The organism is Peiella sedimenti (genome assembly GCF_030504955.1).
Taxonomy (GTDB): Bacteria; Pseudomonadota; Alphaproteobacteria; order Caulobacterales; family Caulobacteraceae; genus Brevundimonas; species Brevundimonas sedimenti.
In genome coordinates this window covers 55,137-107,709 of the sequence record NZ_JAUKTR010000004.1, presented here as the reverse complement: position 1 = coordinate 107,709, position 52,573 = coordinate 55,137, and the positions used below count along the sequence as shown (strand labels likewise).

General features: G+C 67.6%; 63 protein-coding genes and 1 pseudogene (2 of these 64 only partly in view). 27 read left to right on the top strand and 37 right to left on the bottom strand.

The window, feature by feature from the left end; all coding sequences use genetic code 11:
* Positions 1-159, top strand: partial view of a hypothetical protein gene (locus tag Q0812_RS10260; protein ID WP_302110240.1) — the final stretch only. It extends 549 nt beyond the left edge of the window; 159 of the gene's 708 nt are visible here — the last part of the coding sequence; its start codon lies off the left edge, out of view; its stop codon occupies positions 157-159.
* A 155-nt stretch (positions 160-314) separates the two neighbouring features.
* Complete coding sequence (locus Q0812_RS10255; protein ID WP_302110239.1) at positions 315-548, top strand: hypothetical protein; 234 nt, start codon at positions 315-317, stop codon at positions 546-548.
* A 19-nt stretch (positions 549-567) separates the two neighbouring features.
* Here Q0812_RS10255 and Q0812_RS10250 read toward each other — a convergent pair whose 3' ends face one another.
* From Q0812_RS10250 to Q0812_RS10235, 4 genes are all read right to left on the bottom strand, one after another.
* Positions 568-852 (bottom strand): hypothetical protein, encoded by a 285-nt coding sequence (locus Q0812_RS10250; RefSeq protein WP_302110238.1) that lies wholly within the window; start codon positions 850-852, stop codon positions 568-570.
* 230 nt (positions 853-1,082) lie between these two features.
* Positions 1,083-1,418: a hypothetical protein gene (locus Q0812_RS10245; RefSeq protein WP_302110237.1), complete on the bottom strand. Its 336-nt coding sequence runs from the start codon at positions 1,416-1,418 to the stop codon at positions 1,083-1,085.
* On the bottom strand, positions 1,399-1,656 hold the full coding sequence (locus Q0812_RS10240) for a hypothetical protein (RefSeq protein ID WP_302110236.1): 258 nt from the start codon (positions 1,654-1,656) through the stop codon (positions 1,399-1,401). The genes Q0812_RS10245 and Q0812_RS10240 overlap by 20 nt, the downstream gene beginning before the upstream one ends.
* The gene (locus tag Q0812_RS10235) at positions 1,653-1,868 is read right to left on the bottom strand and encodes a hypothetical protein (protein WP_302110235.1); all 216 of its coding nucleotides are present in this window, start codon (positions 1,866-1,868) and stop codon (positions 1,653-1,655) included. Before Q0812_RS10235 ends, Q0812_RS10240 begins: the two co-directional genes overlap by 4 nt.
* 369 nt (positions 1,869-2,237) lie before the next feature.
* On the opposite strand from Q0812_RS10235, the gene Q0812_RS10230 reads away from it, so the two are divergent.
* The 3 genes from Q0812_RS10230 (at position 2,238) to Q0812_RS10220 (ending at position 3,932) form a co-directional block, all read left to right on the top strand.
* The gene (locus Q0812_RS10230; protein ID WP_302110234.1) at positions 2,238-2,894 is read left to right on the top strand and encodes a hypothetical protein; all 657 of its coding nucleotides are present in this window, start codon (positions 2,238-2,240) and stop codon (positions 2,892-2,894) included.
* A gap of 461 nt (positions 2,895-3,355) precedes the next feature.
* A complete protein-coding gene (locus tag Q0812_RS10225) occupies positions 3,356-3,658 on the top strand; it encodes a hypothetical protein (protein WP_302110233.1) in 303 nt (100 codons plus the stop codon).
* A gap of 55 nt (positions 3,659-3,713) precedes the next feature.
* On the top strand, positions 3,714-3,932 hold the full coding sequence (locus Q0812_RS10220) for a hypothetical protein (RefSeq protein ID WP_302110232.1): 219 nt from the start codon (positions 3,714-3,716) through the stop codon (positions 3,930-3,932).
* On the opposite strand, the gene Q0812_RS10215 is transcribed toward Q0812_RS10220, so the two are convergent.
* The 5 genes from Q0812_RS10215 to Q0812_RS10195 form a co-directional block, all read right to left on the bottom strand.
* The gene (locus Q0812_RS10215; protein ID WP_302110231.1) at positions 3,929-4,204 is read right to left on the bottom strand and encodes a hypothetical protein; all 276 of its coding nucleotides are present in this window, start codon (positions 4,202-4,204) and stop codon (positions 3,929-3,931) included. The genes Q0812_RS10220 and Q0812_RS10215 overlap by 4 nt on opposite strands.
* Positions 4,205-4,235: 31 nt before the next feature.
* The gene (locus Q0812_RS10210; RefSeq protein WP_302110230.1) at positions 4,236-4,823 is read right to left on the bottom strand and encodes a hypothetical protein; all 588 of its coding nucleotides are present in this window, start codon (positions 4,821-4,823) and stop codon (positions 4,236-4,238) included.
* Positions 4,824-5,290: 467 nt separating this feature from the next.
* The gene (locus tag Q0812_RS10205) at positions 5,291-5,557 is read right to left on the bottom strand and encodes a hypothetical protein (RefSeq protein WP_302110229.1); all 267 of its coding nucleotides are present in this window, start codon (positions 5,555-5,557) and stop codon (positions 5,291-5,293) included.
* A 121-nt stretch (positions 5,558-5,678) separates the two neighbouring features.
* Entirely contained in the window at positions 5,679-6,017 is a 339-nt protein-coding gene (locus Q0812_RS10200; RefSeq protein ID WP_302110228.1) for a hypothetical protein, read from the bottom strand.
* A gap of 491 nt (positions 6,018-6,508) precedes the next feature.
* Positions 6,509-6,913, bottom strand: a complete 405-nt coding sequence (locus Q0812_RS10195; protein WP_302110227.1) for a hypothetical protein — start codon at positions 6,911-6,913, stop codon at positions 6,509-6,511.
* Positions 6,914-6,997: 84 nt separating this feature from the next.
* On the opposite strand from Q0812_RS10195, the gene Q0812_RS10190 reads away from it, so the two are divergent.
* On the top strand, positions 6,998-7,915 hold the full coding sequence (locus tag Q0812_RS10190) for a hypothetical protein (RefSeq protein ID WP_302110226.1): 918 nt from the start codon (positions 6,998-7,000) through the stop codon (positions 7,913-7,915).
* A gap of 7 nt (positions 7,916-7,922) precedes the next feature.
* Here the strand turns inward: Q0812_RS10190 and Q0812_RS10185 are convergent, their stop codons facing one another.
* Complete coding sequence (locus Q0812_RS10185) at positions 7,923-9,596, bottom strand: recombinase family protein (protein ID WP_302110225.1); 1,674 nt, start codon at positions 9,594-9,596, stop codon at positions 7,923-7,925.
* A gap of 50 nt (positions 9,597-9,646) precedes the next feature.
* Here Q0812_RS10185 and Q0812_RS10180 point away from each other — a divergent pair.
* A pseudogene (locus Q0812_RS10180) lies at positions 9,647-9,931 on the top strand (JAB domain-containing protein); the annotation flags it as partial.
* A 5-nt stretch (positions 9,932-9,936) separates the two neighbouring features.
* Here the strand turns inward: Q0812_RS10180 and corA are convergent.
* Together corA and Q0812_RS10170 are read right to left on the bottom strand one after the other, a co-directional pair.
* Positions 9,937-10,902 (bottom strand): magnesium/cobalt transporter CorA, encoded by a 966-nt coding sequence (gene corA / locus Q0812_RS10175; RefSeq protein WP_302110224.1) that lies wholly within the window; start codon positions 10,900-10,902, stop codon positions 9,937-9,939.
* Positions 10,903-10,911: 9 nt separating this feature from the next.
* Complete coding sequence (locus Q0812_RS10170) at positions 10,912-11,577, bottom strand: glutathione S-transferase family protein (RefSeq protein WP_341923591.1); 666 nt, start codon at positions 11,575-11,577, stop codon at positions 10,912-10,914.
* A gap of 103 nt (positions 11,578-11,680) precedes the next feature.
* Here Q0812_RS10170 and purB point away from each other — a divergent pair, with 103 nt between their 5' ends.
* On the top strand, positions 11,681-12,982 hold the full coding sequence (purB, locus tag Q0812_RS10165; protein ID WP_302110223.1) for an adenylosuccinate lyase: 1,302 nt from the start codon (positions 11,681-11,683) through the stop codon (positions 12,980-12,982).
* Positions 12,983-13,068: 86 nt separating this feature from the next.
* On the opposite strand, the gene Q0812_RS10160 is transcribed toward purB, so the two are convergent.
* Entirely contained in the window at positions 13,069-13,392 is a 324-nt protein-coding gene (locus Q0812_RS10160) for an ATPase inhibitor subunit zeta (protein ID WP_302110222.1), read from the bottom strand.
* A gap of 109 nt (positions 13,393-13,501) precedes the next feature.
* Here Q0812_RS10160 and Q0812_RS10155 point away from each other — a divergent pair, with 109 nt between their 5' ends.
* From Q0812_RS10155 to purS, 4 genes are all read left to right on the top strand, one after another.
* On the top strand, positions 13,502-13,939 hold the full coding sequence (locus tag Q0812_RS10155; RefSeq protein WP_302110221.1) for a Cif family virulence factor: 438 nt from the start codon (positions 13,502-13,504) through the stop codon (positions 13,937-13,939).
* A 427-nt stretch (positions 13,940-14,366) separates the two neighbouring features.
* Positions 14,367-15,386, top strand: a complete 1,020-nt coding sequence (locus tag Q0812_RS10150; RefSeq protein ID WP_302110220.1) for a PAS domain S-box protein — start codon at positions 14,367-14,369, stop codon at positions 15,384-15,386.
* Positions 15,387-15,569: 183 nt separating this feature from the next.
* Positions 15,570-16,325, top strand: coding sequence for a phosphoribosylaminoimidazolesuccinocarboxamide synthase (gene purC, locus Q0812_RS10145; RefSeq protein ID WP_302110219.1), 756 nt, complete (start codon positions 15,570-15,572; stop codon positions 16,323-16,325).
* Entirely contained in the window at positions 16,325-16,558 is a 234-nt protein-coding gene (gene purS, locus Q0812_RS10140; RefSeq protein ID WP_302110218.1) for a phosphoribosylformylglycinamidine synthase subunit PurS, read from the top strand. Before purC ends, purS begins: the two co-directional genes overlap by 1 nt.
* Here purS and Q0812_RS10135 read toward each other — a convergent pair.
* The gene (locus tag Q0812_RS10135; protein ID WP_302110217.1) at positions 16,555-16,971 is read right to left on the bottom strand and encodes a hypothetical protein; all 417 of its coding nucleotides are present in this window, start codon (positions 16,969-16,971) and stop codon (positions 16,555-16,557) included. The genes purS and Q0812_RS10135 overlap by 4 nt on opposite strands.
* 89 nt (positions 16,972-17,060) lie before the next feature.
* Here Q0812_RS10135 and Q0812_RS10130 point away from each other — a divergent pair, with 89 nt between their 5' ends.
* The 5 genes from Q0812_RS10130 (at position 17,061) to Q0812_RS10110 (ending at position 19,926) form a co-directional block, all read left to right on the top strand.
* On the top strand, positions 17,061-17,519 hold the full coding sequence (locus Q0812_RS10130; protein WP_302110216.1) for a YbhB/YbcL family Raf kinase inhibitor-like protein: 459 nt from the start codon (positions 17,061-17,063) through the stop codon (positions 17,517-17,519).
* A 79-nt stretch (positions 17,520-17,598) separates the two neighbouring features.
* A complete protein-coding gene (locus tag Q0812_RS10125; RefSeq protein ID WP_302110215.1) occupies positions 17,599-18,276 on the top strand; it encodes an NlpC/P60 family protein in 678 nt (225 codons plus the stop codon).
* Between the two features lie 35 nt (positions 18,277-18,311).
* A complete protein-coding gene (locus Q0812_RS10120; protein WP_302110214.1) occupies positions 18,312-18,794 on the top strand; it encodes a DUF421 domain-containing protein in 483 nt (160 codons plus the stop codon).
* A gap of 44 nt (positions 18,795-18,838) precedes the next feature.
* Positions 18,839-19,507, top strand: coding sequence for a phosphoribosylformylglycinamidine synthase subunit PurQ (purQ, locus tag Q0812_RS10115; protein WP_302110213.1), 669 nt, complete (start codon positions 18,839-18,841; stop codon positions 19,505-19,507).
* Positions 19,504-19,926, top strand: coding sequence for a class I SAM-dependent methyltransferase (locus tag Q0812_RS10110; RefSeq protein ID WP_302110212.1), 423 nt, complete (start codon positions 19,504-19,506; stop codon positions 19,924-19,926). The genes purQ and Q0812_RS10110 overlap by 4 nt, the downstream gene beginning before the upstream one ends.
* A 13-nt stretch (positions 19,927-19,939) precedes the next feature.
* Here Q0812_RS10110 and Q0812_RS10105 read toward each other — a convergent pair whose 3' ends face one another.
* On the bottom strand, positions 19,940-20,173 hold the full coding sequence (locus Q0812_RS10105) for a hypothetical protein (protein ID WP_302110211.1): 234 nt from the start codon (positions 20,171-20,173) through the stop codon (positions 19,940-19,942).
* A 127-nt stretch (positions 20,174-20,300) separates the two neighbouring features.
* Between Q0812_RS10105 and Q0812_RS10100 the strand changes: the two genes are divergently transcribed.
* Entirely contained in the window at positions 20,301-21,047 is a 747-nt protein-coding gene (locus tag Q0812_RS10100) for a hypothetical protein (RefSeq protein ID WP_302110210.1), read from the top strand.
* Here the strand turns inward: Q0812_RS10100 and Q0812_RS10095 are convergent.
* Positions 21,044-21,193, bottom strand: a complete 150-nt coding sequence (locus tag Q0812_RS10095; protein ID WP_302110209.1) for a hypothetical protein — start codon at positions 21,191-21,193, stop codon at positions 21,044-21,046. The genes Q0812_RS10100 and Q0812_RS10095 overlap by 4 nt on opposite strands.
* A gap of 89 nt (positions 21,194-21,282) precedes the next feature.
* Here Q0812_RS10095 and purL point away from each other — a divergent pair, with 89 nt between their 5' ends.
* Positions 21,283-23,502, top strand: a complete 2,220-nt coding sequence (gene purL / locus Q0812_RS10090; RefSeq protein ID WP_302110208.1) for a phosphoribosylformylglycinamidine synthase subunit PurL — start codon at positions 21,283-21,285, stop codon at positions 23,500-23,502.
* Between the two features lie 102 nt (positions 23,503-23,604).
* The gene (locus Q0812_RS10085; protein ID WP_302110207.1) at positions 23,605-23,946 is read left to right on the top strand and encodes a hypothetical protein; all 342 of its coding nucleotides are present in this window, start codon (positions 23,605-23,607) and stop codon (positions 23,944-23,946) included.
* On the opposite strand, the gene Q0812_RS10080 is transcribed toward Q0812_RS10085, so the two are convergent.
* Positions 23,943-24,257 (bottom strand): GNAT family N-acetyltransferase, encoded by a 315-nt coding sequence (locus tag Q0812_RS10080; RefSeq protein ID WP_302110206.1) that lies wholly within the window; start codon positions 24,255-24,257, stop codon positions 23,943-23,945. The two genes, Q0812_RS10085 and Q0812_RS10080, sit on opposite strands and share 4 nt — an antisense overlap.
* 98 nt (positions 24,258-24,355) lie before the next feature.
* Here Q0812_RS10080 and Q0812_RS10075 point away from each other — a divergent pair, with 98 nt between their 5' ends.
* Positions 24,356-24,919, top strand: coding sequence for a DUF3617 family protein (locus tag Q0812_RS10075; RefSeq protein ID WP_302110205.1), 564 nt, complete (start codon positions 24,356-24,358; stop codon positions 24,917-24,919).
* A gap of 16 nt (positions 24,920-24,935) precedes the next feature.
* Here the strand turns inward: Q0812_RS10075 and Q0812_RS10070 are convergent, their stop codons facing one another.
* Genes Q0812_RS10070 through Q0812_RS10060 form a run of 3 tightly spaced genes read right to left on the bottom strand, consistent with a single transcriptional unit; the run spans position 24,936 to position 27,806 of the window.
* Positions 24,936-25,565, bottom strand: coding sequence for a glutathione S-transferase family protein (locus Q0812_RS10070; RefSeq protein ID WP_302110204.1), 630 nt, complete (start codon positions 25,563-25,565; stop codon positions 24,936-24,938).
* Between the two features lie 27 nt (positions 25,566-25,592).
* Positions 25,593-26,867: a NupC/NupG family nucleoside CNT transporter gene (locus tag Q0812_RS10065; protein WP_302110203.1), complete on the bottom strand. Its 1,275-nt coding sequence runs from the start codon at positions 26,865-26,867 to the stop codon at positions 25,593-25,595.
* A gap of 60 nt (positions 26,868-26,927) precedes the next feature.
* Positions 26,928-27,806 (bottom strand): branched-chain amino acid aminotransferase, encoded by an 879-nt coding sequence (locus Q0812_RS10060; RefSeq protein ID WP_302110202.1) that lies wholly within the window; start codon positions 27,804-27,806, stop codon positions 26,928-26,930.
* 80 nt (positions 27,807-27,886) lie between these two features.
* Between Q0812_RS10060 and Q0812_RS10055 the strand changes: the two genes are divergently transcribed.
* On the top strand, positions 27,887-28,594 hold the full coding sequence (locus Q0812_RS10055) for a response regulator (protein ID WP_302110201.1): 708 nt from the start codon (positions 27,887-27,889) through the stop codon (positions 28,592-28,594).
* 10 nt (positions 28,595-28,604) lie between these two features.
* Positions 28,605-29,945, top strand: coding sequence for an ATP-binding protein (locus tag Q0812_RS10050; protein ID WP_302110200.1), 1,341 nt, complete (start codon positions 28,605-28,607; stop codon positions 29,943-29,945).
* Here Q0812_RS10050 and Q0812_RS10045 read toward each other — a convergent pair.
* The 3 genes from Q0812_RS10045 to Q0812_RS10035 all read right to left on the bottom strand — a co-directional run bounded on the left by Q0812_RS10045 (position 29,942) and on the right by Q0812_RS10035 (position 31,575).
* A complete protein-coding gene (locus Q0812_RS10045) occupies positions 29,942-30,736 on the bottom strand; it encodes a pyrroline-5-carboxylate reductase family protein (protein ID WP_302110199.1) in 795 nt (264 codons plus the stop codon). The two genes, Q0812_RS10050 and Q0812_RS10045, sit on opposite strands and share 4 nt — an antisense overlap.
* Complete coding sequence (locus Q0812_RS10040; RefSeq protein WP_302110198.1) at positions 30,733-31,233, bottom strand: type III secretion system chaperone family protein; 501 nt, start codon at positions 31,231-31,233, stop codon at positions 30,733-30,735. Before Q0812_RS10040 ends, Q0812_RS10045 begins: the two co-directional genes overlap by 4 nt.
* Positions 31,234-31,296: 63 nt before the next feature.
* A complete protein-coding gene (locus Q0812_RS10035) occupies positions 31,297-31,575 on the bottom strand; it encodes an accessory factor UbiK family protein (RefSeq protein WP_302110197.1) in 279 nt (92 codons plus the stop codon).
* Positions 31,576-31,694: 119 nt separating this feature from the next.
* Between Q0812_RS10035 and lgt the strand changes: the two genes are divergently transcribed.
* From lgt to pgeF, 3 genes are read left to right on the top strand one after another with little or no spacing between them, the layout of a single operon-like run.
* Positions 31,695-32,567 carry a prolipoprotein diacylglyceryl transferase gene (gene lgt / locus Q0812_RS10030; RefSeq protein WP_302110196.1) on the top strand — a complete coding sequence of 291 codons (873 nt, stop codon included), beginning with the start codon at positions 31,695-31,697 and terminating at the stop codon, positions 32,565-32,567.
* Positions 32,568-32,570: 3 nt separating this feature from the next.
* On the top strand, positions 32,571-33,641 hold the full coding sequence (locus tag Q0812_RS10025; protein ID WP_302110195.1) for a class I SAM-dependent methyltransferase: 1,071 nt from the start codon (positions 32,571-32,573) through the stop codon (positions 33,639-33,641).
* Positions 33,638-34,408 carry a peptidoglycan editing factor PgeF gene (gene pgeF / locus Q0812_RS10020; RefSeq protein WP_302110194.1) on the top strand — a complete coding sequence of 257 codons (771 nt, stop codon included), beginning with the start codon at positions 33,638-33,640 and terminating at the stop codon, positions 34,406-34,408. Before Q0812_RS10025 ends, pgeF begins: the two co-directional genes overlap by 4 nt.
* Here the strand turns inward: pgeF and lpxC are convergent.
* Both lpxC and ftsZ read right to left on the bottom strand, forming a co-directional pair.
* Positions 34,405-35,304 carry a UDP-3-O-acyl-N-acetylglucosamine deacetylase gene (gene lpxC, locus Q0812_RS10015; protein WP_302110193.1) on the bottom strand — a complete coding sequence of 300 codons (900 nt, stop codon included), beginning with the start codon at positions 35,302-35,304 and terminating at the stop codon, positions 34,405-34,407. The two genes, pgeF and lpxC, sit on opposite strands and share 4 nt — an antisense overlap.
* A gap of 158 nt (positions 35,305-35,462) precedes the next feature.
* Entirely contained in the window at positions 35,463-37,052 is a 1,590-nt protein-coding gene (gene ftsZ, locus Q0812_RS10010) for a cell division protein FtsZ (RefSeq protein WP_302110192.1), read from the bottom strand.
* A gap of 320 nt (positions 37,053-37,372) precedes the next feature.
* Here ftsZ and Q0812_RS10005 point away from each other — a divergent pair, with 320 nt between their 5' ends.
* Positions 37,373-39,373, top strand: coding sequence for an alpha/beta hydrolase family protein (locus Q0812_RS10005; RefSeq protein ID WP_302110191.1), 2,001 nt, complete (start codon positions 37,373-37,375; stop codon positions 39,371-39,373).
* A 61-nt stretch (positions 39,374-39,434) separates the two neighbouring features.
* Here Q0812_RS10005 and ftsA read toward each other — a convergent pair whose 3' ends face one another.
* The 12 genes from ftsA to Q0812_RS09945 form a co-directional block, all read right to left on the bottom strand.
* Entirely contained in the window at positions 39,435-40,751 is a 1,317-nt protein-coding gene (gene ftsA, locus Q0812_RS10000) for a cell division protein FtsA (protein ID WP_302110435.1), read from the bottom strand.
* 33 nt (positions 40,752-40,784) lie between these two features.
* Positions 40,785-41,633 (bottom strand): cell division protein FtsQ/DivIB, encoded by an 849-nt coding sequence (locus tag Q0812_RS09995; protein ID WP_302110190.1) that lies wholly within the window; start codon positions 41,631-41,633, stop codon positions 40,785-40,787.
* Positions 41,621-42,559 (bottom strand): D-alanine--D-alanine ligase, encoded by a 939-nt coding sequence (locus tag Q0812_RS09990; protein ID WP_302110189.1) that lies wholly within the window; start codon positions 42,557-42,559, stop codon positions 41,621-41,623. Before Q0812_RS09990 ends, Q0812_RS09995 begins: the two co-directional genes overlap by 13 nt.
* An 85-nt stretch (positions 42,560-42,644) precedes the next feature.
* On the bottom strand, positions 42,645-43,571 hold the full coding sequence (gene murB, locus Q0812_RS09985; RefSeq protein ID WP_302110188.1) for a UDP-N-acetylmuramate dehydrogenase: 927 nt from the start codon (positions 43,569-43,571) through the stop codon (positions 42,645-42,647).
* The gene (gene murC / locus Q0812_RS09980; protein WP_302110187.1) at positions 43,568-44,986 is read right to left on the bottom strand and encodes a UDP-N-acetylmuramate--L-alanine ligase; all 1,419 of its coding nucleotides are present in this window, start codon (positions 44,984-44,986) and stop codon (positions 43,568-43,570) included. The genes murB and murC overlap by 4 nt, the downstream gene beginning before the upstream one ends.
* Positions 44,983-46,125, bottom strand: a complete 1,143-nt coding sequence (locus tag Q0812_RS09975) for a mechanosensitive ion channel family protein (protein ID WP_302110186.1) — start codon at positions 46,123-46,125, stop codon at positions 44,983-44,985. Before Q0812_RS09975 ends, murC begins: the two co-directional genes overlap by 4 nt.
* Positions 46,126-46,166: 41 nt before the next feature.
* Positions 46,167-47,270 carry an undecaprenyldiphospho-muramoylpentapeptide beta-N-acetylglucosaminyltransferase gene (gene murG / locus Q0812_RS09970; RefSeq protein WP_302110185.1) on the bottom strand — a complete coding sequence of 368 codons (1,104 nt, stop codon included), beginning with the start codon at positions 47,268-47,270 and terminating at the stop codon, positions 46,167-46,169.
* 9 nt (positions 47,271-47,279) lie between these two features.
* The gene (ftsW, locus tag Q0812_RS09965; RefSeq protein WP_302110184.1) at positions 47,280-48,467 is read right to left on the bottom strand and encodes a putative lipid II flippase FtsW; all 1,188 of its coding nucleotides are present in this window, start codon (positions 48,465-48,467) and stop codon (positions 47,280-47,282) included.
* Positions 48,464-49,891: a UDP-N-acetylmuramoyl-L-alanine--D-glutamate ligase gene (murD, locus tag Q0812_RS09960; RefSeq protein ID WP_302110183.1), complete on the bottom strand. Its 1,428-nt coding sequence runs from the start codon at positions 49,889-49,891 to the stop codon at positions 48,464-48,466. The genes ftsW and murD overlap by 4 nt, the downstream gene beginning before the upstream one ends.
* Positions 49,888-51,000, bottom strand: coding sequence for a phospho-N-acetylmuramoyl-pentapeptide-transferase (gene mraY, locus Q0812_RS09955; RefSeq protein WP_302110182.1), 1,113 nt, complete (start codon positions 50,998-51,000; stop codon positions 49,888-49,890). The genes murD and mraY overlap by 4 nt, the downstream gene beginning before the upstream one ends.
* Complete coding sequence (locus tag Q0812_RS09950; RefSeq protein ID WP_302110181.1) at positions 51,000-52,388, bottom strand: UDP-N-acetylmuramoyl-tripeptide--D-alanyl-D-alanine ligase; 1,389 nt, start codon at positions 52,386-52,388, stop codon at positions 51,000-51,002. The genes mraY and Q0812_RS09950 overlap by 1 nt, the downstream gene beginning before the upstream one ends.
* Positions 52,385-52,573, bottom strand: the 3' portion of a protein-coding gene (locus Q0812_RS09945) for a UDP-N-acetylmuramoyl-L-alanyl-D-glutamate--2,6-diaminopimelate ligase (RefSeq protein ID WP_302110180.1). 1,257 nt of this gene lie beyond the right edge of the window; the window shows 189 of its 1,446 coding nt (coding positions 1,258-1,446); the start codon falls outside the window, past its right edge; its stop codon occupies positions 52,385-52,387. The genes Q0812_RS09950 and Q0812_RS09945 overlap by 4 nt, the downstream gene beginning before the upstream one ends.

Here is a 52,573-nt window from a genome sequence, read left to right as displayed (position 1 = left end):
TTTTTGCCTCGGCCTTCCTACATCGACGCTCAGCCCAACTGCCCTCGCGCCAGGGTGATGTGGATTGGCTCTGAGAACCTCGTGGCGCGGTGCGACCCTGATCGCTTCATCATCATGCGGCGCGAGAACTTCGACATCGTGGTGGATCGTATACGATAACACTTGCGGCGGAGCCGCGCGGGCGTATTTTTCGCTTCGCAGGGGAATTATTCGCCTGACGCGCGAATAATTCGTTTTTTTGGTGCGCGGGAAAGGCGAACTAACTTTACAATACGGTTAATATGCACTTCATGGTCTGTCACCTGAGGTGACACATGGGCTTCTACCAACCCCACGACCCCCAACGCTTCTTCGACCGGCTTGGCACGGCTTATGTGCAGCGAGCCATCGTTCGAGGTGAGTTCAAAGGCGATCTGCTGGCACGAGCCAACACGTGGCTAGCGTTCCGCACCCGGCAGCTTGATGCCCTCCGCACCCGCTACCTCGCCTGGGGAGCCGCTGCCATCGGAGCGGGCGCAACGATCATTGGGGCCGTCATGGGCGGATGACGGCCCGGCAATGAGACCGCTAAGCTTCTTCGAGATCGAAATAGAGTTCGCACACCTCCGCCGGGGCCGTAGCTGATAGGATGGCGAGCGCCTCATCCGGCGTGAGCTTGTAAATAGTATTCCATCGATCAGCCGCTAGGAACCAGTTGCCGTTAGGAGTTCTGTATAATGTAGGGTGGCCATTTATATGCAAAAACTCGGGGGGTGTTCTGCCTAGAATGTCCTTGAGGCGATCCATTGTTTCCCATCTGAATTTGATAGCTGTCTCGGTGTCATAAATCTTGCCGTCGATGACTTTTCGCATTTGCGTTCCTCCGGGCGTGAGTGTGCGTGGGTTAGCACTATTGGACGACCCACAGATCAACGAAATGTCATACTTCTTCGTTTCGTCAACAACAATCATTTTTACTTGACCACTTTCATTTTTTACTTGACGACGACCCTCTCAGAAGCCCGCTGAGGGGCCTCTCGCTCGAAGCGGGTGTCGGAGAGCGGGTTTTCAGCCGATGGCCCTCAGCGGCCCGGAAAATGGCCTTAGCGGCGATTTGCGGGGTGGTGGGGGTCCAGCGGGTAGCCCTGGAGATCGGCGGCACAGTCATAGCCGCCGCGCTCGATGCGTTGCTTGGCCGCGTTGTGATGGGTCGCACAAAGGCTCTGCAAGTCACCGAACCAAAACAGGTCCGGGTCGCCTCGATGCTCGATCACATGGTCGGCGACCGTGGCCTGAACGATCTCACCGACTTCGAGGCAAAAGCGGCAAAGAGGTTCGCGCGTCAGTTGCTCCCTCCGCCGCTCCCGCCATCGAGCGGTCCCATACAGCTTCCGATAGGCACGGGCCTCAGCCGACCGATTATCGCGTCGGCGGCTCATCAGAGAGTTGGTTGGAGAAACGGAGCTTAAAGCGGGCCGCATCGGTGTCGCGGCGGAAGGTCACCCGATGGTGGCCGGGGCGAACGTCGATGTTGCAACCGCCAAGACGGTTCGCCTCGAAGCCGACGTGCACGGTGACCAACTCGTAGGTCGCATCGCCCAGCGCATTGTCGTTGAGCCAATCTATGACGCCGCCGACGTTAGAGCGGACATAATAGGTCCAAGGCCCCTCGCTCATCGCTTCAGCCCCGCCCGGATGGCCAGCGCGCCTAGGCCCCACGCCAAGGCCGCCACGGCGCTGCCGAAGATCGCCATCACCCAAAGGCTAGCCTCGACGAACCCCGAGGCCGGTATCTCGATGAGAAGGGCCGCCGCGATCAGCAGCAGGTTGCCCACAAAGATCGCCAGAAGGCCGCCACCGATGTCTTTGGCGCGCTCATTGAGGGTCATGACGACCCTCCAGGCGAGCGGCCCTACGCCGGGCAAAGCTTGCTCGCACCCTAGCGGCCTGCGCCTCGCGGTTGGCTTGCTGCCATAGTCGCACACGTGGCCCCATGATGGCCCGGTGGCAGCCCTTACAAATATAATTGCAACCTTTGGCCTGCGACTCGTAGTGGTTTAAACCCACAACGAGTTCCGCGCCGCACTTCCTGCACATCTTCATGTGCGTATTTATGCTTTGGACAAATATATCGACGCGGCAAAGCGCCATCTTGCATAAATATTATTGCGAGAGGCGGTCGGGGGGTCATGTCCCCGACTTCGGTGATTACAGCCCCACCCAGCCTCTCGCGCTCCATTTGGGCTGAGGGCTATTCAATGATCCATCCACTCAACGACCCCGCATTCCGGGAGCTACTCGAAGACCGCATCATCCGAATGCAGCTACGGGAGGTGCTCGACCAATATGACGCTGCATCCCCCGCATGGGAGCCGCGCTTCGCCGGTATCCCTCCGACCGGCGACCTTCGCCTGCTCCAGGTGACGCTTTGGGATAATAGCCTGACGAAGAAGCTGAAGCCGACCCAGAACCGGTATGGCCTGACCATCGAGTTCTTCGCTGAGCCCATCCCCGATCAGGGCTTCACCCTGAAGAAGCTCGCTAAGAACAAGGTCAACGTCGCCCTATGGACGAATGACCAATTCAAGCGCCGCCTGAAGCGTATGCGGGTCAAGGCTGAGGCCGAAACCTGGAAGGCGGATATGGAGGCGATGCGGGAAGATGCTGAGGGAACGGACTTCCTATTCGGGCCGGTCCAATCCGCCAGGGGCTATCGGCCACATCAGATGGTAATCCTCGACATCGAGGCGGGAAGCCCACGTCAGTTCATCCTGGCCACGCACACCGCCCATGCGCCGCTCGCGCTGAAAGGGTGGACCGACCGGCTCGTGAATGGCGACCCGTTGGTGGCCGGGGCCGTGGCTCAACTCCGCTACGCCGCCGTTCCGTTCGCCGCTGGCAAGTGGGCCTCTTAGTTCGACGGCGGCATCATCGATGCTGCACGCTTAGTAACTATGTATGTAAGAAGTATTCCAGTTATAAACTTTAGTTACTAAGCGTGCAACGTCTCCGGCCTTCGGCCTTCGACGCGCAATCCCTTATAACTAAAGCGACTCATGTCGCGAAGAAGAAAGTGATCGCCTCTGTCGAGGCGCAAGAATGACTGGATATGCGCGCTTAGCTAAGCGTGCAACGCGGACTTAGCGCGATATCGGAAAATGACCCATTGGTCACATCTCGCTTCGCTCGACTAACACGCCTTCGGCCTGCGGCCTCGACGTGAACTAAAAGGGGCTGTCGCCTCTCGATACAAAAGAGAAAAGAGAAATGGGGGAAAAGAAAAAGCGCGCCGCCGGGTAAACGCCGGACAGAACCCGATTTGGACCGCGCATAAATAAGGAAGAGCGGGAACGAAACCCGCCAATGGGAGCACCACATGCATATCGCAGTCACACCTGAACCCCGACTTGAGGGGCCGCTGACGATCCTGGAGTTCGAGGCTCCAAAGGCGGTCATGGAGGAAATCGTGGAATGGCTCGATGAGGCGGCGGGGCGCTACGAGCTAGAGCGGGTCAGCGCCCCAGCCGGAACCTGCAAGTCGCCGCACGAAATCCTCACCCGGCTCTTCGAGGGCGTTCATCGCTACCGGCTCAGCCTGCCCAGCCTGCCCATCGCGGTGATGTTCAAGCTCAGGTGGTCGGAGTGGGTGACGGCGGTCGAGGCCGCACCGCTCGACTGAGACGCTGCAAGGGGGCTGGGTTGAAGGAACGGCGAAGCTTCTTACATAACTGGGCATGACATACGCCGTGCGTTTCAAGGCTACTCCAGAACAGCTAGCCGAGGTCCGCGCCCTTCGCGAAACCCTCAAGCTCAAGAAGCCGCGAGAGTTCGCCGAGCGGCTGAATCCAGGGCAGCCGAACCCTGAGTGGGCCTACACCTTCGAGTTCACCGACGTGAATCAGGCGACTTTTTTCGGCTTGGCGGTCGCGCCTCGCGTTACGCGGCTCGACTAGGCCCCGTCCGCCGAAGGTCCATACGTCCCCTTGCGGGTCTTCATTTGCACCCAGCGGCGGAATCCATAGTTGGCCGTGGCCGCGACCTGAGCCCCCAGGGCCGCCGCAAGCTCTGCCGACGAAGGGTTCTTGATCGCCATGAAGATGGTCAGGCACAGGGTCGCCCACATCGAGAGCTTCGAGATCGACAGGACGGGGTAGCCGACATCCGGCTCCAAGATGTTGAGCAACCGGCATAGGAAGCGGAGGGCGGCGAGTAAGCGGCGGGGCATGCCGTATTTAGCCGGTGCCTCTGTGACCGCTTCAGTCGATCATTTCGCTCAGGTTCAGTTCCGGGCCAAAGATGGCGGCGGAGTTTGCGAGGAACTCGTCGATGGCCTTGAGCGCGTCGTCCTTCTTCGCCTGCGCCGTGGCCAGTTCGGGCTCACGGCCCTTTCGTTCGGCTTGCTTGATCTCGCGCCACATTTCCCTATCGGCCTTCTCAAGCTCGCGGCCCGCGCGCTGAAGGGCTGAAAGTCGGTCATATATCTTCGAGCTAAAGAGGTGACGTGATCTCGCTACTCCGTCGCGGAACCGTCGCGCCGTGGCCGCTTCTTCAGGCCCTAAGGGATCATCGATATGGACCCGTTTAAAGCGGCGCGGTGGTCGGCCCTCCATGACGGTGGCGATCAGCCAGTCGTTGGTGGCATCCTCGATCTCAACCCGCCTTTCATAGAGCGACGCTCTGATCTTCAGGGCTTCGAGGTTGGCGAGCCTTGCCTGAAGTTCAATCTGCCGCGTAGCGATTTCGACTTGGCGGCGGCCAACATACAGAGCCGCGCCAACCGCCAGAACACCGCTCAAAAGAATGGCGGCGGCTTCCCATGTTGGCGGAGCCAGTTCCCATTCCATCCGTAACCCCTGGACCCTCATCCCGAGCTTACCCCGGCAAGGGCGCTTCAGAAACATTTTGTGATAGTCCTGGGGATAAGAAATTTCGAAGAAAAATATTCACAGTGACAGTGGGTTACAGGAGACCCATCATACCGGCAGCGGCTGTCATCAAGTTGTCACATAAGTGTCTCTCTAGAGTGGCGAAGGTCGCCATTGAATAATTCCTCTTCCCCCTACGGAACCAGCAAAAGTCTTTATGCTGAGGAATCCGTAGTGTTTGGTCGTGGCCCCAAAAAGGATCGGTCGCACCTCTCTATCGAGTGGGATGGGGCGCAAGCCGATGCCCAATCGCTTGTGGCGGTGCGAGAAATTGTTATCGCGCTGCGGTTTCTGGTCAGAAACCTCACGTGGTTTGCTGGGGTCGTTTTTATCGGCTTGATCGCGCTCAACCTCGTTTCATGATGCGAGGTATGCGGTTCGCCCTATCAGCCCTCGCACTTGGGTTCATCGCCATAGCCGGTGCGGCGCATGCCGACCCCTGTGAGGCTCCCCTTCCAAGTCCAGGTCAGACCTTCAGCGGCCCGGTCAGATACGTAGGTGACGGCGATATGGTCTGTGTCGAGGTCAGCGGTCGCTCGAACGGCGCAACTTGGGTCGAAGTCCGCCTTGCCGATTTCAACGCCCCTGAACTGAGCGAGCCTACCGGCCCCCAGGCCCGCGATACTCTCCGCCGCCTCGTGATGGGCCGCCAAGTCGCCTGTCTCGCAGGCCGCCGCTCCTATGACCGCGTTGTCGCCACCTGCCGCCTGAACGGAGCAACTCTGGGCTCGATGATGCGCCGCGCCGGGGTCCGCGAGGGCGGTCGCTAGCCGGTCAAGCCGCAGACGGCTTCTTCAGTAGCAGCGGAAGACCGGCAAGAAGGTGGCTGTAAAACACCAAGCTCCCGCATCCAAACATCACCTTCCCGAGGGTTGATCTGACTGAACCTCCCCAGGGGGCAATCATCCGGTATGCGTCCCCATCGAGGCGCGATGCTAACTCACCCAACGACATATAGATGCCGACGGAGATGCCTCCGGCACCGAAGAACGCGAGGCCAAATAGGATCATGAGCGGCCCGTGCACTTTGGCATATGCCTCTGGATGGGCGTAAGCCAACCATGCCATGCCCGTCAGTAGGGGAACGCCGAAGCCGACGATGTAGGTTTCCATACAGGGCCGCCAAAGTTGAGCTTCCAAGGCTAAGCTGAATCCCCTAGCGCGCAAGGGCGCTAGGCACGTGTGTAAGGCCGCCGATCCTTCGGCACCTCATCCCGAACGCTGACCGCCATCGCGCCACCGCACCGGCAGCGGGCCTGAGACCTCACGTCATCGACTGTCGCGGATGCGCCGAAGATCGCGGCGGACTCTTTTCCCGTGGCCCAGGTCTCGACCCAACACCCCAAGCATCGCAGCATCAGCCCGCCGGGCAGAAAAGCGACGAATGGCGAGGCTCCGTCTTCGCTGTCAGCTAGGGCCACCCAAGGCTTTCGGCGATTGCAGGCGCGGCAACGGAGTTTCGAGCGAAGGACAGAGAAATCGGTCTCACCGCCGAACCGCTTTACGGCTTGGGCTGGCGTGAAATGGACGGTGTGGCCGCACTGACAGGCCACGGCGAGCGCGCGCTTAAGCTGAACCGTGTCCCCAATCCGCATGGTTCGGAGTCATCGCATGTGTTCTATCTTTGTTCCACCCGAGAACCGGTCCACCGTGACGCGATACCAGCGCGCGCCGATCTGCCTGTTGTAGAATGCAGCAGACCCGTCCGGCAGCACCGCCGCGAGAACGTCGCGCCGCCAAAGCTCTCGCTCTTCCGCGAAGTCCGTTTCGGCCCGCGTTGCGTGAAGTGAGAGAATTCGCCGCTCGAAGGCAGCCTTCCCGAAACGCTTGAGGTCCAAAGCGAGGGCCTCGCTCGATCCCCAATAAATGCGCCAATTCGACTCGACCGTCCGCCCGTTGCGTCGGGCCTGGAGATACTTCCGACCGATATATGCGCGCCCCGTGGCGCGGTGCCGGATTTCATAGATGAAACCAGCAAACTCGCTGATGCGGGTCTCGTCGAACTCCAACGGGAATACCCAGTCTGTCACCGGGTATTTAGCGGGACACGTCTCCTGTAAGCTTGGCTTCAGGGTCTGGCACGGAGCACATGGATGACCGGCGCGCTGCGGTTTCGCGTCTTGACCGGCCTGGCGTTCGCAGTCGCCGCCTTTGGAGCATCCTCTGCCCACGCGTCATCCCAGCCGCTTGTGAGCGTCCTTCCAGAAGCAGACGGGGGTGGCGAATGGGTCAGCGCAATCGTCAGTGGTCTGATCGGTATCATCGGCGCGATCTTGGGTGCCGCCGTCGCTGTGTGGGGCACCGAACGCGTAGCTCACAAGAACCGTCAGCGGGAAAGGGCGGAGCGTGTCAAAGCTCTGGCCTTCGCGATTTTCCAGAAGGCCACCTACATCTACTCGGACGCTTCCTCCCTGCGAGACACGCTTCGACAGGCCAAGGAGGGATTGGCGCGGGAAGTTGCGGAGGCCGAGGCCGGACCTGAGCTAGAGCCGCACGTTCGGGTTATTCACGCGTTGTGCATGCGCGTGATGCCTTGGGGGAACCTGCCAGAACGCCTCAGCTTCACAACGGATGAGGTTTGGGCCGCGAAGGAGATCGTGGGCGATAGCCTCCTGAACGCGGTGATGAACCTTGATCGGCAGCACAGCGCCTTGTTGAAATCGGCAGACCGGTATTCCCTAGAGCGCGAGCGGTTCCAGGAAACGCTTGAGGTAAGAGAGGTCGAGGGCCTAGTAGTCCAAGCGGGCTTTGATGCCGACAATGCCGCGCGCAGTCTCGCGACCATCAATCGCCTAGATGACCTTCTCCGCCACATCGATGAGGCGGCCAACGAACTCGCTCGTGATGCCTTCGAAGCTTTGCGCTCGCTCGCGGAAGCGGAAAGCCGCCCGCTGGGGGACGCGACCGTATTCGCGGTGCGTGGACCCGATGGCGATGAGGTGATTTTGCGCGCGAAAGAGCGGCCAAAGAAATCCCTGAAGGCCCCCTATCGCATCATGGGTCTCCGCTAGTCGGGCTCTAGGCCGCGCTCAGCTTCTCAATGCGGTCGATGAGCGGTCTTAGGTCGTTTTGGGCCTCCGGAGGCAGGAACGCCCACAGAGGCTGCCCTGCCGCATCACTAAGGGCCTTCACCAAGTTACCACGGTCGTCAATTCGGAAGGCCATCACGCCGCCCTTCAGGATGACCGTGAAGACCTTTCGACCTTCGACGGGCTCGATATCCACGGCCATGACGATGGTTGAGAGGGCGACCCTGAGCCGTCCCCGTGCTTGCTCCCGCTCGTTTGCATCCTCAGACATAGCGGCGGCCCTGATATCGTTGACGCGCTTAAGGTGCTCGATCCCACTGACCTGACCCGATGCCCGCGCGACCTCTAGCTTGGCCGTTTCGAGTTCCGCATTGAGCGCATCCAGGTCGGCCTTCGCCTGAGCGATCATATCGGCCAACTGGTCGTCGCCCGCTGCAAACAGGCTCAGTAGCCGCGCCCGTGCGGCAGCCTTCGTCTCGATGGCTTTTTCGACTTCCGCCACCCGAACGCGCGCCGCCTTCAGTTCACCTGTAGCGGCGAAGACTCGATCATCGAGCGCGAGGTCGATAATGAGGTCCAGAGTGGACCGTTCGAACGCCGGATAGGCATAACCTGCGCGGTTGGAGCAACGCCCCTCCTGGGCTGCCTCGCATTTAACGTAGCTGTAGCGGCGACCCTTCTTCACCCCGGAGGTGAGGAAGGCCCGCCGACCGCACTCGCCGCATTTCATAAGACCCGCGAAGAGATTGGTCGTGCCTTGTCTCGCGCCCTGACCCTTCACGGTGGCGCGAGAGGCGAGGTTTGCCCGCGCCCTCGCAACCACGTCTGCATCGACAACGCGGGGATAGAACTCGGTGATAATGCGCCCAGCGTAGGGGCCGCTGTGAGGTCGAAAATCGCCTTCAACGGTTGTCGAGGTCAGGAGTTGTCGAACCCCTGAGCGGCTCCATTGATAAGGCCGCCCCTCATACACTGTGGGTGCGGCGAAGGGTTTGAGCCCCCGCTGGTTCAAGAGATTGGCGATGGTGATCACACCCAGACCGTCAGCCGATAACTCGTAAACCTCGCGGACGATGGCGGCTCGTTCTTCGATCACGTCGAAGCCGCTCGCATCGGGCCGCCGCACCAGCCACCCTGGAATCTTCCCCGCGAGATTGGCCCAAGGCCCGGTCTTGGTCTCAGCGAGCCGCCATAGACGCTCCCGCGCCTTCAGGGTTTGCTCCGACTTTTTCCGGGATTCCTCGTGGCCGGTGGCTGCCCTGATAGCCGTGGTGAGGAAGGTGCCCAGGTCAACGCTAGCGCCATAGACCTCATCGACATCGGCCACGGCCACCGTGATGCCGAACGTGGTCATGGCGTGAATCCACGCCATGACCTCAGGCACCGGGCGGCGCGAGAGACGGTCGAGACGTTCGACCAACAGCACCGTCCCTGGCGCGACCTCTCCCGCCCGAACCTTGGCTTCAAACGCGCCCAGTTCACCATCGCGGAGGTGTTCGCCCTTGAAGGCCGACTTGCCCCGGTCGGTTAGCGTCTCGACGACCGTCCAGCCCCGCGCCTCCGCCATCGCGGAGCATCGCTCAGCTTGGCGGGCCAGCGTGTCGCCTGACCCATGCTCTTGTTCGTCAGTGGAATAGCGGCGGTAGATGACGGCGTTCGGCATAGGGCGGCCCATAAAGATCAAATCGATTTCTGCAAGCCGCATCTTAGCGGGACCGCAAGAACCAGTTGATCGCCGACGAGCTCATGAACCGGGGCACGGTGGACCAGGCCGCCGTCTACCCGCGTGAGGTGGTGCGCCGGGCGCTGGAGCTGTCCTCAAGCGCACTCATCCTGGTGCACAACCATCCCTCGGGCGACCCGACGCCCAGCCGCGCCGACATCGACATGACCCGCCAGATCGTCGACGCGGGCCGGCTGCTCAAGGTCGAGGTGCATGACCATCTGGTCGTCGGCCGCGAGGGCGTGGTCAGCTTCAAGGCCCAGGGGCTTGTCTAGCGAGACTAAAGCCAGCCCGAACGTTTGAAACGCGCATAGAGATAGAGGCAGACGGCCCCGATCAACGCCAGCACCGCGAAGTAGCCGTAACGCCACTCCAGTTCGGGCATGATTTCGAAGTTCATGCCGTAGACACCCGCTATGGCCGTCGGCACGGCCAGGATCGCCGCCCAGGCGGCCAGCCGCCGAGTGATTGCGCCCTGACGTTGCTGCTCCAGCAACAGACTGGCCTCAAAGACCGAAGCCAGCACCTCGCTCAGGGCCTCCAGCATGGCCTCGACCCGGCGCACATGGTCGCCCACATCACGGAAGTAGGGACGCACCTCGGCGTCGACGCAGGGCAGCTCCAGATGCTCCAGCCGGGCGCAGACCTCGTTGGTCGGGTCCAGCAGTCGCTGAAAGCGCCGCACCTCGCGCCTGAGCGCGAAGATACGCGTGACCTCGGCCCGGCCGAGGAAGGCGTCCAGTGCCCGACGCTCCATCTCATCGACCTCGGCCTCGATGGCCTCGACCACCGGCAGATAGCCATCGACGATAAAGTCCAGGACGGCGTGCAGCACATAGTCGATGCCGTGTCGCAAAAGGCTGGGCGCCGCCTCCAGCTGTTCGCGCAGCTGAGTATGGGCGCGCGTCGAGCCATGGCGCACCGTGATGATGAAGCCCTGCCCCATGAAGACGGCGGTCTCGCCGTAGTCGATCAGCCCGCCGGGCTGGAAGTGGGCGGTGCGCAGCACCACGAACAGCTGGTCGCCGAACACCTCGGCCTTGGGGAGCTGGTGCGCCTTGAGCGCATCTTCGACGGCCAGGGGATGCAAACGAAACCGCGCCTGAAGCGTGCGCAGTTCGCCTTCAGTCGGTTCAACCAGCCCGATCCAAACGAACTCATCGTCGCCAAGGGCGATGTCATCGTCGAGGGTCAGGGTGCGAACGCGCTGACCCTGCCGATATACCGCCGCCGCGACCAGGCTCATGCGCCAACCCTACAATGAATGATCCAGCGGCTTCGCCTCCCGCTCCCACTCCAGGAAATCCGGCTGGGCCAGCAGGGTCTGCGCATAGACGACCGCGGTCTCATCGTCGCCGTAGTCGGCCAGATCGACGCCGTGGCGGCGGAAGCGCGTCGCCACGGGCGTGAAGAAGGCGTCCGCGACCGACCACTCGCCAAACAGGTAGGGACCGCCGGCCCCGAACCGGCCGCGCATCTCGCGCCACATGGCCACGATCCGGCGCACGTCGGCCGCGGCGGCCTCCGTCACCTCGGTGCGGCGGCCGTCGGAGGGCCCCACCATCGGGAACTGCGGACCCATGCCCAAATCGTTGCGCATGCCCATGAAGCCCGAATGCATCTCGCATACGACCGAGCGGCACAGGGCCCGAGCGACCGGGTCCCTGGGCCAGACCGGCGCTTCGGGGGCGGCCTCGGCGATCCACAGCACGATGGCCAGGGAGTCCCAGATGGTCTCGCCGTCCGCCTTCAGCACGGGCACGCGGCGGCTGGGGCTGTGCACCGCCAGCTTGGCGTCCGAGCTGGGGCCATAGAGCGGGATTTCCGTGACGCTGAACTCCAGCCCCGTCTTCTTCAGCACAAGCCAGGGCCTCAGGGACCAGGTGGAGAACATGCGGTCGCCCACGATCAGCTCGATCATCGAATCCCTCCTTGGCTGGAAGGTGGCTGATACGCCCGCCAGCGCGTCCCGCAAAGCCGGCCAATCTTGACTCGTCTCCCCGTCGGGCCGACACGCACGGCCCATGATCAGCCGCTATGCCCGCCCCCAAGCCGTCGACATCTGGTCCCAGGAGACCAAGTATCGGATCTGGTTCGAGATCGAGGCTCACGCCGCCACCAAGATGGCCGAGCTGGGCGTGATTCCGGCCGAGGCGGCCCGGGCCATCTGGGCCAAGGGCAAGGACGCCGTCTTCGACGCCGACCGCATCGACGAGATCGAACGCACCACCAAGCACGACGTCATCGCCTTCCTGACGCACGTGGCCGAGATCGTCGGCGAGGAGGCGCGCTTCCTGCACCAGGGCATGACCAGCTCCGACGTGCTGGACACCTGCTTCGCCGTGCAGCTGGCGCGCGCGGCCGACCTGCTGATCGAGGGCGTCGACCGCGTGCTGGCGGCCCTGGAGACCCGCGCCTTCGAGCACAAGCTGACCCCGTGCGTCGGGCGCAGCCACGGCATCCACGCCGAACCCGTGACCTTCGGCCTCAAGCTGGCCGGCTATCACGCCGAGTTCCAGCGCGCGCGCCGCCGCCTGGTCGCGGCCCGGGAGGAGATCGCCACCTGCGCCATCTCCGGCGCCGTGGGCACCTTCGCCAATGTGGACCCGGCCGTTGAGCAATACGTCGCTGACCAGATGGGCCTGTCCGTCGAGCCGGTCTCGACCCAGGTCATCCCGCGCGACCGGCACGCGGCCTTCTTCGCGGCCCTGGCGGTCGTCGCCAGCTCGGTCGAGCGGCTGGCGGTCGAGATCCGGCACCTGCAGCGCACCGAGGTGCTGGAGGCCGAGGAGTTCTTCGACAAGGGCCAGAAGGGCAGCTCGGCCATGCCCCACAAGCGCAACCCGATCCTGACCGAGAACCTGACCGGCCTCGCCCGCCTCGTGCGGTCGGCCGTGGTCCCGGCGCTGGAGAACGTCGCCCTGTGGCATGAGCGGGACATCAGCCATTCGGCGGTCGAGCGCGGCATCGGCCCGGACGCCACGATCCACCTCGACTTCGCCCTGCACCGGCTCGCCGGCGTGGTCGAGCGGCTGAACGTCTATCCCGAGAACATGCAGAAGAACCTCGACCGCCTGGGCGGGCTGGTGAACAGCCAGCGGGTCATGCTGGCCCTGACCCAGGCCGGGGTCTCGCGCGAAGACGCCTACGCCGCGGTTCAGGAGAACGCCATGAAGGTCTGGCGCGGCGAGGGTCGGTTCCTCGAATTCCTCAAGGCCGATGAGCGGGTCGTGCTGTCCGACGCCGAGCTCGAGGCCCTGTTCGACCTGGGGTACCACACCAAGCACGTGGACACCGTGTTCCAGCGGGTGTTTGGAAGGAGCTAAGTCCGCAAGGCCTGACGCTCGCGTGCAGGAGCTCGCGAGCCGAAAGTCCCCAAAATGTCAGCGGATCATCGCCGAAGCGATGGGAATCACTCGCCCGCGCGGATCTCGTCCCGGGCGCGGCCCATCAGCTCGTCCATCTTGGAGCGCACCTCGCCCTCCGAGATGGTCAGGCCAGAGGCCTTGAAGTCGCCCATGATCTTGCGCAGCACGTCCTCGTCGCCCGGCTGCTCGAAATCGGCGCGCACGACGGCCTTGGCGTATTCGTCGGCCGAGGCTTGGTTCAGGCCCATCTTCTCGGCCGCCCACAGGCCCAGGGCCTTGTTGCGGCGGGCGGCGGCCTTGAATTCCTGCTCCTGGTCGAGAGCATATTTGCCCTCGAAGGCCTTTTCGCGATCGTCAAAGGTGGTCATGGGTCTTTCGGGCGGGTTACGCAATCGGAAGGCGTGTCTATAGCCGGGCTGACGGCCAAGGCAATCAAGATCGGCCTTTGCGATACGTTCTTAAGGAGGGGTTGGTTCAATGACGCAGGATGAAGCCCAGATCGGCGCCCTGATCGACGAGATGTATGCGCTCATCTCGGGACCGGCCGGTCCGCGCGACTGGAGCCGCCAGAGGGCCGTCTTCGCGTCCGACGCGCGCCAGACCCGCACCTGGCTGGACGATCAGGGCCGGGCCCAGCGGCTGACCATGGGGCTGGAGGCGTACGCAAGGAACGTGCAGCCCTTCTTCGACGCCAACCCCTTCTACGAGGTGGAGATCGGCCGGCGCATCGACGTGTTCGGCAACATCGCCCACGCCTGGAGCCTGTATGAGGCGAAGCGGGACCCGTCGGACAGCGCGCCCGAGCGGCGGGGGATCAACTCGATCCAGCTGCTGAAGGACCCGGACGGCGCCTGGCGCATCCACAACATGGTCTGGGACAACGAGCGCGAGGGGCTGGTTCTGCCGTCGCTGTGAGTCACGGCGCCAGGACCTAAGCGGGCGCCAAACCGCGCCAGATCGCGCCAAATGAAACACCGTCTAATCCGTCTGATCCGTCTGATAGACAGCCATGAGAAAGACCGGCGCCTGGCAAGGGCGCGGCTAAGCAGCATGGGAGTCGGAGCCGGAGCGTGCGCAAATTCCCTCGCCGTCTGGCGCTCGGCCTTTGCACCCTCAGGAGCGGCGGCCTGAGCAGTGAGGGGGTATCGGGCAAGATAAGGCGGAAAGCGCCGCATTCCCGCATCTCGCTTCCGTCGCGCCTTCACCTTTTCTTACGCCGGGAACGTTCGGCCTGTTCGTCGCCCAGGCTCGGCCTTGACTTGTCGGGCAGCATGGCGCGCGCCAATCGACTCAGCGGCCATAAACGGCTAAGTTGAGGCTTGCCTATCCGCGGAGGCGGGCAATGAAAAACTCCGCACTATTGGCGCTCAAGGGGGGTGAAGCCGCACTAAAGGTCGATGTTTTGGCGCTTATCGCCGATTCAGTGATCTGTACCGATGAAGACGGATGCGTCCTGGTATTCAATCCGGCCGCCGAGAAATCATTTGGCTATAGCGCGGGCGAGGTAATCGGCCGCCACGTCGAAATGCTGCTTCCGCTGCGCCACCGCGCCGAACACGCGCGTCAGGTCCGCGAGTTCGGGAGTGAAGGGAACTCCACCCACCGACTTATGGGCCCACGCCGGGAGGTCTGGGGCCGCCGCAAAAACGGGGACGAGTTCCCCGCCGAGGCCATGGTCTCGCGCCAGATTATCGACGGCCAGACGATCTTGACCGTTGTGCATCGTGACATCACTGCGCGGAAGGAACTGGAAGACCTGCGCGAGGCGATGGCGCGCGAAATGGATCACCGGATGCGCAACGTGCTCTCCGTGGTTCATTCCCTTGTCTCCATCAGCGCGGCGGATGCGTCGAACGTGGAAGAGTTCAGGGACTCGCTGGTCGGACGGCTCAAGGCCCTGGCCGCCAGCCAGGGCGCTCTGCGCTTTGGCGAAGAAAAACACACCAGCCTGAATGAGGTCTTTCTGGCGGAACTGGCCCAGTACCAGACGCAGGGCGGGGCGAATGTGGCGATTGACGGCCCTTCCGTGTCAGTGGGACCAAAGGCCGCCCAGCTACTGGCGCTGGCGGTCCACGAACTTGCGACGAACTCGGCGAAGTATGGCGCGCTGAGCAGCCCCACGGGACGAGTCATTGTGGCTACGGCCTTCAAGGACATCGGTGGAGAACCCCTGTTTCTCATCGAGTGGCGTGAGGAAGGCGGGCCGCCCGTGAAACGCCCTGAACGCCAGGGCTTTGGAACCAGCCTCATCAAGCAGGTCGTGGCCAGAGCCCTTCGAGCCGATGTGGCCCTAGATTATCGTTCCGACGGTCTGATCTGCCGGATGACCATGCCCCATGCCGCGCTGGAAGCGGATCAATAGGCGCTGACGCGGACCGCCAGGTCCGTAGGGGACGCGGCTGGCCCCTTCGCCTCTCGCCGTTTGCCCCGCGCCGCGCAAACGCCTATGTTCCACCGCATCGCAGCGACTCTGAACGCGCGCCGCCGGACGGCATTTCCGGCCCGCGCGTTTTTAGTTTGCCGCCCCTCCCTTTCGGGACAGACCATGACCCGCCGCAAGAAGCTCTACGAAGGCAAGGCCAAGATCCTCTACGAGGGGCCTGAGCCGGGCACCATCATCCAGTACTTCAAGGACGACGCCACCGCCTTCAACGCCCAGAAGAAGGCGACGCTGGAAGGCAAGGGCGTGCTGAACAACAAGATCAGCGAGTTCATCATGACCCGGCTGGGCGCCATCGGCGTGACCAACCACTTCATTCGCCGGCTATCCCTGCGCGAACAGCTGGTCCGCGAGGTCGAGATCATTCCGCTGGAGGTGGTGTGCCGCAACATCGTGGCCGGCTCGCTGGCCACGCGCCTGGGCCAGGAAGAGGGCGCGCCCCTGCCCCGCTCGATCGTCGAGTTCTATCTGAAGGACGATAAGCTGGGCGACCCGATGGTCACCGAAGAGCACATCACGGCCTTCAACTGGGCCACCACCCAGGAGATCGACGACATCCTGGCCATGACGCTGCGCATCAACGACTTCCTGTCTGGCATGTTCGGCGCGGTCGGCATCACCCTGGTGGACTTCAAGATTGAGTTCGGCCGAGTCTGGGAGGGCGAGTTCAGCCGCGTCATCCTGGCCGACGAGATCAGCCCCGACAGCTGCCGCCTTTGGGACACGGCCACCGGCAACAAGCTGGACAAGGACCGCTTCCGCCGCGACCTCGGCGACGTCATCGAGTCCTATGCCGAGGTGGCGCGGCGCCTGGGGATCATGAAGGATATGCCCACCGTCATTCAGGGAGGCCTGCACTGATGGCCAAGGTGAAGGTTCACGTCTTCCTCAAGCCCGGCGTGCTGGACGTCCAGGGCAAGGCCGTCGAGGGCGCCCTGAAGGGCCTGGGCTGGTCCGGCGTGTCGGACGTGCGCGTCGGCAAGCTGATCGAGTTCGACTTCGAAGGGGCCGACGCTGAGGCCGAGGCGAAGCGCATGTGCGAGACCCTGCTGGCCAACACGGTAATCGAGAGCTACCGGGTAGAGGTGGCCTAGCGCCCCGCGCCGTCGCAGCGCTTCATCGTGAAGATGTTGGTCATGGTCTCGTCCTCGATCGGCGTGAACGGTCCCCCGTAGGACTCGCCCATCACCCGCGCCTCGCCGTCGCGCACCACGAACCTCAGGGTCGCCTCCTGGCCCAGTTCCTCGCGCCCGCCCGGCGTCTGGCCGCGCGGCCGGACCTTCAGGTCCACCATGCCCGGCGACTCGGTGAAACCCGTGACCTGCGCGATCCAGTCCTCGGCGCGCCCGGCCCGATAATAGATGCGCTCAGGTCGGAAGGTGACCACCCGGCCCTCGGTGGTGCAGCTGTTGGTCGAGATGGGCGTCCACTCGCCTGCCAGCTGGGACTCCGGCGCCGCCTCAGCACAGGCGGCCAAGGCAAGGGCGAGAAGCAAGACGAAACGCATGGCGGCGATCCCTACTGATCGCTTCGGATTGCCATGCGTTGACTGAGAACCCATGAATCGCGCGACGAATTCAGAAGAAGGGAGCCCCCATGACCCTGACCCTCACCTCTAGCGACTTCAAGGAGGGCGACCGGCTGCCTGACGCCCAGGTCCACGACAAAGGCAACCGCTCGCCGCACCTGGCCTGGTCCGGCGCGCCCGAGGGGACGAAGAGCTTCGCCATCACCTGTTACGACCCTGACGCGCCCACCGGCTCAGGTTTCTGGCACTGGACGGTGGCCAACATCCCCGCCGACGTGACCGAGATCGCCGCCGGCGGCCCCTTGCCCAAGGGCGCCGTCGAGGGTCGCACCGACTTCGGCGAGCCCGGCTATGGCGGAGCCGCTCCGCCCCCCGGCCACGGGCCGCACCGCTACATCTTCACCGTCTTCACCGTGGATGTGGAGGAGCTGCCGGTCACGAGAGAGGATTCCGGCGCCAAGTACGGCTTCAACCTGCACTTCCACACGCTGGAAAAAGCGTCGATCACCGCGATCTACGAGCGGTAGGTCGCTCCCGCCGCCGACTTACGCACGCCCCTTCGGGCCCCGCCTAGCCTCGTCTCGATCCCATCGAGACGAGGTTTTCATGTCCGTCCTTCAGCTTCAGGCCGCCCTTCTGACCCACGGCTTCGATCCGGGACCGCTGGACGGCGCGCTTGGGCCGCGCACGCGGGCGGCGATCCGGGCGTTCCAGACGGCCGCGGGCCTGCAGCCCGATGGCGTGGCGGGTCCCCTGACCCTGGGGGCGCTGGGCCTGGCGACGGATGAACCGCTCTGGCTGGCCGAGGCGCGGCGGCTGGAAGGCCTGACCGAGCGGCCGGGAAAGTCCTCGAACCCCGCCATCCTCGACTGGGCCGAACGGCTGGACCTGAACTACGCCTCTGACGACGTGCCCTGGTGCGGCCTGTTCGTGGGCCACTGCATCGCCGCCGCCCTGCCGGACGAACCCCTGCCGCAGGGACTGCTGTCGGCCCGGACGTGGATGAAGTTCGGCCGGGTCAGCGAACCGGGCCTGGGCGCGGTGCTGGTCTTCTGGCGCGGCAGCCGCGCGGGCTGGCGGGGGCACGTGGGCTTTTGTGTGGGCGCCGACGTCGAAGCTTTCCACGTGCTGGGCGGCAATCAGGGCGACCGCGTCTGCGTCGCGCGCCTGTCCAAAGGCCGCCTGCTGGGCGCGCGCTGGCCGCTGAGCGGCGGCGAGCCGCCGTCGCGAGCCGTGGCGTTCACGGGTTTGGCCGGCACGCCGCTCTCACGCAACGAAGCCTGACGGAACGGCTCGCGCCGCGGCCGGTTTGCTGAAGCATGGACGCCTCGGTTTTCTTCCAAAGCTGGAGCGGGGTTCTGCGGGTCGTCGTGGTCGGCGTGCTGGCCTACGCCTCGCTCATCGTCGTGCTGCGCCTGACCGGCAAGCGCACCCTATCCAAGCTGAACGCCTTCGACCTGATCGTCACTGTGGCGCTGGGCTCGACCCTGTCCTCGATCCTGGTTTCCGAGAGCGTAGCCCTGGTCGAGGGAGTGGTCGCCCTGGGCCTTCTGGTGCTGCTGCAGTTCGCCGTCACCTGGACGACCGTGCGCTGGCCCACCCTTCGCGACGTGGTGACGGCCGACCCCTCGCTGCTGCTCAGCGACGGGGCGCCGTGCCGCCGAACCCTGCGCCGCGAGCGGGTGTCCGAAAGCGAGGTGCTGCAGGCCATCCGCGACAAGGGCGGGCAGGCCCTACAGGACGCCGAGGCCGTGATCCTGCAAAGCGACGGCAGCATGGCCGTGATCCTCAAGGGCGGCTGATCCCCGCCTCGCAAACGCCGCCGAACGGTGCTAGAGGCGCGGCCATGAAAGCCGCCGTCATCGTCTTCCCCGGATCCAACTGCGACCGTGACTGCAAGGTGGCGGTCGAACGCTCGACCGGCGCCCAGGTGGGCATGGTCTGGCACGCCGAGACCACCCTGCCCGACCGGCTGGACCTGATCGTCATTCCCGGCGGCTTCTCCTATGGCGACTATCTGCGCTCGGGGGCCATGGCCGCGCTTGCGCCGGCCATGAAGGCGGTGCGCGAACAGGCCGAGCGCGGCGTGGCCGTGGTCGGCATCTGCAACGGTTTCCAGATCCTGTGCGAGGCCGACATGCTGCCCGGCGCCCTTATGAAGAACGCGGGGCTGAAGTATGTCTGCAAGCCCATCGATCTGACCGTCTCCAACGGCCAGACCCGATTCACCTCCGGCTATCAGGGCCGGCGCACGGTGACGATGACCCAGGGCAACGGCGACGGAAACTACTTCTGCGACGCCGACACGCTGGAGCGCATCGAGGGCGAAGGCCAGGTGGTGTTCCGCTACGTCGACAACCCCAACGGCTCGGTCAACGATATCGCCGGTTTGCAGAACGAACGCGGCAACGTGCTGGGCATGATGCCCCACCCCGACCGCGCCTTCGAGCCCGAGCTGGGCTCGGCCGACGGCGCGATCCTGTTCCAGAGCGTGCTTAACGCGGCCTATGCATGAGCCAGGAGCTGTCTGACCGGCTTCGCATCCTGGTCGACGCGCTTCCTCTGAAGACCGGCATGCGGGTCCTGGAGATCGGCTGCGGCCCGGGCGCCGCGGCCCGCGAAGTGGCGCGTCGGATCGAAGAGGGTCAGGTGCTGGCCATCGATCGCTCGGCCGCCGCGGTGCGCCAAGCCCAGGCGGGCGGCGATGTCGGTGGAAAGCTGAGCGTGCGGCAGGCTAGCGCCGAGACCTTTGAACTCGAAGACGGCGAAGCGCCCTTTGACCTGGCCTTCGCCTTCCGGGTCGGCGCCCTGGACGGCCGGCATCCCAAGGCGGGCGAAGCGGCGCGGGCAAGAATCAGGGCGGCACTGAAGCCGGGCGGGCGCCTGTTCATCGACGGCGGCGACCCGCTGCGGGAAATCGACCTGGGGGATTAGCCCCCCGCGCCGGTCACTGGTAGCCAGGGTCGCCGGGCTCGAGCCGCTCAACCACGCCGTCGTCCTCGCCCTGGCCGGGGTCGACCGCCTCGGGGTAGTCGATGGCGTCCTCGGCCGCGTTCTGGATGGCCAGGTCCTCGGCGCCCACGCCCAGGCCCTGTTCGCGGCCGCGAATAACCTCCTCCTGGGTCGGCTCGTATTCGCGGGGATATTCGCCCGCGGGCGCTTCCGGCGTGGGATCGGCCATGGTCAGGCTCCTGTGCTGATGCTCCAGGGAAAGCGGTCGTCCGCGCCCCCGGTTCCGCAACTTGAGTGAACCATCGGGGTCGGCGGGCGTATTGTCCCTGGAACGCTCAAGCTGTCGGAGAGACGCCATGCGCCGCATCCTCGTGCTTATCGCCGCGCTGATCATGCTGGTGCTGCCAGTGCTGGACGCCATCGTGCGCATCGGCCTGACCCAGGCGCAGTTCGCGGAACAGGGCAACGAGACCCTGCGCGCGGCGGGCTACGCCTTCACGATCTGGAGCGTGATCTATGTCTGGATCGCGGCTTACGCCGTCTATCAGGTCTGGCCCAGGACGCCGGAGACGCCGCTCCTGAGGACGCTGGGCTGGGCCTCGGTGGTCGGGATGACGGCCACAGGGCTCTGGATACCGGCGGCGGCCTTCAACTGGCGCTGGGCGACCGTGGGGCTGATCAGCCTGGCGGCCCTGTCCATCGTCGGCGGGCTGGTGAGCAGCAACCTGGCGGCGGCCGGGCGCAAGGAGCGCGGTCTGGTCCTGTGGCCGCTCGGACTGCTCGGAGGCTGGCTGACCATCGCCACAGCCCTGAACCTGCTGACCGTCATGACCGCCGAGGGAATCATTACGCCCGACATGCAGGCCGGGTGGGCGTTGGCGGGCATCGGCGTGGTGCTGCTGGTGGGCATGGCCGTGACCTTCCGCACCGAGCTGGCGGCCTATCCGCTGCCCATCGTCTGGGGGCTGGTGGCCGTCTATGTGGCCATGTCGGCCGATCAGGAGCCGACCCTCGCGGCCGCGGCCCTGATCGCCGCGGTCGTGCTGGCGGCCTTCGCCGGCTGGGTCGTCTGGCGCAGCCGGCGTGAGCCGCGCCCCGCCTAGTGCTCGACCAGGCGGGCTTCGGTTTCGAGCTCCTCCTGCTTCTGCTTGCGCTCGGCCATGGCGGAGGCGCCGGCGTCGTCGGCGGCGATGTCAGGCGCGGCCTCGTCCTCGGGCGTGGCGGCCGGTGAGATGGGCTGGTCGGTCATGTGACTCTCCTTTCCCCTAGGAGACGCCCGAGGCGGCCCGCCGTTCCCGCCCTAGTCCCCTCAGCCTGAATCCGCTATCGGGTCCGGCCATGAGCGCGCCCGAGAAGACCATGGCCGAAAAGGCCGCCGACTATGGCCTCAAGCCTGAGGAATACGCCGTCGTCCTTGACCGGCTGGGCCGCGAGCCCACCGATGTGGAGCTGGGCGTCTTTTCGGTCATGTGGTCAGAGCACTGCTCGTACAAGTCCAGCCGCATCCACCTGAAGAAGTTTCCCACCACCGGCCCGCGGGTGATCTGCGGCCCCGGCGAGAACGCCGGCGTCATCGACATCGGCGACGGGGACGCCTGCATCTTCAAGATGGAGAGCCACAACCACCCCAGCTTCATCGAGCCTTACCAGGGGGCGGCGACCGGCGTGGGCGGCATCATGCGCGACGTCTTCACCATGGGAGCGCGGCCCGTGGCGCTGCTAAACGCGCTGCGCTTCGGCGATCCCGAGCATCCCAAGACGCGCCGCCTGGTGGACGGCGTGGTCGCCGGCATCGGCGGCTACGGCAATTGCGTCGGCGTGCCGACCGTCGGGGGCGAGACCAACTTCCACCCAGGCTACAACGGCAACATCCTGGTCAACGCCATGTGCGTGGGCCTGGCCAAGGCGGACGCCATCTTCTATTCGGCCGCGCCCGCGGCGGGCCTGCCCGTGGTCTATTTCGGCTCCAAGACCGGGCGTGACGGCATCCACGGCGCCACCATGTCCTCGGCCGAGTTCAGCGAGGGCGACGAGGAGAAGCGCCCCACGGTCCAGGTCGGCGATCCTTTCGCCGAGAAGCTGCTGATCGAGGCGACGCTGGAGTTGATGGCCACCGGCGCGGTCGCCGCCATCCAGGACATGGGCGCGGCGGGCCTGACCTCATCCTCCGTCGAGATGGCGGGCAAGGGCGGCGTCGGCATCGAGCTGGACCTCGACATGGTGCCCCAGCGCGAAACCGGCATGACCGCCTACGAAATGATGCTGTCCGAGAGCCAGGAGCGCATGCTGGCGATCCTGAAGCCCGGCCGCGAGGAAGAGGGCCACGCCATCTTCCGCAAGTGGGGCCTGGACGCCGCCGTCATCGGTCGCACCACCGACACCGGCCGGCTGGTCCTGAAGCACAAGGGCCAGGTCGAGTGCGACGTGCCGCTGGCGCCCCTGTTCGACGACGCTCCGCTGTACGACCGCCCCTGGGATCCGCCGGTCCCGCCCGAGCGGCTGGATCCCGGCCAGGTTCCCGCGCCCATCGACTGGACCGCCGCGGTGCTGAAAGTGATGGGCTGCCCCGACGTGGCCTCCAAGCGCTGGCTGTGGGAGCAGTACGACCGCCACGTCATGGCCGACACCCTGGCCGACAGCGCCACGGGCGCAGACGCCGGCGTGGTGCGGGTGCACGGCTCGTCCAAGGCCCTGGCCGTGACCAGCGACGTGACGCCCCGCTACGTTCAGGCCGACCCTTATGAAGGGGGCAAGCAGGCCGTGGCCGAGGCGTGGCGGAATCTGACCGCCGTGGGCGCCGACCCCATCGCCGTCACCGACAACCTGAACTTCGGCAATCCCGAAAAGCCCGCCATCATGGGCCAGATCGTGCGGGCCACCGACGGCATGGCCGAGGCCTGCCGAGCACTCGATTTCCCCGTCGTGAGCGGCAATGTCAGCCTCTACAACGAGACCGACGGGGTCGCCATTCCGCCGACGCCGACCGTCGGCGCGGTGGGTCTGCTGCCGGACTATGACCTGCTGGCGGGCTATGCCGGACTGGCCGAAGGGGACGCGCTGGTCCTGATCGGCGAATGCCACGGCGAGCTGGGTCAGAGCCTCTACCTGCGCGAAGTCCTGGGCCGTGAGGACGGGGCGCCCCCGCCGGTCGATCTGGCCGCTGAAAAGCGCAACGGTGACTTCGTGCGCGGCCTGATCCGCGAGGGGTTTGTCACCGTCTGCCACGATCTTTCGGACGGCGGCCTCCTGGTCGCGGCGGCCGAGATGGCGCTGGCCTCGGACGTGGGCGTGACCCTGAACGCCACCAGCCCGACGCACGCCCACCCCTACCTCTTCGGCGAGGATCAGGCGCGCTACCTGATCGCCGTGCCCGGCGATGCAGCCGATCTGCTGGCCCAGGCGCAGGCGGCCGGCGTGCACGCCATGGTGGCCGGTCAGGCGGGCGGCGGGCGGTTCGCCTCGCCGGGCCTGTTCGACATCGCGCTTGCGGACCTGCGGGCGGTGCACGAGGGCTGGATGCCGGGGTGGATCAGCCGCCGCCCCATGGCCAACACCTGAGGGTTGCAGCCACGCAACACTCCACAGGCCCGGACAGCTTAAGCGGAACAGCTCGGCAGCGGCGGCATTGAAACTCTGGAGTATCCCGTCTGGAGTTGAACCATGCCGGCCTCGAAAAGCCGCCCTGACAAGCCGAAACCGCAGTTGCGGGTGGTTGGAGAGCCCGTCGACCTGGGCCCCGAAGAGCCCCTGCCCTACGCCCTGGACCGCAAGCCGGAAACGGTCGCGGAGCGCGTAAAGCGCCTGCAGGCCGAGGCGCGCCTGCTGGCGAAGGAGGAGCTGGAAGGTCTCCAGTTGGCCCTGCATGAGGCGGCCCGCCGCGCCGCGGAGGTGGCCCAGGGCGGCGAAGCCTATCCCGTGGGGGCCCGCGAGATCGCCCGCCAGCTGGAGGAAGACCTCAAGGCCAAGGCGGCCAGCCTGAAGCTGCTGGCGGCCCGCGCCTAGCGTTCATTCCGCAACGGGCGTGAGTGGGCCAGCACCCCGGCCGCTTCAGGATGGCGGCGGAACCAGGCCGCCGCATAGCCGCAGACCGGGCGCAGCTTCAGGCCTTCGTCGCGGGCCTCGTTCACCAGGCTTTGCATGAAGCGTCCGGCCGCACCGCCGCCGCGCAAGGCGGGGTCGGCCTCCACATGCAGGATGGCCAGGGTTTCGCCCTGGCGCGCATAGTCCGCGAAGACCAGCAGCGGCTGTCCGTTAGGGCCTTCGAACTCCTGTTCGAAGCGATGCGCTTCCGGATCGTGTCGGATGGGTTTCATGACCTGCAAAACCTCCGGATGGACGGCGTCGTTCCCGGCCCCTTGTGGGTCCGCGCCATAGAGATAGGGTGTCGACAGCCCAGCTTGGAGAGGCCGCCATGCACTCGCGTCTGATCGTCGCCGCCGCCGTTTCCGGCATCGCCCTGTCGGCCTGTCAGCGCCAGGAGGAGGCGCCGGCCGCCGAGGACAGCGCCGCGCCGGCCGCCGAGGCTGGATCTCCCGCCGCGCCGCCCACCCTGCAGCGCAAGCCGGGCCTCTGGCGCATGGCCATGTCCATGGAAGGCGTCGACTTCGTCCAGACGACCCGCGTCTGCATCGACGAGGCCACCGAGCGTGAGATGAGCGTCTGGGGCGCCCAGACCACCAGAGACATGTGCAGCGAGCATCGCGTGACGCGCCAGCCGGACGGCGGCTGGGCCTTCCGTTCGGTGTGCTCCATGGGCTCTGGCGGCGTCACCACCACCGAAGGGGTGGCCACCGGCGATTTCCAGAGCCGCTATCAGGTTCGCGCGACGACCACGACCTCCGGCGCGGCGACGCCTCAGATGAACCGCTCGGGCACGATGACCATCCAGGCGTCGTGGGAAGGGCCCTGCCCCGAGGGCTGGCGCCCCGGCGACATGGAAGTCCCCGGCGGCGGCCGCATCAATCTGGCTCGGTAACGCACGGCCGAGGCCGCTAGCCCGCCATGGACATGCCCGCCGCCGCAGCCGGACGGGCCTTCATGGCCTCGCGCCAGCGGTTCAGGTGCACAAGGTCTTTCGACGGCCGGTATTTCACGAGCCTGCCGAAGTCGATGCCCGTATAGGCGACAATGTCCGCCAGACTGAACCGCCCCGCAGCGATCCACTCCTGATCGGCCAGGCGGCGGTCCAGCGACTTCATCATCCGCTCGGCTGTGGCTCGATTATAGGCGCCGACCTCGGGGTTGGGCGGCTCCAGCGCCGACAGCGCCGGGTGCTCGAAGCGCACAGAGATCATCATCGGATTGGCCAGGTAGAGCTCGGCCCGGCGGGTCCACATCTCGATCTCGGCCGTCTCGCGCGGATCACGGCCCAAGAGGTTGGGCTCGGGATAGAGGCTCTCGAGATAGCGGCAGATGGCCAGGCTCTCGGCGATACAGCCGCCGTCGTCGAACTCCAGCACCGGCACATGGGCCGAGCCCGCCTTGGCCCTGTAGTCAGGCGTGCGGTGTTCGCCGGTCAGCAGGTTGACGGTGACGACCTCGATATCGTCCACGCCCTTTTCGGCCAACAGCCAGGCGACGCGGCGCGGGTTGGGCGCCATGGGCGTGGTGTAGAGCTTCATGGACCGATCTCCGTTTCGAAACGGAACCTACCCGCTGAATACGCCGCCCGGCAAGGCGCCGACGATGGACGCGGTCATGACCGTGGCCAGGAAGCCGGCCAGCAACGCCTTCCACACCAGGGCCAGCACCTCCTGACGCCGCTCGGGCATCAGGATCGACAGCCCGGTGACGGTGATCCCAACGGAGCCGATGTTGGCGAAGCCGCACAGGGCGTAGGTCAGCAGCATGCGGGTGCGCTCGGTCATCTCGGCCTCCGGAACCTGGGCCAGGCGGATGTAGGCTACGAACTCGGTGAGGGTCAGCTTGACCCCCAGCATGCGCCCGGCGATCCCGGCCTCGCCCGCGGAGACGCCCATGATCCAGGCCAGGGGCGTGAACAGAACGCCGAGGATGCGTTCGACCGACAAGGGCTCGCCGCCCACCTCGACGCCGCCGATCATCAGGTTCAGCAGGGACACCAGGGCCACGAACACGATCAGCACCGCCGAGATGTTCAGAACCACCGACAGGCCGTCGCCCGTGCCGCGCACGATGGCGTCGATCGAGCTGTCGTACTTCAGCGCGGAGTCGTAGTCGGCGTAGGCGCCGCCCTGGCCGGGCGCCTCGGGGATCATGATGCGCGCCAGCAGCACGCCCGCCGGGGCCGAGATGATCGACGCCACCAGCACGTGGCCGCCGGCGTTGGGCAGGACCGGCGCCAGGATCGTGGCGTAGGCCACCATGGTCGAGCCAGCCACCGTGGCCAGGCCCACCACCATCATCAGGAAGAGTTCGGAGCGGGTCAGCTTGTCCAGATAGGCGCGGATGACGATGGGGCTCTCGATCATGCCCAGGAAGATGTTGGCGGCCACGGCCAGGGCCGAGGCTCCGCCCAGCCCCATGGTCTTCTGGAACAGGAATCCGAAGCCGCGCGTGATCCACTTCAGGATGAGCCAGTGCCAGAGCAGGGCTGACAGGGCCGAGATCACCAGGATCAGCGGCAGCACCTCGAAGGCGAAGACGAACAGCGCCGGCTGATTGGTGACCTGATAGGGCTGATCGCCGCCCGCCAGATAGCCGAAGATGAACTGGGCCCCCGTGCGCGTGGCCGCCGCCAGGCCGTCGATGGCGCCGCTGATGCCCGTCAGCACGGCCTGGGAGCCGGGCAGACCGAATAGCAGCAGGACAAGGGCGGTCTGGATCGCCACGGCCCCGAGCGCCAGTCGCCAGGGAAAGACCTTCCTGTTCTCGGACAGCAGCCAGCAGACCGCCAGCACCACGATCACGCCCAGGAGGCTGCGCGCATTATCCAGTCCGTACATCCATGTCCCCCAACCCACTCCGCCTCTTAGAGCCGGGCGGAACCCCGCTTGGCAAGCGGCCTAGGCCCGGCCGTGGACCAGGTCGTCGTAGGCGGTGAGGAGCCGTCGCGTCAGCTCGCCCGGCCGGAAGCGGTATTCGCCGACCTCGGCCACAGCGGTCACCTCGGCTGCGGTGCCGACGATGAAGCACTCCGAGAAGGTCGACAGCTCTCCAGGGCGGATGTGCCGGACCACGACCTCGATCCCCATGCCATCGGCGAGGGAAAGAATCGTCCGGCGCGTGATGCCGTTCAGGATCGCGTCCACCGGAGGGGTGTGCAGCACGCCGTCCTGGACGAAGAAGACGTTGGCGGCCGTGGCCTCGGCCACATAGCCGCGCCAGTCCAGCATCATGGCGTCGTCATAGCCGGCGCGCTCGGCGTGGTGCCGCGACAGGGTGCAGATCATGTAGAGGCCGGCCGCCTTGGCCGTGACCGGCGCCGTGTCCGGAGACGGCCGCCGCCAGGGCGCCCAGCACAGCCGCACGCCTTTCATCCTCGTGTCCGGATTGAAGTAGCTGGGCCATTCCCAGACCGCGATCATGGTGTGAATGCGGTTGGCGCGGGCCGAGACGCCCATCTGCTCCGAGCCGCGCCAGACCAGGGGACGCACGTAGCAGTCCTCAAGCCCCATGCGCTCGCAGGTCGCCTTGCAGGCCGCGTCGATCTCGGCCACGCTGAACGGCATCTGGAGATCCAGGAGGTTCGCCGAGTCGTGGAGCCGCTGGCTGTGATCCGTCAACCGAAAGATCGAGCCGCCGTACATGCGCTCGCCCTCGAAAACCGACGAGCCGTGATGCAGGGCGTGGGTCAGAACATGGACTTGGGCTTCGCGCCACGGGATGAACTCGCCGTCCATCCAGATCCAGCCGTCGCGGTCATGGATCGGTATCAAGCTCATGGCGTCAGCCCCCTGCTGCCTGAGCGGTTTAGACCGCGCGAGCCTTCGAGGGTCAACGTGCGCAAGGGGGAACGCCGCGGATGAGTGCGCGCGACGGACTGGACGCCGATGAGCGGCATCTTCTGGTCGTGGATGACGACGACCGGATCAGGGACCTGCTGAAGAAATACCTCAGCCGCGCCGGATTCCGGGTCACCGCCGCCGCTGACGCGGGCCAGGCCCGCAAGCTGATGTCCATGCTCGACTTCGACCTGATGATCCTGGACGTGATGATGCCGGGCGAGGACGGTTTCTCGCTAACCAAGTCTATCCGGGCTCGGCCGGGCCGGCAGACGCCGGTGCTGATCCTGACGGCGCGGGGCCTGCCTGACGACCGGATCGAAGGCCTGGCCCTCGGCGCTGACGACTATCTGGCCAAGCCCTTCGAGCCCCAGGAACTGTTGCTGCGCGTCGAGGCCATCCTGCGCCGGGCCGGGCCGCGCCCCGTCGTCCAGCGCAGGCTGTCGCTGGGCCCCTGCACCTTCGACGTGGAGCGCGGCGAGCTCAGCCGCGACGGCAAGCCGGTGCGCATCACCGAGGCCGAGGCGCAGCTGCTGCGCACCCTGGCCAAGGCCGCCCACGCGCCGGTCGATCGGCTGGCCCTGGCGCCGGACGCCACCGACGCCACCGGTCGCGCCGTGGACGTGCAGGTGACGCGCCTGCGCCGCAAGATCGAGGCCGATCCCAAGAACCCGCGCTATCTCCAGACCGTGCGAGGGGTCGGCTACATGCTGGCCCCCGACGAGTGAGGCGGGGCCCATGAAGATCCGGCCCGGCCGCGTCTGGGCGCGTCTGCTCAAGCGGCGGCTGCCCACCTCGCTGTGGGGCCGGGCGCTGCTGATCATCGTTCTGCCGGTGGCGGTGATGCAGATGGCCGTGACCTGGGCCTTCTTCGAGGCGCACTGGGAGACGGTGACGGCGCGCCTGTCCGAAGGCCTGGCCGGAGACGTGGCCTGGGCCGTGGAGAGCTATCTGGATGAGCCGACGCCAGAAAACCTCGCCGTCATCGCCGATCGGGCCGAACGGTCCATGCAGCTCTCGATCGCTCTCAGGCCCGGCGCCTCGCTGCCGACCAGGCGGCGACCAGCCTTTTTCGCGGCGCTGGACCGGTCCATGGAGCGGGCGCTCGACGCCCGACTGGACCAGCCCTTCTGGTTCGACACCACGCGCTACCCCGCCTATGTGGACATCCAGGTCCAGGCCCCGGGCGGCGTGCTGCGCATCATCGCGCCGCGCGACCGGGCCTTCGCCACGCGTGGGCACATCTTCGTCCTGTGGCTGGGCGGGGCGACCCTGCTGCTGACGACCGTGGCCATCCTTTTCATCCGCAACCAGGTCCGCGCCATCGAGCGGCTTTCGGAGGCGGCCGAGGCCTTCGGCAAGGGTGAGGAAGGCGCGCCCTTCAAGCCCTATGGCGCGCGCGAAGTGCGCGCGGCGGCCCACGCCTTCATCGACATGCGGGAGCGCATACAGCGCCAGATCGAACAGCGCACGGCTCTGCTGGCCTCGGTCAGCCATGACCTGCGAACGCCGCTGACCCGGCTGAAGCTGGAGCTGGCCATGATGGACGGGGCCGAGACGGCCGCCATGCGCGCCGACCTCGACGAGATGGAGCACACCATCGACGAGTACCTGGCCTTCGCGCGCGGCGAGGCCGGCGAGCCTTCCGAAGCTTTGGCCGTGCGTCCGCTGCTGGAGGGCCTGGCCGAGGCCGTTCAGCGGCGCGGGCGCGAGCTGCAGATCGAGGTGCCGGAGACGCTGGAGATCACGGCGCGGCCGAACGCCCTGCGCCGGGCGCTCAACAACCTGATCGACAACGCCTTGGCCCATGCCCAGACAGTGCGCCTGTCGGCCCAGAGACTGCGCACCGGCGAGGTGGAGCTGGCCGTGGATGACGACGGGCCCGGCATCGCGCCGGAGGCCTACGAGGACGCCTTCAAGCCATTCGCGCGCCTCGACCCGGCCCGAAACCAGAACCTGAAGGGCGTCGGACTGGGCCTGGCCATCGCCCGCGACGTGGCGCGCGGCCACGGCGGCGAAGTGATCCTTGACCGGTCTGAGCTGGGCGGGTTGAGGGCAGCGGTCCGATTGCCCGCTTAGGCCCCCAATTCGCGGCTGCGTCTTGCGGCGGCGGCGACGGCCAGCCCGGCGGCCTGCTCGAGCGCCTCGGCCAGGGCGTCGAGCCCGGCGCGCGTCGTTCCGCCCGGAGAGGCGATGCGACCGATCAGATCGTCCAGCGGAGTATCCCCCCCGGCGACTGAGGCGGCGGAAAGAAGGGCGCCCCGGGCCAGCGCCTCGGCGTCCGCCGTTCGGAGTCCGTTGGCGGCCCCCGCCCGGCCCAGGGCCTGGACCAGCGCCAGGAAGAAGGCCGGGGCCGAGCCGGACACGCCCACGGCCGCGTGCATCAGGTCCTCGTCGGCCAAAGGGATCAACTTAGCGATGGGCGAGAACACGGTTTCAGCCGCGATCCTCGACGCCTCGCCGTCAGCCCAGAAGGCCGCGACGCCCGCCCCCGTCGCCACCGCCGTCGTGGGCATCAGCCGGGCCAGGCGCCGCCGCCCAAAGGCCTCACGCAAGGCCGTCGAGGCGACCCCCGCCATCACGGACAGCACGGCGGCGTCTTGCGGAATCGCCGGAATGAGCGGATCGGCCGCAGCCCTCCACGCCGCAGGCTTCACCGCCAGCACCACGGCGCCGACGCCGGTCAGGGCGTCGAGCGGCGGATTGATCCGGGCGCCCAGCGCCGCCGCCTGATCGGCGACGGCCTTTGACGAGGGCGTCAGAATGATGAGGCGGTGCGGTTCAAGGGCTCCGGTCGCAAGCCAGCCCTGGACGATGGCCGAACCCAGCCGGCCGCAGCCGACCAGAAGGACGTCGCCCGTGAGGCTCAAGCCCGGCCGACCGTCTCGAACATGCAGGCGTCGATGGCCTCGGCGGGCGACTTGGCGCCGCGCACCAGGAAATCGAAGGCCGGGAAAAAGCGGTCGGCGGCCTCCATCGCCGCGTCAATCATTGACGCCGCCTGGGCCAGGGTGGGTCGCTCGCCGTGCGGCAGGGCCAGGGCGTGGCGGAAGACGATTTCGCCCTCCTCCGGCCAGACTTCGAAATGGCCCAGCCAGACCCTCTGATTGATCATGCTGATCAGCTCGTGAGAGGCGGCGCGCTGTTCGGTGTTGGCCTGTAGGTCCAGCGAGCAGCACAGCTGCAGGCAGTCGCCCTCGGGCCGCCAGGCGAACCACAGCTCGTAATCGCGCCAGTCGCCGGCCATGGAGAAGGCCAGGTCGCCGTCATCCGTCCTGTCGAAGGGCAGGTTCTCGGCGTTCAGCACGTGTTCGACGACATCCAGGGGATCGGCGGTCAGATCCATGTCGTCGGCGCGGGTTTCCATAAGCGGTCCTCTGAGGGCGACTCGCCCCCTCGGCTGGAGACTAGGGGTGTTCGCGGATTCGCCTCAACCGGCGTCGTCCTTCGGGCGAGTGGTTCGTGTGGAAGTTCTCGCGGCGGGCTTGGCCGCGGGGGCCTTGAGGTGGGCGATTTCGGCCCGCAGCGCGGCGATCTCGGCCTTGAGGGCGTCGATTTCGTCGCGGCGCACCAGGTCCATGTCGGCCACGAAGCGGTCGGCCTGGGCGCGCATGGCGGCCTTGGCTTCCTCGCCGGCGGCCTGGGCCAGGCCCACGGCGCCGGTGGTCAGCTTGGCGAACTCATCGAGGAAGGGATTGCGGGTGTGCATGGCTGTCTCTCACGTGAGGGTCGACCCAATATGGTGAACGAAATCCAAATGGCGACGGCGGCGTTTCGTCTTGTTAGAACGGCTGAGGTCCGACCGCGCTCCCTTGGAGAGATTCGCCCTTGCCGTTCCCCGAATTCGATCCGGTCCTGATCCAGCTGGGCCCTCTGGCCATTCGCTGGTACGCCCTGGCCTATGTGGCGGGCATCCTGCTGGGCTGGCGCTACGCCCTGATCCTTGCGCGCAACGAGGCCATCTGGGCGCCCCGCTCGCCGGCGGCCGACAGCCGTCAGATCGACGATCTGGTCCTATGGATCACGCTGGGCGTCATCCTCGGCGGCCGGGCCGGATACGTTCTCTTCTACGGCTCCATGCAGGATCCGCCCCTGTGGACCGATCCCCTGGCCATCCTGCGCGTGTGGGAGGGCGGCATGTCCTTCCACGGCGGGGCGCTGGGCGTGATCCTGGCCATTGTGGTGTTCGCGCGGGCCAATCGCCTGAACCTTCTGTCGCTGGGCGACCTGATCGCGCCGGTGGTGCCCATCGGCCTCTTCTTCGGGCGGGTGGCCAACTTCATCAACGGCGAGCTCTGGGGCCGCGTCACGGACGTCCCCTGGGCCGTCAACTTCTGCAACGCCCGCATGCAGAGCCTGCACGGCCCGCTGTGCGACCTCTACGGAGGGCCCGGGCCGTTCGCGCGCCACCCCAGCCAGCTCTACGAGGCGGCGCTGGAGGGCGTTGCGCTGTTCATTCTCCTGCGCCTGGCCACGCACCGCTTCGGCCTTTTGGCCAAGCCGGGCTACGTTTCGGGTCTGTTCCTGCTCGGCTACGGCCTGGTCCGGGCGCTGCTGGAGACGGTGCGCGAACCCGACGCCTTCATGCCCGAGCTGTTCGGCGGCATGACCATGGGCATGCTGCTGTCGATCCCGATGATCCTCTTCGGCGGCTGGCTGATCTGGCGCGCATGGAGCCGGCCGGCGAAGGCGACGGACTGAAGCGTGGGCCTGACCCACCGGCTGATCCACGAGATCCAGACCACGGGGCCGATCACGGTCGCCGACTTCATGAGCCGTTGCCTGTTCGATCCCCTGCACGGCTATTACGCCACGCGCCCGGCGCTGGGCGCTGACGGTGACTTCATCACCGCCCCGCTGGTCAGCCAGATGTTTGGCGAGATGCTGGCCGTCTGGGCCATCCAGGCCTGGCGCGACCTGGGCGAACCGGCCCGCTTCACCCTCTGCGAGGCCGGCCCCGGCGACGGGACCTTGATGGACGACCTGTTGCGCGCCGCTCGGGTCGCGCCGGTCTTCCTCGCGGCGGCCCAGGTGCGCCTGGTCGAGCCCAGCGCCCCCCTGCGTCATCGTCAAGCAGAACGGCTCAAGGACCATCACCCTGACCTGGAATGGGTGCGCGGCATGGCTGACCTGTTCGGGCGGGGGCCGGTGCTGATCATCGCCAACGAAGTTCTCGACTGCCTGCCGGCGCGTCAGTTCGTGCGGCGCGAAGACGGTTGGGCTGAGCGTCGGGTGGGCGTGCGGGACGGGCGCCTGGTCTTCGGCCTGGAAGCCGCCGCCGGTTTCATCGCGCCGGACCTCGAGGTTCAGCCCGGCCAGGTGGTCGAGCAGTCCGCCGCCCAGGCCCGCTTCGCCACTGAGGTGGCTGAGGCCGTGGCGAGGCGGGGCGGCCACGCCCTGCTGATCGACTACGGTCGCGACCGGCCCGAAGCGGGCGACACCCTCCAGGCCCTTAAGCGGCACCAGAAGGTCGATGTGCTGGAGACGGCGGGCCAGGCGGACCTGACCGTCTGGGCGGATTTCCCCGCTGTCGCGGAGGCGGCGGCCGAGGCCGGCGCGCGACCCTCGCCGATCATCCCCCAGGGCGCGTTGCTGCGAGCGCTCGGCATCGAAATGCGCGCCGCCCGGTTGGCCCAGTCGCGGCCAGATCATGCACAGGCCATCCACAGTCAGCTTCAACGGTTGATCGATCCGGAGGAGATGGGCGTCCTGTTCAAGGCGCTATGCCTCAGCCATCCGAAAGCGCCGCCGCCGCCGGGATTTCCGAACCCATGACCCCACCCTTCATCACCTCGGAGCTTCTTGCCGCGGCGGGCGTGCGCCACGCCTTCTTCACCCGTGAAGGCGGTGTCTCGCAGGGGCTCTACGCCAGCCTCAATGTGGGCGTCGGCTCCAGCGACGATCCGGCCGCCGTGGCGGAGAACCGCGCGCGATGCGCCCAGGCCCTGGGCGTGACGCCGGAGCGGCTGGCGGGGCTCTATCAGATCCATTCCCCCGACTGCCTGACCCTGGATCACGCTCAGCAGGCCGCCGAGCGTCCCAAGGCCGACGCCTGGGCCACCGCCCTGCCCGGCGTGGCGCTGGCGGTGCTGACGGCGGATTGCGCGCCGGTGCTTCTGGCCGATCCTCAGGCCGGGGTCGTGGCCGCCGCCCACGCGGGCTGGAAGGGCGCCCTGGCGGGCGTGACGGATGCGACCCTGGAGCGGATGGAGGCGCTGGGCGCGCGGCGGGATCGCATCGTCGCCGCCATCGGCCCCTGCATCGGCCCCGACAGCTACGAGGTGGATGAGAGTTTCGAGGCCCGCTTCCTCGACGAGAGCCGCGAGGCCGCCCGCTTCTTCCGGCCGGGGGAAGCGGCGGACAGGCGCTGGTTCGACCTGCCCGCCTACGTCCTGTGGCGGCTGAGCCGCGCGGGCGTGACGCAGGCCGAGTGGACCGGTCAGGACACCTGCGCGGACGAGGCGCGCTTCTTCTCGAACCGCAGAGCGTTCAAACGGGGTGACCCCGACTTCGGCCGGATGATGAGCGCGATCCGGCTCTAGGCCGTCAGGCCCAGCTGGGGCGCGCGGGTGACTTCACGCCAAGCGTTCGGGCGCGCCAGCAGCTCCCGCACCAGCAGGTTGTTGAGCGCGTGGCCGCCGCGGCGGGTCTCGAACCTGGCCAGCAACGGACGGCCCAGTACGTAGAGATCGCCCACGGCGTCCATGGCCTTGTGCCGCACGAACTCGCGCTCCATGCGCAGGCCGTCGGGGTTCAGCACCCGATCGCCGTCGATAACCACGGCGTTCTCCAGGCTGCCGCCGCGCGCCAGACCCATGGCCCGCAGCGCCTCGACCTCCTCTACGAAGCCGAAGGTGCGCGCGGCCGCCAGCTCCTCGCGGAAGCTGTCCTCGGTCACCACCAGATCGACGCTCTGACGGCCGATCAGGGGCGTAGCGTATTCCAGCTCGAAGAAGACCTCGAAGCGGTCACAGGGCAGCAGGGCCGCCATCTTGCCCGGCTGCTCGACCATGATGGGCTCAAGCACTTCGATGAACGAGCGCGGCGTCTCCTGGGGCCGGAAGCCGGCGCGGTCCAGCAACTGGACGAACGGCAGGGCCGAACCGTCCATGATCGGCACCTCGGGCCCGTCCACCTCGATCAGGGCGTTCGATACGCCCAGGGCCGACAGCGCCGCCATCAGGTGCTCGATGGTCGAAACGGTGACGCCCGCGGCGTTCCCGATCTCGGTATTCAGCTGGGTGCGCACCACCGCCTCGCCTGACACGGGGATGCGGTTGTCGCGGTCGGTGACGTCCGTGCGCACGAAGACGATGCCGTGACCGGACGCGGCCGGGCGGATGGACATGCGCACGCGGCGGCCCGAGTGGACCCCCACCCCGGCGCAGATCGCCGGGGCGATCGTCGTCCGCTGTCTATGATCAGGCTGCGCGTGCACGCGAAAACATTCCCACCGACTGTCTGGGCAAGCGCCCAGGCTCGGACAGGTAACGGCGACAGGGCCAGGGACAAAGTGAAGACGGGTTTCACTTTGTTTCGCGAAACCCGTCCGGATAGGTCAGCTTGTGAAAGGCCTCGCCTGCGGGGCGAGCGCCTTCAGTTCGCGAGGCGGCGCAGGAAGGCGGGGATCTCCAGATCCTCGTCCACCGCTTCCGGCTCAGTCTGGGCGACAGGCTGGGCCTGCTGGGTGGCGCGCATCTGCTGGGCGGACGGCTGGGGTTGGGCCGGCGGCGTATAGTCACGGCGGCGGCCGCCGAACAGGCTCCAGCGGCGCGGCTGCTCTTCCTGACCCATGGGCGCGAACATGCCGCTCGGGCGCTCGGGCGCGCGGGCGGCGGGGCGGGCAGGCTCCGGCTGGGGCGTGAGGTAGAGATCGCCCTGATCGTAGCCTTCCGCCTCCATCTCCTCGACGGCGGGATCGACGATCTTGGCCAGGATGCGGGGCTCCTCGCGCACCTCGGGCTCGGCGTCGAAGATGCGCAGTTCGGGCTCGGGCTGGGCCTCGGCATGCATGGTCGGGGCCGCGGCCGGCTGGGGCGCGTCGATGCGCTGGCCGAAGACGGGCGTGCGCACCGGTTCGGCCTGGCGGGCCGGTTCGCGAGCGGCGGGGGCGACGAAGATCTCCTCGTGCGCCGCGGGCTGCGGCTGGGCCGGCGCCGCAGGACGCGAGACCGCCGCCGCAGGCCGCGCGGGGGCCTGGGGCTCGATCTTGGCCATGGCGGCCTCGTCCATGCCGGTGGCGACCACCGAGACCCGCAAGCGGCCTTCCAGCGCCGGATCGAAGGCGGCCCCGAAGATGATGTTGGCTTCCGGATCAACCTCGGCGGAGATGGCGTTGGCGGCTTCGTCCACCTCCAGCAGGGTCATGTCCATGCCGCCGGTGATGTTCACCAGCACGGCCTTGGCGCCCTTGAGGCTGGTCTCGTCCAGCAGCGGGTTGGCGATGGCGTTCTGGGCGGCGGTCAGGGCGCGGTCCTCGCCCTCGGCCTCGCCGGTGCCCATCATGGCCTTGCCCATATCGGCCATGACCGAGCGCACGTCGGCGAAGTCCAGATTGATCAGGCCCGGCAGGATCATCAGGTCGGTGATGGAGCGCACGCCCGAGTGCAGCACTTGGTCCGCCATGCCGAAGGCGTCGGCGAAGGTGGTCCGCTCGTTGGCGACCCGGAACAGGTTCTGGTTCGGAATGACGATCAGCGTGTCCACGTGGCGCTGCAGCTCGGCGATGCCGGCGTCGGCCAGACGCATGCGGTGGCGGCCCTCGAAGGTGAAGGGCTTGGTCACGACCCCCACGGTCAGAATGCCGCGGTCACGCGCGCAGCGGGCGATGACGGGCGCGGCGCCCGTGCCGGTGCCGCCGCCCATGCCGGCGGTGATGAAGACCATATGGGCGCCTTCCAGGTGCGCCTTGATCTCGTCTGAAGATTCCTCGGCGGCGTTCATGCCGACCTCAGGGTGGGCGCCCGCGCCCAGGCCTTCGGTGATGGTCTGGCCCAGCTGAATGCGGCGGTCGGTCTTGGCGAAACCCAGGTGCTGGGCGTCCGTATTGGCCACGACGAAGTCGACGCCCTGCAGGCCCGCCTCGATCATGTTGTTGACGGCGTTGCCGCCTGCGCCGCCGACGCCGAACACGACGATACGGGGCTTCAATTCCGTAGCTTCCGGACGCACCAGAGAAAGAGACATTCGCCGACCTCCACCCGATCCGGTAGTCATTCGGAGGAGCACACGCCGCGCTCACGTTCCGCGCCCGGACTAGGGTTAATGAAAAGCCACCAAGATTAAGAGACGGTTACCGCGATAGCGTGAGTCGCGGATTTTCGAGGGGATTTGTTAACCTTCACCGTAGCCCGACGGCGCCCTGCGGCGACGTATCCAGGCGAATCGGATTGCGCAAACGCGGTCCTGCCGCTTCTATCGCTCCAGGATCAGCAGTTTACGGCCCTGGGGGACCAATAATGCGTTCAATCAAGTGGGGGGCGGCCGCCCTCGCCTTAGCTGTGGCCTTGTCCGGGCCCGCTCTCGCCCTGTCGCAGCAGCCCGCCGCTCCGGCGGCGCAGAGCCAGCTGCGTATCCCGACGATCGAGCAGCTGGCCGCCCATCCGGTGATGAGCAGTTTCGCCGTGTCGCCGAACGGACGCTACATCGCCGCCCTGCAATCCGAAGGCGACACGCGCGTGGTGCGGGTCTGGGATACGCAGAACTTCACGGCTGAGCCGCGCACCTTCAACTCGACCGGCCCGCAGCTTCAGGGCGTCGGTTTTGTTTCCGACGGCGTGATCGCCATCTCGGCCTTCGAGCCGTTCGACTCCGGCACCTTCCATTCGTTCCGCGGCAAGCTGTTCTTCGTCAATATCGACGGATCGGGCGGCTGGCGCGACCCTCTGACCTCCATCCGCGCCCGGTCCCAGGCCGAAGAGCAGATGCTGCGCCTGTCCAGCGCCCAGATCATCGATGATCTGCCGCGCGACCCGGACAACGTGCTGATGCAGGTCGGCGCCGACGTCTATCTGTACAACGTCAACAACGGCCGCATCGAGCGCCTGCTGCGCGGCGGCGAAGACATCATCAGCTACGACACCGATCATACCGGCGCCATCCGGGCCCGGTCGCTGGTCGGCCGCGATGGCGAGGGTCTCTACATCGCCACCGAGTTCCGCAGTGGCGACGGCGACTGGCAGGAGCACATCCGCACCCGTCCTCGCGACCGCGAGGTGTTCTCCGTGGCGGCCTTCTCCAGCGATCCGAACGTCGCCTTCGTGATCTCCAACCGCAACCGCGATAAGGCGGCCATCTTCGAGTACGACATCGCGGCGCGCCGTTTGGCCGATGAGCCGGCTTTCGCCCATCCCCTGTTCGAAGCGCAGGGCGTCAGCATCTGGGACGCGCCCGGCCCCGACCAGGGCGAGGTGGCGTCCTTCACCTTCGCGGGGCCGCGCTCCACCGAATTCCCGATCCTGCCTCAGTACGAGGCGCTGCTTGCCGGCATCAACCAGGCCCTCAACATCGAGGAGCAGGTGACGCCGGTGACGGATCCCGCCACCGGCCGCACCGCGCGCATCCGCTTTGCGGCGGACCGGTACGCCCAGGTGGTGTCGGCGTCTGACGACCTCAACACCGCCGTCGTCTGGGTCGGCGGTCCGAACGATCCCGGCGCCTACTACCTGTTGCAGGACAAGTCGCGCCTCCAGCTTCTGTCCCGTCCCCATCCCGATCTGGATCCGGCGGTGCTGGGGCGCACCACCTTTACGTCCTACGAGGCGCGCGACGGGCTCGATATTCCGGCCTTCGTCACGCGACCCTCAGAGGCCCTGTACGGCCCCGGGCCCTACCCGACCGTGATCCTGCCGCATGGCGGCCCCTGGTCCCGCGACAACCTGGAATGGGACTGGTCCCTGTGGCCGCAGATGCTGGCCTCGCGCGGATATGCGGTGATCCAGCCGCAGTTCCGCGGCTCGGACGGCTGGGGCAAGCGGCTGTGGATGGCCGGCGACAATCAATGGGGCCAGACCATGCAGGACGATCTGGACGACGCGGTCGGCTGGGCCGTCGAGCAGGGCATCGCCCAGCGCGAGCGGGTGGCCATGTTCGGCTTCTCATACGGCGGCTACGCCGCGATGGCGGCTGCCGTGCGGCCCAACGGTCTGTACAAGTGCGCCATCTCGGGCGCGGGGGTTTCGGATCTGACCCGCATCCGCAACGCTCTGTTTAGGAACCCCTACCAGCGGGAGGCGCAGCGCGACACAGTCAGCGGCCTCAGCCCCCTGACCCAGGCGGCGAACATCTCAATCCCGATCCTCGTCTATCATGGCGTCCGGGACCAGACGGTGCCGATCGAGCAGTCGGTGATGTTCTATGAGCGCGCCCGGGCCGCCGGACGCGACATCCGCTACGAAGAACTGCCGGACTTCGCCCACGGCCAGGCCTACACGCGCGAGGTCAATCAGCGTCAGCTACGCCTGATCGAAGAGTACCTTCGCACCGGGTGCGGCGGCTCGGGCCTGTAAGGCCCGGCGCGAGCCTGCTCAGAGGCCCGGTCGGAGCAATCCGGTCGGGCCTTTTTCTTGGCTAGAGGTTTTCCCGGAGCCAGCCGGCGGCGCGCGCCAGCAGCGGGCCGCGCTGGACCTGGGGCGCATCCTTCGGCGTCAGGCGCGCGCTCATCAGCTTGCGCGTCGAGACGGCCTCGCGCGGGCCGTAGGCAGCGCGCAGCAGAACGCCCGCCGCCGCGCAGAACGCCGGACCCGCCGCCGCGTCGGCCAGGTGCGGCGCCCGCTTGGGCCGGCCCAGGCGCACGGGGCGGTCGAAGACCCGCACGGCCAGCTCACGCACGCCCGCCAGCTGGCTGGCGCCGCCGGTCAGCACGATGCCCGCGCCGGGATCCAGCGGCGCGCCCGAGGCTTTCAGTCGGTCGCGGACCAGCTCCAGCGTCTCCTCGACGCGCGGCGCGATGACATTCTTGAGAATGCCGCGCGCCACGACCACCGGCCCTGCGCCCGGGTCGTCGCCACGCGGCGGAGCCTCGACCATTTCGCGGTCCTCGTTGGACGAGGCGATGGCCGAACCGTGCAGGGTTTTCAGCCGCTCGGCGCCCGCTTTTGAGGTCGAAAGACCGCGCGCCACATCCGCCGTCACGTGCTCGCCGCCCACCGGCAGGCTGTCCAGATGCAGCAGCGAGCCGCCCCCGAACACGGCGGTCGAGGTCGAGCCGCCGCCCATGTCGATGCAGGCGCAGCCCAGGTCCAGCTCATCCGGCTCCAGCGCCGCCAGACCCGACACGTATGGCGCGGCGGCCACGCCCTGGAAATCCAGGTGAGCCAGCTCCAGGCAGTGGGACAGATTGGCGAAGGCAGGCTCGGCCATGCTGACGATCAGCATCTCGAGCGACAGCACGCGGCCGCACATGTTGCGGGGGTCGCGCACGGGAATCTGGCCGTCCACCGACCAGGCGATGGGCAGCAGGTGGATGGGGCGGCGGTTGGGCTGGTGGCTCTGGGCCAGGGCGGCGGCGATGCAGCGGGCCAGTTCGGCGTCGCCCACCGGACGGGTCCCCAGCGAGATTTCGGCCCGGACCCGGCGGCTGGACATCTGGCCGCCCGCGCTGGTCACCACCACGCCCGAAACGCCGACGCCCGCGGCCCGCTCGGCCCGGTCCACCGCCTGGGCCACGGCCTGAGCCGCGGCGTCCATGTCGATGATGCCGCCGCCGCGCACGCCGCGCGACTGGACATAGCCGGCCCCCGCCACCCGGATGGTGTGATCGGCCCGGCGCACGCCGTCGGCCGTCATGATGAAACAGGCGATCTTGGACGCGCCGAGGTCAAGAGCCGCGACGGCGGTCTGCCGACCGCCCTCCTTAAGCCCCGACAAGGACACGCCTCCCGCCATGGCGCCCAGTGTCTTCTTCACCGACCGAACTCCCTACCCCGCAAGGCGCACGGCCACCGCTTCTGGCAGCCGCAGATCAATTCTCGAAAAACCAAGGTCCAGCAGGCGCTGGCGCTGATCCAGGGCGTCCAGCCGGATCAGGGCGCCCTCCTCGTCGACGGCGGGCAGCTGGATCAGCGCCCCGTCCTTAAGCCTCAGGTCCCAGCGCCGATTGTCCACGCGCACCAGAGCGTCCAGCCGCGCGGCCAGGCGCGGGCGTGACCGGATCATGGGCAGCAGCGCCGGGGCCGCGTCAGCCGCGCCCTCGCCCACCACCAGGGGCAGCTGGGCGAACCGGCCGGGGTCCGCGCCGGGAATCGGCTCGCCGGCTGCATCGATCACCTGGACCACGCCGCCCGTCTGCCAGACGGCGGCGGCGGTGCGCTGGGTCACGGCGATGACCAGGGTGTCGGGCAGCAGACGCACGACGCGCACGTCCTTCACCCAGCCCACCTGCTCCACCTGGGTGCGGACCGTGTCCAGATCCATCAGCGCCAGGGGCTGGCCGGATCGGAGATTGAGGACCCGCTGGATCTCCAGCTGCGCCTCCGGGGTGGCGCCCTGGATATTGATCCGGCGCAGTTTGAAGCCCAGCGCCGCCATGCGTCCGTCGGCCCAGCCGCGCAGGGACTCGCCGATGACCGCGCCGCGCTCGCCGCTGAATAAGGCGACGCCCAGCACCAGGGCCGCCGCCGCCGCGCCGCCCAGGATCACGCCCTGGGGCAGGCTGGCGCGCGAGGGGGCGGGAGCGGCCGCGCGTCCCGTGCGCGAGCCCTGGGCCGCACGCGCCTGACCACGCGGCGCGGCGCCCTGGCGTCGGCCGCCGCGCACTACCGCCGGCATGAGGCGTCCTCCACCATCCAGCGCATCAGCTCTTCAAAGCTCGTCCCGACGAACGACGCCTGCTCGGGGACCAGGGAGGTCGGCGTCATGCCTGGCTGGGTGTTGACCTCCAGCAGGACCAGCACGCCGGTGTCGGCGTCGTAGCGGAAATCGGAGCGGCTGACGCCCCGGCAGCCCAGCGCCGTGTGGGCCGCCTCGGCCTCGCGCAGACAGCGCTCGAAGACCGCCGGGGGCAGCGCGGCGGGCAGCTCGTGCTTCGAGCCGCCTGGGGCGTACTTCGCCTCGTAGTCGTAGAACCCCTTGGCCGGGGTGATGTCGGTGACGGTCAGGGCCCGGGGACCGGCCGCCTCGCCGATCACGGTGACGCACAGCTCCTTGCCGGCCACATAGGGCTCGACCATGACTTCGTCGCCATAGGCCCAGTCAGGCGCGCCAACCTCGGCCACGAAGCCGTTGGCGCCCTCGCGCACCAGATAGACGCCGACGGACGAGCCCTCGGCGTTCGGCTTGATCACATAGGGCGGCTCGATGACGTGGCGGCGCGCCACCTCATGCCGGTCGTAGAGGCCGCCGCCAGGGACAGACACGCCCGCCGCCTTCAGCACCGCCTTGGACTTGGCCTTGTCCATGGCCAGGGCCGAGGCCAGCACGCCGGAATGGGTGTAGGGAATGGCCAGGGTCTCAAGCACCCCCTGGATGGTCCCATCCTCGCCCCAGACGCCGTGCAGCGCGTTGAAGGCCACGTCGGGCTTCAGCCGGGACAGGACCTCGGCCACGTCGCGGCCGGCGTCGACCTCGGTTACGCGGTAGCCGACGCGGCGCAGGGCCGCAGCGCACTCGCGGCCCGAAACCAGCGATACTTCGCGCTCCGACGACAGCCCGCCAAGCAGGACGGCGACGTGGGTTTCAGACGGCTCACGGGACATGGACCACTCAGGGACGGGGCGCGAGCGACCAAGGTGAGCAACCTTGGTTTACGTCCGGTTTACCAGACGGATTTTTCGGAGTGATTTAGCGGGCCCGGCCGATCCGCTTGATTTCCCAGTGCAGCTGGACGCCGGTCTTCTCCAGGACGTCGGCGCGCACGGCCTCGCCCAGGCCCTCGATGTCCGCCGCGGTGGCCTCGCCGGGATTGATCATGAAGTTGGCGTGCAGCTCGCTGAACTTGGCGCCGCCGCCGGTCACGCTGAACAGCTTGCCGCGCCAGCCGGCCTTATCGACCAGCTTCCACGACGAAGTCCCCTCGGGGTTCTTGAAGGTTGAGCCGCCCGTTTTCTCGCGAATGGGCTGGGTCTGCTCGCGGCGCGAGGTGATCTCGGCGATGCGCGCCTTGATGGCCTCGGGCTGGTCCGGCCGGCCCCGGAAGGTCGCCGACAGCACGATCTGGCCGTGCAGCGGCCCATCCTCGTGCAGAGCGCTGTGGCGATAGCTGTAGGCCAGCTCCTCGGCCGCGACGTCCCGCGCGCGGCCCTGGCGGTCCATCAGCCGCGCCGAGGTCAGCACCTCGCAGGTCTCGGCTCCGTAGCATCCGGCGTTCATCACCACGGCTCCACCGACCGAGCCGGGCACCCCGGCATAGAATTCCAGCCCCGCGATGCCCGCATCGGCCGCCTTGCGCGCCAGCACCGCGTCGGGCACCGCCGCCCCGGCGACCAGCGTGGTCTCGGCGACCGTCACGCCGTTGAAGCCCCGGCCCAGGCGGATCACCACGCCCTCGACTCCGCCATCGCGGACAATGACATTCGAGCCGATGCCCAGCACCGTGACCGGCACGGCCGGGTCCAGTCCGGCCAGGAAGGCAGACAGGTCCGCCTCGTCCTCGGGCACGAACAGCACCTCGGCCGGCCCGCCCACGCGAAACCAGGTGAAGGGGCCCAGCGGCTCGTCACGCAACAGCTTGCCGCGCACGGCAGGGAGATTGTCGCGCCAGTCGGTCAATTGAGCGCCTCCAACTGCTCCGGCAGGGCGTAGGCCCACTGGGTGATGTCTCCGGCGCCCAGACAGACCACCAGATCGCCCTCGCCCGCCTCGGCGGCGACCAGCCCGGCCAGGTCGGCGGGGCTGTCCAGCGTCAGGACACGGCGGTGCCCATGGCGGCGCGCCTCCTCGGCCAGGGCCTCCTTGCCGATCCCCTCGATGGGCTCCTCGCCCGCCGCATAGACGTCGGCGATGATCGCCGTGTCGGCATCGTTCAGGCACGAGGCGAAGTCGCTCATCAGGTCGCGCAGGCGCGTGTAGCGGTGCGGCTGGACCACGGCGATGACCTTGCCGCGCGTCACCTGGCGGGCCGCCCGCAGCACGGCGGCGATCTCGACCGGGTGATGGCCGTAGTCGTCGATGATGCGCACCCCGCCCACCTCGCCGGTGGTGGTGAAGCGCCGCCTGACGCCGCCGAAGCCGGCCAGGCCCTCTCGCATGGCGCTGGGGCTGACGCCCAGCTCGCGCGCCACGGCCACGGCGGCCAGGGCGTTGGAGACGTTGTGCCAGCCCGGCATGGGCAGGCGCAGGTCCGTGATCTCGATGGGCTCACCCCCGCGCGGGGTGATCATGACGTCGAACTGGCCCCCGTCCGCGTCCATCCGCACGCGCGTGGCGCGCACCTCGGCCTGAGGGTTGACGCCATAGGTGACCAGTCGCCGGTTCTCGATGCGGGCCACCAGGTTCTGCACCTCGGGATGATCGATGCACACCGCCGCGAAGCCGTAGAAGGGGATGTTCTCGACGAAGTCGCAGAAGCCCTTCTTGACCGCCTCGAAGTCCTTCCAGTGCTCCAGGTGCTCGGCGTCGATATTGGTGACGATGGCCACCGTGGATTTCAGGCGCAGGAAGCTGCCGTCGCTCTCATCGGCCTCGACCACGATCCAGTCGCCGTCGCCCACCTTGGCGTTGGTGCCATAGGCGTTGATGATCCCGCCATTGACCACCGTCGGGTCCAGCCCGCCCGCATCCAGCAGGGCCGCCACCATGGACGTCGTGGTCGTCTTTCCGTGGGTCCCGCCGACGGCGATCGAGAACTGCAGGCGCATCAGCTCGGCCAGCATCTCGGCCCGGCGCACCAGGGGGATGCGGCGCTCGCGCGCCACCGCCATCTCGGGATTGTCGGACTTGACCGCCGTCGAATAGACGACGGCCGAAACGCCCTCGCCCACATTCTCGGCGGCGTGGCCGATGAAGACCCGGGCGCCCAGCTTCTCCAGCCGCTCGGTATTGGCGCTGGCCTTGGCGTCAGAGCCCTGCACCTGATAGCCGATCTTCAGCATGATTTCGGCGATGCCGCTCATGCCGATGCCGCCGATGCCCACGAAGTGGACGGGGCCGAGTTCAAAGGGTGTCGGGCGCAGCCTGCGGATCATTGCCGCGTAATAGCGGGCTCTTCCCCGCTTTGCACCCGCCGGCCTGTGGATTCCCGCTCCAGCTCGATGCGGTCGCGCGGCAGGGCCTCGGGCTGGTGGTCACGCAGCCAGGCGGCCAGCTTCTCACGGATTTCGCAGCGCAGATCCCAGGCCCTGCCCCCGTCAGACGCGCTGGCCAGACAACGCGCCTTCAGCGTCCGCTCCGTGGCGTCGATGACCTGGAGCGCCGCCGTCTTGCCGTCCCATAGGGCCGAAGCCTTCACCATCTCCATGAAGGCGGCGCGCATGGCGTCGATGTCGGCGCGGTAGTCGACCCACAGCTCGACGGCCCCGATCAGCTCGGCGCTCTCGCGCGTCCAGTTCTGGAACGGCTTGGAGGTGAAATAGGTCAGGGGCACCACCAGACGGCGCAGGTCCCAGATGCGAACGACCACATAGGTCGAGCCGATCTCTTCGATATTGCCCCACTCCCCCTCCACGATGACCGCGTCATCCACCCGGATCGGCTGGGTCAGGGCGATCTGGATGCCGGCCACCAGATTGGTCAGGAAAGGCTGCAACGCCAGGCCCGCCACCAGACCCACGACACCTGCCGAGGCCAAGAGGCTCATGCCCCACTGTCGGAAGCCCGGAATGGTCATCAGCGCCAGCCCCAGCGCCAACAGCCAGATGGCCGCGGCCGCGACGCGCTGCAGGATGCGGACCTGCGTCACGTGCTTGCGCGCGATCAGGTTGTCCGGCGCGTTGATGTTGAAGCGCCGCATGTAGACCACCGCCCACATGTCCATGGCCCCCTGGACCACCGACGCCGCCACCAGGATGAAGCCGAACAGCAGGGTGCGGCGGGCGATATCGGACGTCACCGGGTCGGTGGGGGAAACGGTGATCCCCAGCGCGACGACCACGATCAGCATGGCCAGGCGCAGCTTCTTGCGCGCTCGCTGGACCACGCCGCGCCAGAACACGTCGCGGTTCCGCACCGCCCATCGCAACACGGCGAACAGCAGCTCGTGCGCAGCCAGCCCCAGGGCGATCAGCAGCAGGACCAGGATCGCCGTCGCGCCCCAGTCGGGAAGCCAGCCGATCTGGCGCCACAGGCCGATCACCTGGCGCGTGGGTTCTCGCAGAAACTCGGGCACGCGGGGAAAAGCCCTTCGCGCGCCATCCGTTCCCGCAAAGCTTAAAGTCGGCGGGCGGTCGCCTCGACCAGGTCAGCCAGACGGGCGGCGGCGTCGGGCATGGCCACGGAACGGGCGGCGGCGGCGCGGCGCTCAAGCCCGCCAGGCTCGGCCAGCAGGTTCTGGATGGCGGCGGCCAGGCTGTCGACGGTGACGTCGTCCTCCTTCAGCACCACCGCGGCGCCCGCGTCGACTAGGTGTTTGGCGTTCAGCGTCTGGTGGTCGTCCGAGGCGATCTTCAGCGGCACGAGCAGGGCCGGACGCCCGGCCACGGCCAGTTCTGAACAGGTGGAGGCGCCCGCCCGGCCGATCACCAGGTGCGTCTCGGCGAGACGCGCGGCCATGTCCCGGAAGAAGGGCGCGACCTGGGCCTCGATGGCGGCGTCGGCATAGACGGCGCGGGCGGCGTCCAGGCTTTCCTGCCGCGCCTGCTGGCGCACTGACAGGCGCGCGCGGATCGGCTCGGCGATCTGGGCCAGGGCCCGCGGCACGGTCTCGGACAGAATGCGGGCGCCCTGGCTGCCCCCCGTCACCAGGATGCGCAGCCGTCCGTCGGTGGCCGGATACGCCTGACCGTAGAGGGCGCCGATGTCGGGCCGCACCGGGTTGCCGACCACCACGGCGCGCGCCTTGGTCCTGGAGTCTGCGCGCTCAAGCGTCGGGAAGGCGCAGGCCACCGCTGTCATGCGCCGCGCCAGAAAGCGGTTCGACCGGCCCAACACCGCATTCTGCTCATGAATGACGGTCGGCACGCCGCGCATGGAGGCGGCGATCAGGCCCGGCAGGCTGGGATAGCCGCCAAACCCCACCGCCACCCGCGGCTTCAGCTTGCCGATGGCGGCCGCCGCCTGCCCCACTCCCGTCGATATGGCGAACACGGCCCGCGCGATGGCCAGCGGACTGGAGGACTTGGCCGTCGCCGCCGACAGGGCGATGCGGCTCTCTGCGGGAAAGTCGTGGGCGTACTGGGCGCCCCGCGCGTCGGTGGCCAGCACCACGCGCCAGCCCCGTGCGATCAGTTCGCGCGCCAGGGCCTCGGCCGGGAACATGTGCCCGCCGGTGCCTCCGGCGGCCAGGAGGGCCACGCCCTTGTCGGTACTGCTCATGGGGTCGTTCTAGCCGTCTTGCCGCTCAAGCCCAAAGCCGCGATCCGCGCCCGAGCCGGGCTGATAGGCGCCGGGCCTGCGCCGCGTCAGCGCCAGGGCCAGCCCCGCCGTCAGACACATGGCCAGCATGGACGAGCCGCCATAGCTGATGAAGGGCAGGGTCATCCCCTTGGTGGGGATCAGGTTCAGGTTCACGGCGATGTTGATGGCGGCCTGCAGTCCGATCAGCACGAACAGCCCCGCCGCCGCCGTCTGCTCGAAGGGGTCGGTCAGGCGCATGGCCCGGCTCATGCCGCGGCCCAGCAGCACGGCGAACATCCCGATGAGCAGCAGCGAGAAGACAAGGCCGAACTCCTCGGCCGCGACCGAATAGATGAAGTCAGTATGCAGGTCCGGCACGTGGCGCTTCATCACCCCTTCGCCCACGCCGCTGCCGAACAGGCCGCCCGCCGCGATGGCTTCGGAGGCGCGGTCGATCTGGTGCGTATCGGCGGCCTCGGGCGACAGGAAGGTGTTCACCCGGTCATGCACGTGCGGGAAGATGAAGTAGGTCGAGACCGCCCCGGTCACGGCCAGTGCGCCCAGTATGCCGATCCAGCGGATGGGCACGCCCGCCATGAAGAAGACGGCCATGAAGACCGCCGTGATCAGTATGGTCTGGCCGATATCCGGCTGGATCAGCAGCAGGCCCGCCGTCAGCGCATAGAGGCCGAAGGCGATCGACACGCCGGGCACGCCCTGGCCCTTCTGGCCTTCGGCGAACATCCAGGCGGCCATGATGATCAGGGCCGGCTTGGCGAACTCCGACGGCTGCAGGCCGAAGGGGCCCAGATTGATCCAGCGGGCGGCGCCCTTGGCCGAATGGCCGATGAAGGGCAGCAGCGCCATCACCGCTATGGCGCCCAGGAGGGTGAAGAAGGCCAATCGCCTGACGCCCCGGGGCGACAGCAGGGACGTGGTCAGCAGAATGACCAGACCCGCGCCCGCGAACACGCACATGCGGATGGCGTAATGGAAGGGCGCCGACAGGTTCTCGTCCCGCGCCACCGCCGCGGGGCTGGAGGCGAAGGACAGGGCCACCCCCAGGGCGATCAGGGCCAGCACCGCCGCCAGGGCCACCCGGTCGATGGTCCACCACCACTGGCCCAGCAGCGAGCGGTCCGAGCGGGCGAAGGGATGGGCGGGATAGGCGGTCATGCGGCCCCCACTTGCGCCTGGGGCTCCAGGGCCTGCACCGCGGCGCGGAAGGCCTCGCCGCGCGCCTCGAAGTCCGGATACTGATCGAACGAGGCGCAGGCCGGCGACAGCAGCACCACCTGCTCGCCGGGCTGCGCGGCGGCGTCCTTTGCCGCGGCGGCGACGGCGGCGACCATTTCGCGCACGACCGTCCAGGGCGCTGCGTGGCCGATGGTGCGGGCGAAATCCTCGGCCGCCTCGCCGATCAGATAGGCCTTGGCCACGCGCGGAAAGAGGTCGGCCAGGTCTGCGATGCCGCCGTCCTTGGCGCGCCCCCCGGCGATCCACCAGACACGGCCGTAGCTGGACAGGGCCTGACGCGCCGCGTCGGCGTTGGTGGCCTTGGAGTCGTTGATGAAACGGATCATTCCGCCATCGGCCTTGGCCAATCGGCCCACCTCCTCCATCCGGTGCGCCAGCCCGGGGAAGGTCAGCAGGCCCTCGACCGCCTCGTCCACGCTCAGGCCCAGGGCCCGCACGGCGGCGTAGGCCGCGGCGGCGTTCTGGCCGTTGTGCCGCCCGGGCAGCGACCGGGCCTGGCTCAGGTCCGCCACCTTGCGCGTCGCGCCGTTCGTGGCGTCGTAGAGGACGCCGTCCAGCGCATACACGCCGCCGGGGGTCACGCGCGTGGCCGAAATGGGAACGACGCGCTGCGCCTTCCTGGTCATCAACTCGGTGCAGGTCGCCTGGCCCCAGGCGTCGTCGACGCCGACCACGGCGGTCTGTCCGGCCCCCTGATTGGCGAAGATGCGGCGCTTGGCGGCCACATAGCCGTCCATGCCCCCGTGACGGTCCAGATGATCCGGCGAAATGTTCATCCACACCGCTACGTCCGGCGCGAAACGGTGCGTCAGATCCAGCTGGTAGGACGAGCACTCAAGCACATAGGTCCCGGCGCTCTGCGGCGGCTCCAGCGCCAGGGCGCCGACGCCGATGTTGCCGCCCACCTGGGCCGCGCGGCCCGCGTGTTTCAGCATCCAGCCGATCAGGGCCGTGGTGGTGGACTTGCCGTTGGTGCCGGTGATGGCCACGACCTTGGGCCGGTCCGCCGCCGGGATCATCTCCAGCGTCCGGTGCAGAAGTTCGATGTCGCCCAGAATCTCCGCGTCCGCGGCGCGTGCCTTGGCCACGGTCCAATGCGGCTTGGGGTGCGTCAGCGGCGCCCCCGGCGACAGCATCAGGGCGGCGATGTCCGACCAGTCGCGCGCGCTCAGATCCTCGACGGCGAAGCCCTCGGCGGCGGCCCGTTCGCGCCCCGGCCCGTTGTCGTCCCAGATGATGACTGCGGCGCCCCCCGCCCGCAACGCTTCCGCGGCGGACAGGCCTGAGCGGCCCGCCCCGAAGACGGCCACCGTCCTGCCCTCGAAGCCGCGGACCGGGATCATCTCAGCTTCAGCGTCGACAGGCCGATCAGGGCCAGCATGGCGGCCACGATCCAGAAGCGGATGACGATGGTGGGCTCGGACAGGCCCATCTTTTCGAAGTGATGGTGGATCGGCGCCATCAGGAAGACGCGCTTCTTGGTGGCCTTGAAGTAGGCCACCTGGATCATCACCGACAGGGCCTCGACCACGAACAGGCCGCCGATGATGCCCAGCACCAGCTCATGCTTGGTGGAGACGGCCACCACGCCCAGCGCCCCGCCCAGGGCGAGCGAGCCCGTATCCCCCATGAAGATGCGGGCCGGCGGAGCGTTGTACCAGAGGAAGCCCATGCCCCCGCCGATGATGGCGGCGCAGAAGACGCCCAGTTCGCCCACGCCCGGCGCGTGGTGCACTTGAAGGTAGTTGGCGAAGATGAAGTTGCCGACCAGGTACGAGATCAGGCCGAAGGCCGCCGCCGCCATCATCACCGGCACGATGGCCAGGCCGTCCAGCCCGTCCGTCAGATTCACCGCGTTCGAGAAGCCCGCGATGGTGAAGGCGACGAAGGCCACATAGAACCAGCCCAGGTTCAGCAGCACTTCCTTGAAGAAGGGAAATGCGATCGATGTCTCCAGCCCGGGCGAGGTGGGCGAGGGCGTCGAAAAGGCCACCAGCAGCGCGCCCGCGATGGCGGCGACGGCGAACTGGGCGACAAGCTTCTGCCGGCTGGTCAGGCCCGCCGAGGTCTGTTTCTTGACCTTGGCGTAGTCGTCGAGGAAGCCCAGCACCCCATAGGCTCCGGTGACGAACAGCGCCGCCCAGACATGGATGTTGGTCAGGTCGCCCCACAGCAGGGTTGCGACCATCACGCCCGCCAGAATCATCAGTCCGCCCATGGTGGGCGTGCCCTGCTTGGTCAGCAGGTGCCCCTCGGGGCCGTCGGTGCGGATCGGCTGGCCCCGTCCCTGCTTCACGCGCATCCAGCCGATGAAACGGCTGCCCATGCCCACCGCCACGGCCAGGGCCGTGACCAGGGCCAGGCCGATGCGCACGGTCTGGTACTGGAGCAGGTTCAGAAGCGGGTAGTCCGAGGCCAGGCCGGCGAACTTCAGATAGAGCAGGTAGAACATCAGCCGTCCCCGTGAAGCCCCTTCAGCGCCGCCGCGATCAGCGACGCCTTCGAGCCGTTCGATCCCTTGACCATGACCAGGTCGCCCGCCCTGACCGCCGCCGTCGCCAGGGGCGCCAGCTCGGCCGCCGTCTCGGCCCAGCCGCCGCGCCGCGACTCCGGCAGGGCCTCGTGCAGATGCCGCATCAGCGGCCCGGCCGTGAACACCAGATCGACGCCCAGCCGGTCCAGGTCCTCCGCCAGGCCCGCGTGCATGCCCGGCCCGTGCTCCCCCAGCTCCAACATGTCGGTCAGGGCCACGATGCGCCGTCCCGCCCCGGCGTCCAGAGCCGCCAGCGAGGCGAAGGCCGCGCGCATGGACATGGGATTGGCGTTGTAGCTCTCGTCGATCAGAGTGAAGCCGCCGCCCTCGATGGCGATGCGGCTCGTCTGGCCGCGTCCCGCCAGCGGCGCGTAGCCCGCCAGCGCCTCGATGGCCGTCTGCATCGGCACGTCCAGCTCGGCCAGGGCCAGCAACACCGCCAGGCTGTTCAGCCCCCAGTGCGCGCCCCGCTGCGCCAGGTCGAAGGCGTATTCCTGATCCAGGACGCGACCGGTTACGCGCGAGCCCCGTTCGGTCGCCCGATAGTCCAGCAGCTGTCCGTCGCAAAAGGGCTGCGACCCGAAGGCCGCCACCCGCGCCCCGCGATGCAGCGCCATCTCCTTCAGCGTCTCGAACCAGGGGTTGTCGGCGTTCAGGACCGCCAGGCCGCCCGGCGGCAGGCCCTCGACGATGGAGGCCTTCTCGCGTGCGATCCCGGCCTCCCCGTCGGCGAACGCCTCGATATGCACCGGGCCCACGGTGGTGATGACCGCCACGTGCGGCTGCACCAGGCGCGACAGGGGCGCGATCTCGCCCGGCGCGTTCATCCCGATCTCGAAGACCGCCCGCTCCGTGTCACGCGGCATGCGCGCCAGGGTCAGCGGCACCCCGATATGATTGTTGTACGACTTGACCGAGCCATGCGCCTTGCCCGCCGCGTCGACGCCGGCTCGGATCGCCTGGGTGACGCTGGTCTTGCCGACCGATCCGGTGACGGCGCAGCGCCGCGTCTGCGGCGCGCGTTCGCGGGCGAAGCGTCCCAGCTCGTTCAGCGCCTGAGTGGTGTCGCCGACCACAATTGCCGGGCCGCCCACCGGCCGCGACACCAGGGCGGCGGCCGCGCCCTTCTCGAAGGCCTGCGGCACGAAATCATGCCCGTCGCGCACGCCCTGCAGCGCGATGAACAGGTCGCCGGGCTGCACCTCTCGGCTGTCGAAGGTGACGCCGGTGATGTCGCGCGAGGGCCCCGCCAGGGTTCCGCCGGCGGCCTCGGCGACCTCGGCGGTCGTCCACAGCGGGTCGCTCATCCGGCGGCTCCGGCCAGCGCCTGGCGCACCTCGTCCGCGTCGTCGAAGGAGAAGGTCTGTCCGCCCACGATCTGTCCCTGCTCGTGTCCCTTGCCGGCCACGACCAGAACGTCGCCGGATTCGAGCAGGGATACGGCATGGCGGATCGCTTGGCGACGGTCGCCGATCTCGATCAGCCCGGTCAG

What these genes read in the sequence shown, in the direction of transcription:
- Q0812_RS10255 (WP_302110239.1), top strand. Translation starts at nt 315, where the DNA reads ATGGGCTTCTACCAACCCCACGACCCCCAACGCTTCTTCGACCGGCTT.
- Q0812_RS10250 (WP_302110238.1), bottom strand. Translation starts at nt 852, where the DNA reads ATGCGAAAAGTCATCGACGGCAAGATTTATGACACCGAGACAGCTATC.
- Q0812_RS10245 (WP_302110237.1), bottom strand. Translation starts at nt 1,418, where the DNA reads ATGAGCCGCCGACGCGATAATCGGTCGGCTGAGGCCCGTGCCTATCGG.
- Q0812_RS10240 (WP_302110236.1), bottom strand. Translation starts at nt 1,656, where the DNA reads ATGAGCGAGGGGCCTTGGACCTATTATGTCCGCTCTAACGTCGGCGGC.
- Q0812_RS10235 (WP_302110235.1), bottom strand. Translation starts at nt 1,868, where the DNA reads ATGACCCTCAATGAGCGCGCCAAAGACATCGGTGGCGGCCTTCTGGCG.
- Q0812_RS10230 (WP_302110234.1), top strand. Translation starts at nt 2,238, where the DNA reads ATGATCCATCCACTCAACGACCCCGCATTCCGGGAGCTACTCGAAGAC.
- Q0812_RS10225 (WP_302110233.1), top strand. Translation starts at nt 3,356, where the DNA reads ATGCATATCGCAGTCACACCTGAACCCCGACTTGAGGGGCCGCTGACG.
- Q0812_RS10220 (WP_302110232.1), top strand. Translation starts at nt 3,714, where the DNA reads ATGACATACGCCGTGCGTTTCAAGGCTACTCCAGAACAGCTAGCCGAG.
- Q0812_RS10215 (WP_302110231.1), bottom strand. Translation starts at nt 4,204, where the DNA reads ATGCCCCGCCGCTTACTCGCCGCCCTCCGCTTCCTATGCCGGTTGCTC.
- Q0812_RS10210 (WP_302110230.1), bottom strand. Translation starts at nt 4,823, where the DNA reads ATGGAATGGGAACTGGCTCCGCCAACATGGGAAGCCGCCGCCATTCTT.
- Q0812_RS10200 (WP_302110228.1), bottom strand. Translation starts at nt 6,017, where the DNA reads ATGGAAACCTACATCGTCGGCTTCGGCGTTCCCCTACTGACGGGCATG.
- Q0812_RS10190 (WP_302110226.1), top strand. Translation starts at nt 6,998, where the DNA reads ATGACCGGCGCGCTGCGGTTTCGCGTCTTGACCGGCCTGGCGTTCGCA.
- Q0812_RS10185 (WP_302110225.1), bottom strand. Translation starts at nt 9,596, where the DNA reads ATGCCGAACGCCGTCATCTACCGCCGCTATTCCACTGACGAACAAGAG.
- corA (WP_302110224.1), bottom strand. Translation starts at nt 10,902, where the DNA reads ATGAGCCTGGTCGCGGCGGCGGTATATCGGCAGGGTCAGCGCGTTCGC.
- Q0812_RS10170 (WP_341923591.1), bottom strand. Translation starts at nt 11,577, where the DNA reads ATGATCGAGCTGATCGTGGGCGACCGCATGTTCTCCACCTGGTCCCTG.
- purB (WP_302110223.1), top strand. Translation starts at nt 11,681, where the DNA reads ATGATCAGCCGCTATGCCCGCCCCCAAGCCGTCGACATCTGGTCCCAG.
- Q0812_RS10160 (WP_302110222.1), bottom strand. Translation starts at nt 13,392, where the DNA reads ATGACCACCTTTGACGATCGCGAAAAGGCCTTCGAGGGCAAATATGCT.
- Q0812_RS10155 (WP_302110221.1), top strand. Translation starts at nt 13,502, where the DNA reads ATGACGCAGGATGAAGCCCAGATCGGCGCCCTGATCGACGAGATGTAT.
- Q0812_RS10150 (WP_302110220.1), top strand. Translation starts at nt 14,367, where the DNA reads ATGAAAAACTCCGCACTATTGGCGCTCAAGGGGGGTGAAGCCGCACTA.
- purC (WP_302110219.1), top strand. Translation starts at nt 15,570, where the DNA reads ATGACCCGCCGCAAGAAGCTCTACGAAGGCAAGGCCAAGATCCTCTAC.
- purS (WP_302110218.1), top strand. Translation starts at nt 16,325, where the DNA reads ATGGCCAAGGTGAAGGTTCACGTCTTCCTCAAGCCCGGCGTGCTGGAC.
- Q0812_RS10135 (WP_302110217.1), bottom strand. Translation starts at nt 16,971, where the DNA reads ATGCGTTTCGTCTTGCTTCTCGCCCTTGCCTTGGCCGCCTGTGCTGAG.
- Q0812_RS10130 (WP_302110216.1), top strand. Translation starts at nt 17,061, where the DNA reads ATGACCCTGACCCTCACCTCTAGCGACTTCAAGGAGGGCGACCGGCTG.
- Q0812_RS10125 (WP_302110215.1), top strand. Translation starts at nt 17,599, where the DNA reads ATGTCCGTCCTTCAGCTTCAGGCCGCCCTTCTGACCCACGGCTTCGAT.
- Q0812_RS10120 (WP_302110214.1), top strand. Translation starts at nt 18,312, where the DNA reads ATGGACGCCTCGGTTTTCTTCCAAAGCTGGAGCGGGGTTCTGCGGGTC.
- purQ (WP_302110213.1), top strand. Translation starts at nt 18,839, where the DNA reads ATGAAAGCCGCCGTCATCGTCTTCCCCGGATCCAACTGCGACCGTGAC.
- Q0812_RS10110 (WP_302110212.1), top strand. Translation starts at nt 19,504, where the DNA reads ATGAGCCAGGAGCTGTCTGACCGGCTTCGCATCCTGGTCGACGCGCTT.
- Q0812_RS10105 (WP_302110211.1), bottom strand. Translation starts at nt 20,173, where the DNA reads ATGGCCGATCCCACGCCGGAAGCGCCCGCGGGCGAATATCCCCGCGAA.
- Q0812_RS10100 (WP_302110210.1), top strand. Translation starts at nt 20,301, where the DNA reads ATGCGCCGCATCCTCGTGCTTATCGCCGCGCTGATCATGCTGGTGCTG.
- Q0812_RS10095 (WP_302110209.1), bottom strand. Translation starts at nt 21,193, where the DNA reads ATGACCGACCAGCCCATCTCACCGGCCGCCACGCCCGAGGACGAGGCC.
- purL (WP_302110208.1), top strand. Translation starts at nt 21,283, where the DNA reads ATGAGCGCGCCCGAGAAGACCATGGCCGAAAAGGCCGCCGACTATGGC.
- Q0812_RS10085 (WP_302110207.1), top strand. Translation starts at nt 23,605, where the DNA reads ATGCCGGCCTCGAAAAGCCGCCCTGACAAGCCGAAACCGCAGTTGCGG.
- Q0812_RS10080 (WP_302110206.1), bottom strand. Translation starts at nt 24,257, where the DNA reads ATGAAACCCATCCGACACGATCCGGAAGCGCATCGCTTCGAACAGGAG.
- Q0812_RS10075 (WP_302110205.1), top strand. Translation starts at nt 24,356, where the DNA reads ATGCACTCGCGTCTGATCGTCGCCGCCGCCGTTTCCGGCATCGCCCTG.
- Q0812_RS10070 (WP_302110204.1), bottom strand. Translation starts at nt 25,565, where the DNA reads ATGAAGCTCTACACCACGCCCATGGCGCCCAACCCGCGCCGCGTCGCC.
- Q0812_RS10065 (WP_302110203.1), bottom strand. Translation starts at nt 26,867, where the DNA reads ATGTACGGACTGGATAATGCGCGCAGCCTCCTGGGCGTGATCGTGGTG.
- Q0812_RS10060 (WP_302110202.1), bottom strand. Translation starts at nt 27,806, where the DNA reads ATGAGCTTGATACCGATCCATGACCGCGACGGCTGGATCTGGATGGAC.
- Q0812_RS10055 (WP_302110201.1), top strand. Translation starts at nt 27,887, where the DNA reads ATGAGTGCGCGCGACGGACTGGACGCCGATGAGCGGCATCTTCTGGTC.
- Q0812_RS10050 (WP_302110200.1), top strand. Translation starts at nt 28,605, where the DNA reads ATGAAGATCCGGCCCGGCCGCGTCTGGGCGCGTCTGCTCAAGCGGCGG.
- Q0812_RS10040 (WP_302110198.1), bottom strand. Translation starts at nt 31,233, where the DNA reads ATGGAAACCCGCGCCGACGACATGGATCTGACCGCCGATCCCCTGGAT.
- Q0812_RS10035 (WP_302110197.1), bottom strand. Translation starts at nt 31,575, where the DNA reads ATGCACACCCGCAATCCCTTCCTCGATGAGTTCGCCAAGCTGACCACC.
- pgeF (WP_302110194.1), top strand. Translation starts at nt 33,638, where the DNA reads ATGACCCCACCCTTCATCACCTCGGAGCTTCTTGCCGCGGCGGGCGTG.
- ftsZ (WP_302110192.1), bottom strand. Translation starts at nt 37,052, where the DNA reads ATGTCTCTTTCTCTGGTGCGTCCGGAAGCTACGGAATTGAAGCCCCGT.
- ftsA (WP_302110435.1), bottom strand. Translation starts at nt 40,751, where the DNA reads ATGGCGGGAGGCGTGTCCTTGTCGGGGCTTAAGGAGGGCGGTCGGCAG.
- Q0812_RS09995 (WP_302110190.1), bottom strand. Translation starts at nt 41,633, where the DNA reads ATGCCGGCGGTAGTGCGCGGCGGCCGACGCCAGGGCGCCGCGCCGCGT.
- Q0812_RS09990 (WP_302110189.1), bottom strand. Translation starts at nt 42,559, where the DNA reads ATGTCCCGTGAGCCGTCTGAAACCCACGTCGCCGTCCTGCTTGGCGGG.
- murC (WP_302110187.1), bottom strand. Translation starts at nt 44,986, where the DNA reads ATGATCCGCAGGCTGCGCCCGACACCCTTTGAACTCGGCCCCGTCCAC.
- murG (WP_302110185.1), bottom strand. Translation starts at nt 47,270, where the DNA reads ATGAGCAGTACCGACAAGGGCGTGGCCCTCCTGGCCGCCGGAGGCACC.
- ftsW (WP_302110184.1), bottom strand. Translation starts at nt 48,467, where the DNA reads ATGACCGCCTATCCCGCCCATCCCTTCGCCCGCTCGGACCGCTCGCTG.
- murD (WP_302110183.1), bottom strand. Translation starts at nt 49,891, where the DNA reads ATGATCCCGGTCCGCGGCTTCGAGGGCAGGACGGTGGCCGTCTTCGGG.
- mraY (WP_302110182.1), bottom strand. Translation starts at nt 51,000, where the DNA reads ATGTTCTACCTGCTCTATCTGAAGTTCGCCGGCCTGGCCTCGGACTAC.
- Q0812_RS09950 (WP_302110181.1), bottom strand. Translation starts at nt 52,388, where the DNA reads ATGAGCGACCCGCTGTGGACGACCGCCGAGGTCGCCGAGGCCGCCGGC.